This window comes from Lactobacillus apis (assembly GCF_002837055.1).
Lineage (GTDB): Bacteria > Bacillota > Bacilli > Lactobacillales > Lactobacillaceae > Lactobacillus > Lactobacillus apis.
Genome location: NZ_PDKP01000001.1, coordinates 173,015 through 230,685, shown reverse-complemented (window position 1 = coordinate 230,685; position 57,671 = coordinate 173,015). Strand labels below are relative to the sequence as shown.

At 36.7% G+C, this 57,671-nt stretch carries 52 protein-coding genes and 2 pseudogenes (2 of these 54 running past the window's edge); 8 read left to right on the top strand and 46 right to left on the bottom strand.

The window, feature by feature from the left end; all coding sequences use genetic code 11:
- A protein-coding gene (locus CRG87_RS01195; RefSeq protein ID WP_083213188.1) for an FtsX-like permease family protein crosses the window boundary here: on the top strand, positions 1 to 2,726 show its 3' portion. It extends 49 nt beyond the left edge of the window; only the last 2,726 of its 2,775 coding nucleotides appear in the window; its start codon lies beyond the left edge, outside the window; it ends in the stop codon at positions 2,724 to 2,726.
- 168 nt (positions 2,727 to 2,894) lie between these two features.
- Here the strand turns inward: CRG87_RS01195 and CRG87_RS01190 are convergent, their stop codons facing one another.
- Both CRG87_RS01190 and CRG87_RS01185 read right to left on the bottom strand, forming a co-directional pair.
- Positions 2,895 to 4,799: a copper-translocating P-type ATPase gene (locus tag CRG87_RS01190; RefSeq protein ID WP_074425528.1), complete on the bottom strand. Its 1,905-nt coding sequence runs from the start codon at positions 4,797 to 4,799 to the stop codon at positions 2,895 to 2,897.
- A 20-nt stretch (positions 4,800 to 4,819) separates the two neighbouring features.
- Positions 4,820 to 5,188 (bottom strand): cupredoxin domain-containing protein, encoded by a 369-nt coding sequence (locus CRG87_RS01185; protein WP_074425529.1) that lies wholly within the window; start codon positions 5,186 to 5,188, stop codon positions 4,820 to 4,822.
- A gap of 678 nt (positions 5,189 to 5,866) precedes the next feature.
- On the opposite strand from CRG87_RS01185, the gene guaB reads away from it, so the two are divergent.
- Entirely contained in the window at positions 5,867 to 7,012 is a 1,146-nt protein-coding gene (gene guaB, locus CRG87_RS01180; protein ID WP_074425530.1) for an IMP dehydrogenase, read from the top strand.
- Between the two features lie 53 nt (positions 7,013 to 7,065).
- Here the strand turns inward: guaB and CRG87_RS01175 are convergent, their stop codons facing one another.
- From CRG87_RS01175 to murB, 13 genes are all read right to left on the bottom strand, one after another.
- Positions 7,066 to 7,491: a MarR family winged helix-turn-helix transcriptional regulator gene (locus CRG87_RS01175; RefSeq protein WP_046306563.1), complete on the bottom strand. Its 426-nt coding sequence runs from the start codon at positions 7,489 to 7,491 to the stop codon at positions 7,066 to 7,068.
- A 3-nt stretch (positions 7,492 to 7,494) separates the two neighbouring features.
- Complete coding sequence (locus CRG87_RS01170) at positions 7,495 to 8,892, bottom strand: DHA2 family efflux MFS transporter permease subunit (protein WP_074425531.1); 1,398 nt, start codon at positions 8,890 to 8,892, stop codon at positions 7,495 to 7,497.
- A 148-nt stretch (positions 8,893 to 9,040) separates the two neighbouring features.
- Positions 9,041 to 10,558 (bottom strand): glycosyltransferase, encoded by a 1,518-nt coding sequence (locus CRG87_RS01165; RefSeq protein ID WP_074425532.1) that lies wholly within the window; start codon positions 10,556 to 10,558, stop codon positions 9,041 to 9,043.
- A gap of 73 nt (positions 10,559 to 10,631) precedes the next feature.
- Positions 10,632 to 12,149 carry an accessory Sec system glycosyltransferase Asp1 gene (gene asp1, locus CRG87_RS01160; RefSeq protein ID WP_074425533.1) on the bottom strand — a complete coding sequence of 506 codons (1,518 nt, stop codon included), beginning with the start codon at positions 12,147 to 12,149 and terminating at the stop codon, positions 10,632 to 10,634.
- A gap of 173 nt (positions 12,150 to 12,322) precedes the next feature.
- Complete coding sequence (locus CRG87_RS01155) at positions 12,323 to 13,852, bottom strand: glycosyltransferase (RefSeq protein WP_083213189.1); 1,530 nt, start codon at positions 13,850 to 13,852, stop codon at positions 12,323 to 12,325.
- 209 nt (positions 13,853 to 14,061) lie between these two features.
- Positions 14,062 to 14,775, bottom strand: a complete 714-nt coding sequence (locus CRG87_RS01150; protein ID WP_074425535.1) for a hypothetical protein — start codon at positions 14,773 to 14,775, stop codon at positions 14,062 to 14,064.
- A gap of 34 nt (positions 14,776 to 14,809) precedes the next feature.
- Positions 14,810 to 15,247: a CopY/TcrY family copper transport repressor gene (locus tag CRG87_RS01145; protein ID WP_074425536.1), complete on the bottom strand. Its 438-nt coding sequence runs from the start codon at positions 15,245 to 15,247 to the stop codon at positions 14,810 to 14,812.
- 24 nt (positions 15,248 to 15,271) lie between these two features.
- Positions 15,272 to 16,087, bottom strand: a complete 816-nt coding sequence (locus tag CRG87_RS01140; RefSeq protein ID WP_074425537.1) for a Cof-type HAD-IIB family hydrolase — start codon at positions 16,085 to 16,087, stop codon at positions 15,272 to 15,274.
- A gap of 110 nt (positions 16,088 to 16,197) precedes the next feature.
- A complete protein-coding gene (gene glmS / locus CRG87_RS01135) occupies positions 16,198 to 18,009 on the bottom strand; it encodes a glutamine--fructose-6-phosphate transaminase (isomerizing) (protein WP_074425538.1) in 1,812 nt (603 codons plus the stop codon).
- Between the two features lie 209 nt (positions 18,010 to 18,218).
- A complete protein-coding gene (glmM, locus tag CRG87_RS01130) occupies positions 18,219 to 19,571 on the bottom strand; it encodes a phosphoglucosamine mutase (protein WP_074425539.1) in 1,353 nt (450 codons plus the stop codon).
- Positions 19,572 to 19,591: 20 nt separating this feature from the next.
- Positions 19,592 to 20,566, bottom strand: coding sequence for a CdaR family protein (locus tag CRG87_RS01125; RefSeq protein WP_074425540.1), 975 nt, complete (start codon positions 20,564 to 20,566; stop codon positions 19,592 to 19,594).
- Positions 20,563 to 21,408, bottom strand: coding sequence for a diadenylate cyclase CdaA (cdaA, locus tag CRG87_RS01120; RefSeq protein WP_074425541.1), 846 nt, complete (start codon positions 21,406 to 21,408; stop codon positions 20,563 to 20,565). The genes CRG87_RS01125 and cdaA overlap by 4 nt, the downstream gene beginning before the upstream one ends.
- A 34-nt stretch (positions 21,409 to 21,442) precedes the next feature.
- Positions 21,443 to 22,342 carry a UDP-N-acetylmuramate dehydrogenase gene (gene murB, locus CRG87_RS01115; RefSeq protein WP_074425542.1) on the bottom strand — a complete coding sequence of 300 codons (900 nt, stop codon included), beginning with the start codon at positions 22,340 to 22,342 and terminating at the stop codon, positions 21,443 to 21,445.
- A gap of 99 nt (positions 22,343 to 22,441) precedes the next feature.
- Here murB and CRG87_RS01110 point away from each other — a divergent pair, with 99 nt between their 5' ends.
- The gene (locus tag CRG87_RS01110) at positions 22,442 to 22,975 is read left to right on the top strand and encodes a 3'-5' exonuclease (protein WP_046306542.1); all 534 of its coding nucleotides are present in this window, start codon (positions 22,442 to 22,444) and stop codon (positions 22,973 to 22,975) included.
- A 47-nt stretch (positions 22,976 to 23,022) separates the two neighbouring features.
- Here CRG87_RS01110 and tsaE read toward each other — a convergent pair whose 3' ends face one another.
- From tsaE to CRG87_RS01095, 3 genes are read right to left on the bottom strand one after another with little or no spacing between them, the layout of a single operon-like run.
- Positions 23,023 to 23,499 carry a tRNA (adenosine(37)-N6)-threonylcarbamoyltransferase complex ATPase subunit type 1 TsaE gene (gene tsaE / locus CRG87_RS01105; protein ID WP_074425543.1) on the bottom strand — a complete coding sequence of 159 codons (477 nt, stop codon included), beginning with the start codon at positions 23,497 to 23,499 and terminating at the stop codon, positions 23,023 to 23,025.
- On the bottom strand, positions 23,499 to 24,488 hold the full coding sequence (pta, locus tag CRG87_RS01100; RefSeq protein WP_074425544.1) for a phosphate acetyltransferase: 990 nt from the start codon (positions 24,486 to 24,488) through the stop codon (positions 23,499 to 23,501). The genes tsaE and pta overlap by 1 nt, the downstream gene beginning before the upstream one ends.
- Before the next feature lie 8 nt (positions 24,489 to 24,496).
- Positions 24,497 to 25,192, bottom strand: coding sequence for a uracil-DNA glycosylase (locus CRG87_RS01095; protein ID WP_074425545.1), 696 nt, complete (start codon positions 25,190 to 25,192; stop codon positions 24,497 to 24,499).
- Between the two features lie 201 nt (positions 25,193 to 25,393).
- On the opposite strand from CRG87_RS01095, the gene CRG87_RS01090 reads away from it, so the two are divergent.
- Both CRG87_RS01090 and CRG87_RS01085 read left to right on the top strand, forming a co-directional pair.
- Positions 25,394 to 26,269 (top strand): Cof-type HAD-IIB family hydrolase, encoded by an 876-nt coding sequence (locus CRG87_RS01090; protein ID WP_074425546.1) that lies wholly within the window; start codon positions 25,394 to 25,396, stop codon positions 26,267 to 26,269.
- A gap of 10 nt (positions 26,270 to 26,279) precedes the next feature.
- Positions 26,280 to 26,801, top strand: a complete 522-nt coding sequence (locus CRG87_RS01085) for an LURP-one-related/scramblase family protein (protein WP_046306534.1) — start codon at positions 26,280 to 26,282, stop codon at positions 26,799 to 26,801.
- A 132-nt stretch (positions 26,802 to 26,933) separates the two neighbouring features.
- Here the strand turns inward: CRG87_RS01085 and CRG87_RS01080 are convergent, their stop codons facing one another.
- The 19 genes from CRG87_RS01080 to CRG87_RS00990 form a co-directional block, all read right to left on the bottom strand.
- On the bottom strand, positions 26,934 to 28,163 hold the full coding sequence (locus tag CRG87_RS01080) for an MFS transporter (RefSeq protein WP_074425728.1): 1,230 nt from the start codon (positions 28,161 to 28,163) through the stop codon (positions 26,934 to 26,936).
- Positions 28,164 to 28,430: 267 nt separating this feature from the next.
- Positions 28,431 to 29,339: an ABC transporter ATP-binding protein gene (locus tag CRG87_RS01075; protein WP_074425547.1), complete on the bottom strand. Its 909-nt coding sequence runs from the start codon at positions 29,337 to 29,339 to the stop codon at positions 28,431 to 28,433.
- Positions 29,317 to 29,553, bottom strand: coding sequence for a hypothetical protein (locus tag CRG87_RS01070; RefSeq protein WP_074425548.1), 237 nt, complete (start codon positions 29,551 to 29,553; stop codon positions 29,317 to 29,319). The genes CRG87_RS01075 and CRG87_RS01070 overlap by 23 nt, the downstream gene beginning before the upstream one ends.
- A 155-nt stretch (positions 29,554 to 29,708) precedes the next feature.
- Positions 29,709 to 30,104, bottom strand: coding sequence for a MerR family transcriptional regulator (locus CRG87_RS01065; protein ID WP_074425549.1), 396 nt, complete (start codon positions 30,102 to 30,104; stop codon positions 29,709 to 29,711).
- A gap of 12 nt (positions 30,105 to 30,116) precedes the next feature.
- On the bottom strand, positions 30,117 to 30,971 hold the full coding sequence (locus CRG87_RS01060) for an aldo/keto reductase (RefSeq protein WP_074425550.1): 855 nt from the start codon (positions 30,969 to 30,971) through the stop codon (positions 30,117 to 30,119).
- A gap of 92 nt (positions 30,972 to 31,063) precedes the next feature.
- On the bottom strand, positions 31,064 to 31,639 hold the full coding sequence (locus tag CRG87_RS01055) for a GDSL-type esterase/lipase family protein (protein WP_074425551.1): 576 nt from the start codon (positions 31,637 to 31,639) through the stop codon (positions 31,064 to 31,066).
- Positions 31,640 to 31,707: 68 nt separating this feature from the next.
- Complete coding sequence (locus CRG87_RS01050) at positions 31,708 to 32,319, bottom strand: hypothetical protein (protein ID WP_074425552.1); 612 nt, start codon at positions 32,317 to 32,319, stop codon at positions 31,708 to 31,710.
- Between the two features lie 192 nt (positions 32,320 to 32,511).
- Complete coding sequence (locus tag CRG87_RS01045; protein ID WP_074425553.1) at positions 32,512 to 32,886, bottom strand: hypothetical protein; 375 nt, start codon at positions 32,884 to 32,886, stop codon at positions 32,512 to 32,514.
- Between the two features lie 18 nt (positions 32,887 to 32,904).
- Positions 32,905 to 33,093: a hypothetical protein gene (locus tag CRG87_RS01040; RefSeq protein WP_074425554.1), complete on the bottom strand. Its 189-nt coding sequence runs from the start codon at positions 33,091 to 33,093 to the stop codon at positions 32,905 to 32,907.
- Positions 33,094 to 33,107: 14 nt separating this feature from the next.
- Entirely contained in the window at positions 33,108 to 33,578 is a 471-nt protein-coding gene (locus CRG87_RS01035; RefSeq protein WP_074425555.1) for an SLAP domain-containing protein, read from the bottom strand.
- 184 nt (positions 33,579 to 33,762) lie between these two features.
- Positions 33,763 to 34,518 carry a triose-phosphate isomerase gene (tpiA, locus tag CRG87_RS01030; RefSeq protein WP_074425556.1) on the bottom strand — a complete coding sequence of 252 codons (756 nt, stop codon included), beginning with the start codon at positions 34,516 to 34,518 and terminating at the stop codon, positions 33,763 to 33,765.
- Positions 34,519 to 34,542: 24 nt separating this feature from the next.
- Positions 34,543 to 35,754, bottom strand: a complete 1,212-nt coding sequence (locus CRG87_RS01025; RefSeq protein ID WP_074425557.1) for a phosphoglycerate kinase — start codon at positions 35,752 to 35,754, stop codon at positions 34,543 to 34,545.
- A 103-nt stretch (positions 35,755 to 35,857) separates the two neighbouring features.
- A complete protein-coding gene (gap, locus tag CRG87_RS01020; RefSeq protein WP_046306516.1) occupies positions 35,858 to 36,874 on the bottom strand; it encodes a type I glyceraldehyde-3-phosphate dehydrogenase in 1,017 nt (338 codons plus the stop codon).
- Between the two features lie 52 nt (positions 36,875 to 36,926).
- Entirely contained in the window at positions 36,927 to 37,958 is a 1,032-nt protein-coding gene (locus CRG87_RS01015; RefSeq protein ID WP_046306514.1) for a sugar-binding transcriptional regulator, read from the bottom strand.
- 427 nt (positions 37,959 to 38,385) lie between these two features.
- A complete protein-coding gene (gene argF, locus CRG87_RS01010; RefSeq protein ID WP_074425558.1) occupies positions 38,386 to 39,414 on the bottom strand; it encodes an ornithine carbamoyltransferase in 1,029 nt (342 codons plus the stop codon).
- 275 nt (positions 39,415 to 39,689) lie between these two features.
- Positions 39,690 to 40,421: an ABC transporter permease gene (locus CRG87_RS01005; RefSeq protein ID WP_074425559.1), complete on the bottom strand. Its 732-nt coding sequence runs from the start codon at positions 40,419 to 40,421 to the stop codon at positions 39,690 to 39,692.
- Positions 40,414 to 41,142, bottom strand: a complete 729-nt coding sequence (locus CRG87_RS01000; RefSeq protein WP_074425560.1) for an ABC-2 family transporter permease — start codon at positions 41,140 to 41,142, stop codon at positions 40,414 to 40,416. The genes CRG87_RS01005 and CRG87_RS01000 overlap by 8 nt, the downstream gene beginning before the upstream one ends.
- The gene (locus CRG87_RS00995) at positions 41,135 to 41,839 is read right to left on the bottom strand and encodes a lantibiotic protection ABC transporter ATP-binding subunit (protein WP_074425561.1); all 705 of its coding nucleotides are present in this window, start codon (positions 41,837 to 41,839) and stop codon (positions 41,135 to 41,137) included. The genes CRG87_RS01000 and CRG87_RS00995 overlap by 8 nt, the downstream gene beginning before the upstream one ends.
- 153 nt (positions 41,840 to 41,992) lie before the next feature.
- Entirely contained in the window at positions 41,993 to 43,519 is a 1,527-nt protein-coding gene (locus CRG87_RS00990; protein WP_074425562.1) for an LBA0864 family S-layer associated protein, read from the bottom strand.
- Between the two features lie 160 nt (positions 43,520 to 43,679).
- Here CRG87_RS00990 and CRG87_RS00985 point away from each other — a divergent pair, with 160 nt between their 5' ends.
- Together CRG87_RS00985 and CRG87_RS00980 are read left to right on the top strand one after the other, a co-directional pair.
- Positions 43,680 to 45,119: an APC family permease gene (locus CRG87_RS00985; RefSeq protein WP_074425563.1), complete on the top strand. Its 1,440-nt coding sequence runs from the start codon at positions 43,680 to 43,682 to the stop codon at positions 45,117 to 45,119.
- Between the two features lie 88 nt (positions 45,120 to 45,207).
- A complete protein-coding gene (locus CRG87_RS00980) occupies positions 45,208 to 45,669 on the top strand; it encodes a Fur family transcriptional regulator (RefSeq protein WP_074425564.1) in 462 nt (153 codons plus the stop codon).
- A 37-nt stretch (positions 45,670 to 45,706) separates the two neighbouring features.
- Here the strand turns inward: CRG87_RS00980 and CRG87_RS00975 are convergent, their stop codons facing one another.
- A complete protein-coding gene (locus CRG87_RS00975) occupies positions 45,707 to 47,446 on the bottom strand; it encodes a GW dipeptide domain-containing protein (protein WP_074425565.1) in 1,740 nt (579 codons plus the stop codon).
- Positions 47,447 to 47,618: 172 nt separating this feature from the next.
- Here CRG87_RS00975 and clpP point away from each other — a divergent pair, with 172 nt between their 5' ends.
- Entirely contained in the window at positions 47,619 to 48,203 is a 585-nt protein-coding gene (gene clpP, locus CRG87_RS00970; protein ID WP_046306499.1) for an ATP-dependent Clp endopeptidase proteolytic subunit ClpP, read from the top strand.
- Positions 48,204 to 48,257: 54 nt separating this feature from the next.
- Here clpP and whiA read toward each other — a convergent pair whose 3' ends face one another.
- From whiA to CRG87_RS00935, 8 genes and pseudogenes are all read right to left on the bottom strand, one after another.
- On the bottom strand, positions 48,258 to 49,193 hold the full coding sequence (gene whiA, locus CRG87_RS00965) for a DNA-binding protein WhiA (RefSeq protein ID WP_074425566.1): 936 nt from the start codon (positions 49,191 to 49,193) through the stop codon (positions 48,258 to 48,260).
- A gap of 3 nt (positions 49,194 to 49,196) precedes the next feature.
- The gene (locus CRG87_RS00960) at positions 49,197 to 50,231 is read right to left on the bottom strand and encodes a gluconeogenesis factor YvcK family protein (protein WP_074425567.1); all 1,035 of its coding nucleotides are present in this window, start codon (positions 50,229 to 50,231) and stop codon (positions 49,197 to 49,199) included.
- A gap of 4 nt (positions 50,232 to 50,235) precedes the next feature.
- Positions 50,236 to 51,114 carry an RNase adapter RapZ gene (rapZ, locus tag CRG87_RS00955; protein WP_046306496.1) on the bottom strand — a complete coding sequence of 293 codons (879 nt, stop codon included), beginning with the start codon at positions 51,112 to 51,114 and terminating at the stop codon, positions 50,236 to 50,238.
- 90 nt (positions 51,115 to 51,204) lie between these two features.
- Entirely contained in the window at positions 51,205 to 51,747 is a 543-nt protein-coding gene (locus CRG87_RS00950; protein ID WP_074425568.1) for an HdeD family acid-resistance protein, read from the bottom strand.
- 50 nt (positions 51,748 to 51,797) lie between these two features.
- Complete coding sequence (uvrA, locus tag CRG87_RS00945) at positions 51,798 to 54,650, bottom strand: excinuclease ABC subunit UvrA (RefSeq protein WP_074425569.1); 2,853 nt, start codon at positions 54,648 to 54,650, stop codon at positions 51,798 to 51,800.
- Positions 54,640 to 56,682, bottom strand: a complete 2,043-nt coding sequence (gene uvrB / locus CRG87_RS00940) for an excinuclease ABC subunit UvrB (protein WP_074425570.1) — start codon at positions 56,680 to 56,682, stop codon at positions 54,640 to 54,642. Before uvrB ends, uvrA begins: the two co-directional genes overlap by 11 nt.
- Positions 56,683 to 56,781: 99 nt before the next feature.
- Positions 56,782 to 57,399 (bottom strand): annotated as a pseudogene (locus CRG87_RS08225) (phospho-sugar mutase); the annotation flags it as partial.
- A gap of 6 nt (positions 57,400 to 57,405) precedes the next feature.
- Positions 57,406 to 57,671, bottom strand: a pseudogene (locus tag CRG87_RS00935) (phospho-sugar mutase) (its annotated part continues 1,072 nt past the right edge of the window); the annotation flags it as partial.

Sequence of the window (57,671 nt, the reverse complement as noted above, 5' to 3'; positions counted from 1 at the left end):
AAGGACAATTCTTGTCAATTATGGGCTTAATGATGATCGGAGCATTCGCGCTGGTCGGGCTTTTTGTTACTGGGCCTGATATGCGTGATACTGGTAATCACTATGCGCAAGAGCTTAACACTGCTGATTTATCTGTAATGTGTAATTATGGTTTTGACAAAAAAGATACCGAAAAAATCAAGCAAACAAAGGGTCTTGAAGAAGTTGAATTCGGCTATATGACTGACACCGTTTTAAAAAATACCGATGAAAGTTTTCGCGTTTTTTCAAAGCCTAAATCTGTCGGCAAGTACGAAGTGCGCCAAGGTCGCTTACCTAAAAGTAAAAACGAAGTTGCACTTGCTGAGCACTATCATAATCGCTACAAGATTGGTCAAGAAGCCAGTTTTACCGAAAAGAAGAATCTGCTTGGTAGTACCCTTCTAAAAAGAAAGACATTTAAAGTTGTTGGATTTGTCCGCTCAAGTCAAATTCTATCTAATGTTAACTTAGGTCAAAGTAATAGTGGTACTGGCGAACTTAAAGGATATGCTGTTGTTTTGCCAAGTGCTTTTAACCATCAAGTTTACACTGTTGCCAACCTTAGATATCACAATTTACGTAACCTTGATTCATATGGCAAAGTTTATACTGCCCGAGTTAGTGATCACAAAAAGGCACTGCAAAAAACGCTCAAGAAAGATACCGAGCAACGCCAAAAACGAATTTATGCTAGCTTTAATCAAGTAATAAAGCCAAAGGAACAGCAACTTACTAACGCCAAAAATAAAATAGCCGATACTAAAAAGCAACTGTTACTTGCCGAGCAAGAATTAGATGAGCAGAAAAATGCCTTAGCTGCTCAAACTTCGAGTGCTACTACACCGGAAGCAAAAATGCAGCTTCAACAGGCTCAAGCAGAATTATCTGCCAAGGCAAAAGTTTTACAAGCAAAAAAACAAAAAGCATTGACTGCTTCAGCAAGTGCTGAAAAAACAATTGCAAAGAATGAGCTTAAATTAGCTAAGGCAAAAAAGCAGGCCAAAAAGTTATCAGCACCAAGTTATAGTGTTTACAATCGTCGAGAAGTGCCTGGTGGTGAAGGAAATCTTGTCTATACTACGGTCGCAAGAGTTGTCGAAGACTTAGCGAAAGTCTTTCCTATCTTTTTGTACTTTGTAGCTGCTTTAGTCACATTTACCACTATGAATCGTTTTATCGATGAGGAAAGAATCAATTCTGGAACACTGAAAGCATTGGGTTATAGCGACAATGTTGTTATCAGCAAGTTTGTCTTTTACGGTTTTCTTTCAGGAACCATCGGAACAATTATTGGTGTTTATCTTGGCCATACTTTAATGCCACAGATTGTTTACCATGCTTACTATAAGTCTCTGACGATTCCACCAATTGAAGAACACTTTTACTGGCAGATTAGTTTAATTGCTCTTGTTTTATCTTGGATCAGTTCCGTTCTACCCGCTTATTTAACTGCAAAAGCTGAATTCCGTGAAAAACCAGCTGCATTACTTCTACCTAAGCCACCTGCAGCTGGTTCAAAAATACTTCTTGAAAGAATTCCGTTTATTTGGAACCATCTTAGCTTCACCCACAAGGTAACTGCCCGTAACATCTTCCGTTATAAAAAACGAATGTTAATGACAATCTTTGGTGTTTGTGGTGCAGCTACTCTTCTTTTTACAGGTTTTGCAGTAAAGAACTCTATCAGTAATATGAACAATCGTCAGTTTTCAGGATTAATTCATTACAACCTGATAGTGGCTCAAAAATCCCCAATTTCAGCTAATGACCAAGCTACACTCGATGATAAACTAGAAGAAAGTAACATTAAATCCGAACTACCTATCTATTATGAGTCGATGTCAAAAACTGCTGGTAAATCTGGTGACACGCAAGACATTACTTTAATTGCGCCAAAATCAGACCACAAACTTGATCAATATCTTTATTTAAACGATCGTCGCAGTAAAAAGAAGATTACATTAACCAATGATGGTGTTGTCATTTCCGAACGCCTAGCCAGTCTCCTAAACGTTAATAAAGGTGACTATATGACTTTGACTGATAAAGACAATCATCGTCGAAGAATGAAGATTGCTAATATTACTGAAATGTATATGGGCCACTTTGTTCTAATGAACTCAAACCAGTATGAAAAGATTTTTGCTAAAAAGTATTCTACTAACGCTCATCTGGTTAACTTAAAGAACAGTTCTAATAAGAACACCAAAAAAGTAGCTGCAGAGTTTATGAAGCTTAACGGTGTCGCTGGTGTCGTTCAAAACACAGCAATTAGTCAAGAACTAGACGTCGTTGTGCAATCCCTTAACATGATAATGGTTGTTTTAATCATTGTTGCTGGTTTGCTGGCAATTGTTATTTTGTACAATTTGACTAATATCAACATCGCAGAACGAATTCGCGAACTATCTACCATCAAGGTATTAGGCTTTTACAACAATGAGGTCACAATGTACATCTACCGCGAAACAATTTTGTTAACGGGTATTGGCATTCTAGTAGGATATTTGACCGGTGATTTGCTTTATCGCTACATCCTGTATGTTGTTCCACCTGATAATGTCATGTTCAATCCAGCTCTTTCTGCCTCAAGCTTCTTGTGGCCATTAGGTGTAATTGGATTAATTACAATTATTTTAGGATTTATCGTCAACAAAAAGTTAAGAGATTTAGATATGCTAGAAGCATTGAAATCCGTTGATTAATATCCTTTGAATAGTAAAAAAGTCGAGCTATTATGCTCGGCTTTTTTCAATAGTTTTTTGTAGTCAAATTAAAACCACTTTATTTAGGTGAAAACATCGTTACAAATAACTAATGCTCATACAGAATAAAAAAGGATAGTCGACTGAATTTCGACTATCCTTTTTGCGTTAAATTTTAGCTTTTCCTAGTAAAACAGAACTTATTACAACTGATAATGAGCTAAAGGCCATTGCAAGACCAGCTATTTCAGGGCTAAGAGTAAAACCAATTCCTGCAAATAACCCCGTAGCAATTGGAATTCCTAAAATGTTGTAAATAAATGCCCAAAACAGATTCAACTTAATTCGTTTAAAAGTTTTTTTACTCAATTTAAGTGCACGAACAACATCTTCTAAGTCATTTTTGATTAGAACAATTCCGCCTGCATCAATCGCAACATCAGTTCCAGAACCCATTGCTATCCCAACATCTGCTTGTGTTAATGCTGGAGCATCATTAATACCATCGCCAACAAATGCAACCTTGTAGTTATGTTGCAACTTTTTAATTTCGTCAGCTTTATCTATCGGTAAAACTTCTGCAATTACTTGATCTATTCCTACTTGTTTAGCAACTGAATCTGCAACTTGCCTATTATCACCGGTAAGCATAACTGTTTTTAAGCCTTCCGCTTTTAAGTCGGAAATCGCCTTAGCAGCTGTTTCCTTTGGAGCATCTTGAATTGCAATCAAACCGATAACCTTATCATCCATAGCAACAATAACAACGGTCTTTGCTTCTTTTTGCAACTTAGTTATCGCATCAGACATTTTGGTTTCAACAGTATATTGGTCAATTTCGGGTTTACCGACAAAAACAGTTTTCCCATCGATTATCCCCTTAATTCCGTGTCCTTCAATCGCCTTGAAATCAGTTACATCTTTCATCTCAACATTTTCAGTTTGAGCAGCAGTTAGAATTGCTGGTGCAAGTGGATGCTCTGATAATTTTTCTAGGCTTGCAGCTACTTGTAATACTACTAATTTATTCCCAATGACGTCTGTTACTTGCGGTTTTCCTTTAGTAATTGTGCCAGTTTTATCAAAAACTATTGCAGTTAAATTATTAGCAGCTTCAAGAATTTCACCATTTTTAATCAAGATTCCTTTTTTAGCGCCCAAACCTGTTCCGACCATTAAAGCGGTTGGCGTTGCTAATCCTAAAGCACAGGGACAAGCAATTACCATTACGGAAACTGCGTAGTTAAGAGCTGTTGGTACGCTCTTATTTAAAAAGACAAACCAAACTAGAAATGTGATAATAGCAATAATTAAAACAGTTGGAACAAAAACGTTAGCAACTTTATCGGTTAGTTTTTGAATCGGTGCATGGCTATTCTGTGCTTTCTTTACAATTTCAATAATTTGGGCAAGCATTGTGTCATTGCCAACTTTTTCGGCTTCAATGACAAAAGATCCATTTTGATTAATTGTTGAACCAATTACTTGATCTCCAGCTTTTTTGGCAACAGGCATGCTTTCTCCAGTAACCATTGATTCATCAATATTTGAAGTTCCAGAAACTATTCTTCCATCGACAGGTACTTTTTGTCCCGGTAAAACTTGTATTAAATCACCTTTTACAACCTGACTTATCGGAACCTTCACAAACTCAGTTCCGCGTTTTACCAAGGCCTCTTTTGCCCCTAGGTTAACCAGTTTACTAATTGCACTCGAGGCATTACTACGCATTTTTGCTTCCAGGACTTGCCCTAAAAGAACAAACGTAATTACAAACGCTGCTGTCTCAAAAAAGACTGGCCTTCCCGTGAACATGGCATAAATGCTGTAAAGGTAAGTGATCATTGTTCCCAGTGCAACAAGGGTATCCATGTTGGAATGGTGCTTTAAGAATGCTGACCAGGCGCTAGAAACGAATGGACCCGCAGAAATCAACATAATAACTGTCGTAAACGCCAGCATTGTCCAATTACCACCTGGTAACATCCAGCCTGTAAACGGATGGATTATCATCTCAACAAGCATTGGCAAGGAGAGTACTAATGAGATCCAAAAACGTGTCGTTATCTTCATATACTGATTCCTTTTCCTACTTACTTAACGATTACCTTGCCATGAAACATATTCATACTGCATTCCCAGTCATATTCACCTGCTTTAGATGTGTCAATCTTGACTTGCTCGACTTGACCTTTTGGCAATTCCTGATTAATTCCCAAGTCAGAGAAAATGACATGATCTAAGCAGCTTGAAGAATCTAATCGCTTAAAATTCAAAGTTGCAGGAACGCCCTTTTTTAGGACAACTTTTTCAGGTGAATAGCCACCCTTTACTTGAATGTTAACCGTTTGATTAGTAGAATTCACTTTTGCTTGCTCAACACTTGCATCATGTTTACCTAAGAACCACCAAGCAATAAAAGCAATAGCAATAATTCCTACAATTAATGTAATAACTTTCATAATTAACTCCCCTTCAACTTATTTTTTTGTTTTATTCTTTTTAACGTCTACATTTGTAAATTATAATTAATTTACCACTTAGATTTACGTTTGTAAACATAAACGAATTAAAAAAACCACTAACTCTCGTTAATGGCTGTTTGCGATTTTTACTTTGTCTATCTGACTTATCGATCCTCCAAAATCGATAAAATCGACTCGTGCGTAAAAATTATGTCGCATACGGACTATCAAATTGCGCATAAGTAGCAGGTTAAGCATTATTAGCATTTGATACGCTTTTTTTACTCCATTGCTTTCTAGCGTGAAGCTACTCAACTATTCAGTGATCAACTTGTTTAAATAAAACTTTTGTCTTTCATTTCATTTTCTATCCCATCTTTTAGACTTGGTCAAAAAACCGCAGATCATCAGTCTATGAGGATCTGTAATATCTTTCAAGAAATACCTGCTTACTTCAGTGGTTCTTTAGAAAATCTTTTTAGAAAACATGCGTTATCCTTACCTTCGCTATTGCTTGTATATTTTATATTTGCTGCTTAATCATAATAAAAGCTAATAACACTTAGTATATTTTTTAAAGAAATGCATTAATTCTACCTTGACCAGCTCTCCAATCACTAGTAAAGTAAAATCAATTTATAATTTATCTATAGTTAAACAAGGAGCGTGCAGTAAATGTCAAATTGGTCAACAAAATTTGTAAAAGAAGGATTAACTTTTGATGACGTCTTATTAATTCCGGCTGAAAGTCATGTATTACCCAATGAAGTTAATTTACATACAGAATTAGCACCAAATCTTAAACTTAAAATTCCACTAATTAGTGCTGGTATGGATACAGTTACTGAGGGTGCAATGGCAATTGCAATGGCACTTCAAGGTGGATTAGGTGTTATTCATAAGAACATGTCAATCAACGCACAAGCTGGCGAAGTCGCAAACGTAAAAAATGTTATTGTACCAAGTGACGTTTCTAAAGCAGCCGTTGACGAGAACAATCGTTTATTGGTTGCAGCTGCAATTGGCGTAACTAGTGATACGTTTGAACGTGCTGAAGCACTACTCGAAAACGGCGCTGATGCAATCGTTATTGATACTGCACATGGACATTCCGCAGGTGTATTACGTAAAATTAAAGAAATTCGTGATCATTTCCCAAATGTTACTTTAATTGCAGGTAATATTGCCACTGGTGATGCGGCAAGAGCACTTTTTGATGCTGGCGTCGATGTCGTAAAAGTTGGTATTGGACCTGGATCAATTTGTACAACGAGAGTTGTCGCTGGAGTTGGAGTTCCCCAAATAACTGCAATTTACGATGCCGCAACAGCCGCTCGTGAATATCACAAGCCAATTATTGCCGATGGTGGAATGAAATACTCCGGTGATATTGTAAAAGCCCTCGCTGCTGGTGGTAATGCTGTAATGCTAGGAAGCATGCTTTCTGGTACAACTGAAGCTCCTGGAGAAATTTTTGAAAGTGATGGCGAAAAATACAAGACCTACCGTGGAATGGGTTCTGTAGGAGCAATGGCACAAGCACATGGCTCATCTGACCGTTACTTCCAAGGTGGCGTAAATGAAGCTAATAAACTTGTTCCAGAAGGTGTAGAAGCACGCGTTGAATATAAAGGTGATGTTTCGGATATCATTTTCCAAATTATTGGTGGTTTACGTTCCGGAATGGGATACGTTGGCGCATCAACTATTTCTGAATTAATTGAAAATGCTCAATTTGTAAAAATTACTAATGCTGGTTTGAGAGAATCACATCCACATGATGTTCAGATCACTAAAAAAGCACCTAATTACGAAAGATAAATTTTAAATATCAAGTTCAAAAAAGGCTAGTTACATAAACGTAACTAGCCTTTTTATTTCTCAGATAATATTTGATTTAATTTAAGCAGATTTTGTATCAGCTCTTTTTTTACTTCAGAACCCAAAATTTTCTCAGTTTCTTTCTCAGAAGAAACAAAATATGAGGTTATTTCAGGTTCCATTTTTCGAGCCTTATCTGTCAACTGGATTACCTTTAAACGCGTATCCTTATGATTAACTTCCTTTGTAATCAAATCTTTTTGCTCCATCAAATGCAAAATATTAGTTGCAGTCGACTTTCTGATATTGAACTCATGCTCAATATCCTTTTGATAAATATAGTGTTCTCCAGAAAAGGATGCTAAATATTCAATAATTAGCATTTGCATTCCTGTCAGACCTAATTGTCTAGCAAAATGATCTACATTACGGTTAAAAGTGTTTTGGGCGCGTTGTAGAGTCAAACCCAGTCTTTCCATTAATTATTCTCCTGCTTTAACAGCCTTTGTAGCTTTATAAAGCAAGTATACACCAATAGCAACTAAAATCAGCAAAAAGATTAAGCCAATTTGAGCAGCATCAACCAGTCGTCCAGCTGCAGTTGTTCTAGTACTCATTTGTTGAACAAATTGCATAATTGCTGAAACAATTGAAGTACCTACTGCACCAGCAAATTGCTGCGCCATATTGAATAATCCATTACCATCAGTATGTTCTTTTTCAGTTAAAACATTTAGAGAAGCTGTCATGATATTGCCCATGATTAAACCAGTTCCAAGCATTGTCACTGTGTAAAACAGGATAATTTCAAGTGAGCTAAAGTTAGAAGCAAAAGCACAGAATAATGCACCGCCAATAAACTCTAGAATCGCACCAGTCATTACTGGTTTTCTGGCACCGTAGTTATCAAGCAAACGTCCACCAACAGGAGATGCAATCGCACCTACAATTCCACCAGTCAAAAGTAAAAGACCAGCTGTCATAGCTGTTTGCTTGTTAGCAATTTGAACATAGTTTGGCAGAATAAATGATAAACCTAACGTGTTAATTTGAAATACAAAGTATGCACTCAAGCCTTGAGTAAACTTGTTTTTCTTAAATACTCGAATATCGATCAATGGATTTTCCACTTTTAAAGAGTGCTTAATAAAAATGATCAATCCGATAATTCCGATTACTAATGGAATAATAAACGTAAGAGGCTTTTGCATAACCGTTGCTAAATTACTAAAAGCAAAAATCAAAGCAATAAAAGTTACTGCAATACTTAAAAAGCCAACAAAATCTAATTTAGTGTGCTCAATCTTTTCTGAGTCTTTAGTAATTGAGCAAAGACCCATAACTAATGAAATAATCATTACTGGAAGCATGAAGATGAAGATGTAGCGCCACCCCATCGTATTCACAACTAAACCACCAAAAGTTGGTCCAAGTGCTGGGGCAACTGCAGTAATCATTGTTCCAATTCCCATTAATAAACCAATTTTGTCTAATGGGGATTTTTCTAAAATAATGTTAAACATCAGTGGAATTGCAATTCCAGCTGCTGCTCCCTGAACAATTCTTCCTATTACTAAGAACATAAAATTCTTAGCAACTACATCAATTAAAAGACCAACAATAAACAAAACTGAAGCTGTAATAAACAGTGCACGTGAACTAAAATTACGTTTTAAATATGCTGAAAGTGGCATAACAATTGATGCAACCAATAAGTAACCAGTTGTCATCCATTGAACCATCGACATATTAACGTTAAATTCGCTCATTAGGACTGGAAAGGTAACATTTCCTGCCGTTTCAATCAAAACCCCCGAAAATGACATCAATCCTGCTGCAAAGATTGAACAAATCAATCTCGCATCTAATTTCCTTTGCATAAAATTCCTCCTTCAATTTTAGTTAGCAAGCTAACGATTTACTATCGTAACCTAAAAAAATTTAAAAAGCAATTAATAACGTTTTCAAAACAAAAACCCATCTAAAAAGATGGGTTTTATTTAATCATTTTTTAACTTAATAGCAAAATTAAGCATTAATAACGTACTTTTCCCAGTACTTCCATACGTTGTCACTGGAGAAGCGCTTTGCACTTTCGTATGCACCTTCATTTAACTGCTTCATTAGTTCAGGATTAGCAAAGTAATCTTCAATTTTAACAGCCAAATCGTTAACATTGCCATTGGGGACAAGAAAACCATTTTTACCATTTTGAACTAAATCAGAAGGGCCATAGTTAATGTTATAAGAAATAGCTGGAACTCCATGCGATTGCGCTTCTAAAATTGCTAACGAAAATCCCTCAAATGTTGAAGTTAACAATAAGAGTTCCGCACTGTTGTAAACACTATCTGTATCCTGTGTATACCCCTTGAACTCAACTACATTTTCTAAATCGAGATCTTTAACAAGCTGTTTTAGCATTTTTTCTTCTTTATAGCCATCCCCTCCATTACCGTAGCCATAGATGTCAAAGCTTAATGTCGAATTTTTCTTATATGCTTTGGCAAACGCGTTGATTGCATCAGCTAAACGCTTTTCGGGAAAAAGTCGTGCTATTGCTACAATTTTACCTGGAATACGTTCACTTATTGGAATATGTCGAGCATTCAACTGTTCATCAGGAACGATTCCAACTGGGATTGCCACAACTGGTACTTGAGTCCGTAATCGTTTCTTCATATCATCAGCTTGACGTTGAGACGGAGTGATAACTATGTCAGTTTTGCTTAACAAATCGTTGTTGGAAATAGACGAATAAGATAATGGGGAACTTGGATCCCAGTAATTTCGATAATGAATACTGTGAAAATGTTCAATTTTTCGAGCTGGAGTTTTCATATTAATCATTGGAACATTTGTACGATTGCTTCGGTCAGAAATAAAGGTCGACATTTCTTCTCCGTCTTGTTTATTTAACTCGTCAAGCATAATTGTAAATGCCTGCCCACTATTCATCAATGAATGCACCTTACCATGCGTATCGGTTAGTTGAATATTCGTCGCAGGATATACTTTGGGTTTTCTCTCATATGAAATTTCACAAAAAATTGTGTTATTGGGACGAAAAAGCTGTTCATAGATAAGGTGTCCATCAGCAGTGTCATAGATTTGAGCCATGCTCTTGAAGCCACGTGTATCATAAAAGTCTTGTTTTGTGTGGCTACCGTCAGCATTAAAGTAGTCAATCGTATCAATACTGCCATTAGAAAATAAACTAATTCGCATAGTTTTACGATTACCATCATAAACTTCATAACCATTGTTTATTTCTTTTATTTGATAGTCATCTGGAATCGGCAGATCAGAAACAGTTGCCACTTTTGCAGGAAACGATACTGTACCTGCAAAAAAGTCAAATGGATTAACGTAATCGTCATCATCTAATCCATATAACGGCAAATTTCTGTGTGCAAAACGATTGTACTCACGCATTGCTAATTTAGCAGGCACACCTTTTTGCTTGAATAATTTTAATCTCTTAATTTGTGCATGTTCAATGCCAGAACTATTAGCAGCCAATTTACCACTTAAAAAATAATACATAAGTTTAACCTCTTACTTTGTTAAATTACAATTAACACTTTTCTATTTTTATAATTTAATCACCATGATTGACCTAAGCATTAATAACATACTTTTCCCAATATTTCCAAACATTATCACCGGAAAAGCGTTGAGCATTTTCATATGCACCATCATTTAATTGCTCCATTAGTTTTGGATTGGCAAAGTACTTCTCAATTTTTGTAGCCATATCGTCAACATGACCACTTGGAACAATAATGCCGCTCTTACCATCCTGAATTAAATCTGAAGGACCATAGTTAATATCATATGAAATGACCGGAACTCCGTGCGACTGTGCTTCAACAATTGCAAGAGGAGCTCCTTCATAACGTGATGACAATATCAAAAGCTCTGCTGTATTGTATACACTATCCATATCCTGTATATAGCCTTTAAATTTAACTACATTTTCCAAATTAAGATTTTTAACAAGCTGCTTTAGCATATTTTCTTCCTTGAAGCCATCAGCACCATTTCCATAACCATAAATGTCAAAGCTTAGTGTCGAATTTTCTTGATATGCTTTTGCGAAAGCATTAATCGCATCATCTAAACGTTTTTCAGGGAAAAGTCGAGCTATTGCTATTATTTTGCCAGGTACACGTTCACTTATTGGAATATGTCGAGCATTCAGCTGTTCATCAGGAACAACTCCCACTGGAATTGCAACAATTGGTACTCGAGACCGCAGCCGTTTCTTCATATCATCAGCTTGATGCTGCGATGGCGTAATAATTAAATCAGTCTTGTTCAATAACTCGGGACTAGAAATAGATGGATAGGTCAAAGACGAACTAGGATCCCAGTAGTCTCGAAAGTGAATGCTATGAAAATGTTCAATTTTTCGAGCTGGAGTTTTCATGTTAATCATTGGAACATTTACCAAATTACTCCGATCAGAAATAAAGGTCGATATTTCGTCACCGTCCTGCTCATTTAATTCGTCAAGCATAATTGTGAATGCTAGACCCGTATTCATTAGTGAGTGTACCCTACCTTGCGTGTCAATTAACTGAATATTTGTTGCGGGATAATAATTTGGTCGCTTTTCATAAGAAATTTCAAAATAGACTGTATTATTTGGGCGATAGAATTGTTCATACACAAGATGCCCGTCAGCTGTATCATAAGTTTTGGTTGAGCTCTTAAAGCCACGCGTATCATAAAAATCTTGCTTAGTAAGATTAACGTCACCATTAAAGTAATCAACCGTATCAACACTACCATTAGGAAACAAACTAATTCGCATGGTTTTACGATTACCATCATAAACTTCATAACCGATATCTATATCTTTTACTTGATAACCGACTGGAATCGGTAAGTCAGAAATACTTATTACTCTTTCTGGAAACGTCACTGTGCCAGCAAAAAAGTCAAACATATTAACATAATCATCATCAGTTAACTCGTATAATGGTAAGTTCCTATGCGCGAAGCGATTGTATTCACACATGACAATTTTAGCAGGTACCCCTTTTTGCTTGAATAACTTTAATCGCTTAACTTGTGCATGCTCAATGCCAGAGTTACTAACACTTAATCCACCATTTAAAAAATAATACATCTCTTAATACCTTACCTTGCTATATTATAATGTGTACTTTAAATCTATCACACTTACTTTACGATACTGTCTGTTTCCAACAAAACATTAATAATGAAATAAGCCCCGAAAGTCTGCTAACTTCGGAGCTTATTTCGTGTAAGATACGTTTTGCCGCTTCATTTCATAACTAATTAAGAAAAATCAGCATTGATTACATACTTTTCCCAGTCTTTCCAAATGCTATCACCAGAGAAGCGTTGTGCATTTTGGTATGCACCTTCATTTAACTGATTCATCAACTTTGGATTAGCAAAGTACTGTTCAATTTTGGCAGCCAAGTCATCAACATGTCCGCTAGGAACAATAAAGCCACCCTGACCATCTTGAATCAAATCTGCCGGACCATAGTTAATGTCATAAGCAATAACTGGTACGCCATGCGATTGTGCCTCAACAATTGCAAGAGGCGCTCCTTCATAACGTGACGATAAGACTAAAAGCTCTGCCGTATTGTAAACAGTTTCCATATCTTGGGTGTAGCCCTTAAACTGAACCACATTTTCTAAATCAAGATTTTTAACAAGCTGCCTTAGCATTTTTTCTTCCTTAAGACCATCGCGTCCGTTACCATAACCATAGATATCAAAGCTTAGAGTCGGGTTTTCTCTATATGCTTTAGCAAATGCATTAATCGCATCATCTAGACGCTTCTCATAGAATAGGCGTGCCACTGCTACAATTTTGCCTGGCGTACGTTCGCTCATTGGAATATGTCTGGTATTCAACTGCTTATCAGGAACGATTCCAACTGGAATTGACACAATTGGTACTTGCGTACGTAAACGTTTCTTCATATCATCAGCTTGACGTTGAGATGGTGTTATAACCAAGTCAGTCTTGCTTAATAACTCATTATTAGAAATTGATGGATATGTTATAGGAGAACTTGAATCCCAAAAATCTCTGAAATGAATATTATGAAAATGTTCAATTTTCCGAGCTGGAGTTTTCATGTTAATCATCGGAACATTCGAACAATCACTTCTGTCAGAAATAAAGGTCGAAATCTCGTCACCATCTTGCTCATTTAATTCATCCAACATAATTGTGAACGCCTGTCCACTGTTCATCAGTGAGTGCACCATACCGTGCGTATCAGTCAATTGAATATTTGTTGCCGGATAGGAATTGGGTCTTTTTTCATAAGAAGTCTCGTAATAAATGGTATTATCAGGACGATAAAACTGCTCATAAATAAGGTGACCATCTGCCGTATCATAAATTTGAGTCATACTCTTGAAACCGCGAGTATCATAAAATTCTTGTTTTGTATGATTGCCATCGCCATTAAAGTAATCAATCGTATCAACACTGCCATTAGGAAAAACAGTAATTAGCATAGTTTTACGATTGCCATTATAAACTTCATAACCGTTATCTACTTCTTTTATTTGATACTCATTTGGAATTGATAAATCAGAAATAGTTGCCACTTTCGCCGGAAAAGTTACTGTGCCAGCAAAAAAGTCAAACATGTTAACATAATCATCATCAGTCATTTCATACAATGGTAAATTTCGGTGAGCAAGACGATTATATTCACACATGACTATCTTAGCAGGTACACCCTTTTGCTTAAATAATTTTAGTCGTTTAACTTCTGCATGCTCAATACCAGAGCTATTAGCATCTAATCTGTTATTTAGAAAATAATACATCATTTACTCCCTTACCTTGTTATATTGTAATTCGCACTTTTAATTCTATCATACCAATATCATAATATTGCTTATTTTCATAAAAAGACTAATAATATCATACACACTAATTGCGAATAATACTGTAATTATTTAGTTTCATGGTTATAGAATTTTTAAGCACAAAAAAGCACCGTCAGTATAGTCACTTCTATAGACGATGCTATTTTAAATTATTCTCTTTTTTTAGTTATTTTTAGGACCACTGGCCAAATAAATGCGAGCACCAATCCCATGGCAAGGCCAAGCCATAAAACAGACGAAGTGGTCAATGAAATTCCATGATAAAGCTCTGTCTGCAAGTTTTGGGTTAGCTGATTTAAGTAATATTGCAGTGCGCCAAACGATCCTACAGAGGCAATCAATAAAACTATCGAAGCCCAAGAACTACCGAATAGTACAAACAGAGCTGCAATAGCAAAAAGCAAAATAGCTGCGAAAAAGAAATAATGGAAAACATTAATGGTATCGTTAACTTGCTTGCCGTTGTTTTTGAGCTCTTTATTTAACCGATCTAAAATGACGTAATTGACAGCCTTTTGAACCTGATTCTTTTCAGATAAATTCAAATTTTGCGCTGTAACTTCACCATTTTCTTGGTAACTCACACTCAAATTATAAAGGTTAATATAAGACAAATCTCGATGATACTTTTGTGGTAGTTGTTCAAAAATCTTATCTTCAACACCAAAGTCTTTTGCTAACTGCAGCGATCCCTTTAAATTAGCATCCCCAGTCTTATTAACATTCTTGTCAATTACCGTTTTCGCCATTTTGGGAACATTCTGAACATTAATTGTTGCAACGCCTTCAAATAAAAATAACCCTGATAGACAAACCAATGCGGCAAAGATCAACCGTAGAAAAATACTAGTAAACTTCTTCATTAAGCTTACCCCCTTAGGTAGATTAACTATTGTTCTAGCATTCGTGTTGACCTGAAACTAAGCAGTTACATTTAATTACTGCAGGCGCCTTACTCTCCTTACCAGCAAGCTCATCCTCAATTGTCGAGATATCTGATTTAGATAATGGCATATCTTTCAAAAGTTCAATTAGAACTTGTCCTTTATGCATATCACACATGTGATTCATCATTTCTTTTGAAACCTGAATCATCATCTGCACTTGAGTAACAGTTGCGGAGTATGCATACCGATGTCCATCTTTTCTAGTCTTTAGCAAACCTTTTTTAACTAGTCTCCCAATCAATGTCTTGATTGTTGATTCTGACCAGTTCTTTTTAGCTTGTAATTGCTTAATGATATCACCAGTATGAATTTCACCAAGTGTCCACACTATCCTCATGACTTCCCACTCGGCTTCAGAAATATTATGTTCTTTATTTTTTTCTACCATAATAATCAACCTAACTTTATTCTACTACAAAACATATTTTTTTAATGCTTTGGCAATTCCGTCATGGTCATTATCATCAGTTACATAGTCCGCACTATCTTTAATCAGTTCGATTGCGTTTCCCATTGCAACTTTTTTAAAGTTTGGATTGGAAAACATCGAAATGTCATTCCCCTGATCGCCAAAGACCATTACTTGACTCTGATCAATCTTCAAGCGATCAGCAAGTACCATAAGAGCGTTACCCTTAGAAGCATCTTTAATGTTGATTTCAACATTAGTCGAAAAGCTTCGAACAATATCATACTTGGCAAAGGCCCACTCGGGAATATTGTTCCATAATTTTTCAACCTCGTTAACATCTTCAGTCATGCTAAAGCCAACTTTGTTAAAAGCAAAATCTTGTGGAATTTCCTCTGCCTTACGTACTTTAATCATGTTATTAGTCATTGCGGCATTCACTGCAAGATTAGCCCCTAAATCGCGATCACAGGTCCAAAAACACACTGGCGTTTCAAAATGTAAATTAACATGAGCAAGTCTTTGAAGTTTGCGCATATTGGAAAAATCCTGATAGTTCATTTCTTGATTCATCAAAACATCGCCTGCCAAGTTTTGGATGACCGCGCCATTAAACACAATGTTATATTGCTTCTTTCCTGCCAGGCCCAATTGCTTGTTAAAAGGCATTACCCCAGATAAAGGTCGACCTGTCGCAAGAACCACTTGAATTCCTTCGCTAATCGCATTTTTTAAAGTCTTTTCTGTTTCTGGCAAGATCGAGTTAGTACTACTAAGCAAAGTGCCGTCTAAATCAACAGCAATTAATTTTATTGACACAGTATTTTCCTCCCACTGCTTTTTGCATCGTCCCCTTCATTATACAAAAAGTCGTAATTACTTACGACTTTTTTCGGTATCTAGTTGTTTTGCTAGTTCTAAAAAAATATTTATTCAACAGTAACACTTTTAGCAAGGTTACGTGGTTTATCTACATCTAAGCCCTTAGCTTTAGAGGCATAATAGGCAAATAATTGAGCGGCAACAACACTAACAAGTGGAGTTAGATAATAATCAATATCTGGCAAAATGATATCGTCGTCAGGTTTTGCCAGTTTCTTACTTGCAATGGTAATCACACTAGCACCTCTTGAGACAACCTCCTCGATGTTCCCGCGCATTAGGTCTGCTGTAACCGGATCATTAATTAGGCCAATTACCGGTGTATTCTTTTCAATTAACGAAATTGTGCCATGCTTTAATTCGGCTGCCGCAAATCCTTCTGTTTGGATATAAGATACTTCTTTCAGTTTGAGTGCAGCTTCAAGAGCAAGTGGATAATCAATTCCGCGTCCAATATAAAAAGCATTGCGTGACGGTACTAGATATTCTTTAGCTAATTGCTCAATTTTCTCTTTACTGGAGATTACTTGTTCTACTCCCTCAGCAGCTAAAGCTAAATTTTCCTTTAGAGCAAAATTTTTCGCTGCGTCATTGCCAGTTCTTTCTCCCATTGCTTTTGCTAGTATTGCCTCAACTACCACCTGAGCCGTATAAGCCTTGGTTGAAGCAACAGCAATTTCAGGTCCCGCTTCAAGTGACATTGAATAGCTTGCTTCACGAGCAAGTGTTGAACCTGGAACATTTGTTAATGTAAGGGTTGGTATATTACGCTTAATTGCTTCTTGTAAAACGACACGTGAATCTGCCGTTTCCCCAGATTGCGATAAAAAGATAAATAATGGCTTTTTCGACATCATTGGGAAATGATAACCAGCCTCTGATGCAAGTCCAACTTCTGTCGGAATATTAGCAAACTTTTCAAACAAAACTTTGCCAACCAAACCAGCATGGTAGCTGGTGCCTGCCGCAAAGATATATAAACGATCTGCTCGTGTCAGTGCATCAACGATTTCTTGATCAACTTTTGGCTTACCGTCTTCATCTAAATAGTATTGAGCCAAATGCCGCAAAACACTTGGTTGCTCGCATATTTCTTTTAACATATAAAATTCATAAGTGCCCTTAGAAGCAGCGTTAGGATCAATATTCACCTCATAAGGTTTTGACTGAATTTTCTCTCCGGTAAGATTTTCTAGTACGTAGTTATCCCTAGTGATATCTCCAACTTGACCGTCAGCCAAATCGATAAAAGTCTTGGTTTGATCTAATACTGACAATGCATCTGAAGCAATTACATTAAAGTCTTTTCCTAGTCCAAGCATTAGTGGCGACTTATTTTTAGCAATAAAAATGTGATCAGGAATTGTATTGTCAACTAAGAGAATTGCGTATGAGCCTTTTACTTCTGCCAGCACCATCTTTAAAGCTGTAAAGGTATCGACCTTTTTGTCATTAACAACCTTACTAATTAATTGAACGATAACTTCGGTATCTGTATCTGATTGAAAATTAACGTCACTTAAATATTTATCCTTTAGTTCTTGATAATTTTCAATTACACCATTGTGAACCATGTAAAAACGATTTGTTTCATCAAATTGTGGATGTGCATTAGCTACAGTTGGCTTGCCATGTGTTGCCCAGCGCGTGTGCCCAATTCCAACAAGTCCATCCTCATCCTGCGTCATCTTAGCACGTAAGTTCTTAATACGCCCGGTAGTTTTAGTCAAGTATCCTCGCCCATTTAAGTCATTTAAATAAATGCCCGCTGAATCATATCCCCGGTATTCCAAGTTTGCTAAACCATCTAATACGACTTCTTTAGCTGATTTACCGATAATTCCAACAATTCCACACATATTATTCTCCTTTGGTATAGTCCATATTTTATTTTTTGGACTAGTAAAAGTTTCTTTATTACATATGGAATAATAATATTTACTTAAAAATTGGTCAAGTGATTATTATGATAATTGGTATATACTAAGTCTGATAAGTGCTATTGTATACACAAAAAAGGCAGGAAAAATATTTTCCTGCCTTTTACTTTTAATTGGACTAGTTAAATTTAGACGCCCATTTCTTTTTCAACTACATCAGTGATGCGTTTTACATAAGCATCAGTTTCCTCTTGTGTTGGTCCTTCGGCCATCACCCGTAAAAGCTCTTGCGTACCTGAAGGTCTAACTACGACACGACCATCACCATTCATATCATCTTCAACTTCCTTGATAACATCAAGAATTGGTCGATGCTTTTTCCAGCTCTTCTTATCCTTTACAGGAACGTTAACAAGACATTGAGGGTAATCCTTGAAATCTTCAAGTAGTTCACTTAGTGATTTACCAGTCTTCTTCATTACTAGCATTAAATGCAAACCTGTTAGCATCCCATCACCAGTATTATGGTAGTCGCTCATAATTACGTGACCAGACTGTTCCCCACCTAAATTATAACCATTTGCTCTCATTTCTTCGGAAACATAACGGTCACCTACTTGAGTACGAATGTTTTTAATGCCCTTTCTCTCAAGTGCCTTAGTAAAACCTAAGTTACTCATCACGGTAGTTACAATCGTGTCCTTTTTTAGACGGCCACCATCTTCCATGTAGCTGCCCAAAACGTACATAATGTGGTCTCCATCAACTTCATTACCATTTTCATCAACAGCAATACAGCGATCAGCATCCCCATCAAAAGCAAGTCCTAATTGGGCACCTTGTTTAACTACTTCTTCTTGTAACTTCTTTGTGTGGGTTGCACCAACGTGATCATTGATGTTTAAGCCATTTGGATGAGTTGCAATCGTAGTAAAATCAACACCACAATCAGCAAATAGACGAGAAATCAAGTTGCTAGCAGCACCATTAGCACCATCAATAACAACTTTAATTCCATCTAAATCAACTGGAATAGTATTTTCAATGAATTGGAGGTATTTTGCACTACCTTCGTGAAAATCAGTTACTGAGCCTAAACCCTCAGCTGAAGGACGAGGTAAGGTATCTTCTTTAGCATCAATTAGCTTTTCGATTTCTTCTTCCATTTCATCAGATAGTTTCAAGCCATCGCTACCAAAGAATTTTATTCCATTATCTTGAACTGGATTATGAGAAGCGGAAATTTGTACGCCGGCATCTGCACCTTGCGCTCTTACTAAGTATGACAAACCTGGGGTCGTAATTACACCAACTTCTAAAACTTCAATTCCAACTGATAGCAAACCAGAAATCAGCGAATACTCTAACATTTGACCAGAGATTCTGGTATCACGAGAAACTAAAACTTTAGCTTGCTCATCTTTATCCTTGTTCTTGGTTAAAATATAACCTCCGTCACGTCCTAATTTAAATGCCAATTCTGGTGATAAATCTTGATTTGCTACTCCACGAACACCGTCGGTGCCAAAATACTTCAACATCTAAAATACCTTCCTTTTACTTAATTTTTTTCACTTTTTACATTTGAATTTGCTACTTTAATGTCTATTCCAAGTTGAACGGGATCAGACTTAACTACACCCGCGGGCAAGTCTAGTTTAACCACTTTGCTTGTCGACACTGCAATTTCACTAAGGTCGACTGGAACTTTTAGCTTACTTATTTTGGCTAAATCTTCCTTTGCCCCATATATAGTAACATAGTCCGGTTTAGCCGTTAGCGAATATATTTTTCCACTTTGCTCACTTTTTGGTTCTAGCTTAACCCTAACTCGTTTATGAGCGACTGAAACTGGTATTGTTACCTTAGCTGTAGCAGGTTCAATAACAACATTAAGCTGCCTTTTTTTGTGATCTAAGGCAATAAGGCTAACCTGCCGTTCATAGTCATGCTTCATTTCACTTGGAAGAACGACCTTTGCGACTATTTGGTCAATTTGTTCAACCTCACTCCGTGCTCCAGTAACTTCAACTTGTTGCGGATAAACGCTTGGATGGCCAACCGTATAACCATGAGCTACAGCGTTCTCATTATACTCTATTTGAACAGGCATTGTTGTTGATTTTCTTTTCTGAATATCAACACGAACAACTTTTGGATTGATTGAATACGAAAGTTGCCTGCTAATGCCGTTAACGTGAACTTTTACTTCATGACCACCGATTTTTTTCTTAGTCAAATCAATATAGGCCCGAAAGTTTTGCGTATTAACAGTTGATGTCACTAGTGCATTAGAGCCCTCTAATGTAATGCTTACTTTTTCAGGATAGCCGACAACGTAATACTTATCTGTATCAACTGAAACTTGCAAAGGAACACTAATCGTTTGTGTTTTGTTAGCAGTTTGTTTCGTCCGACTTGACTGTCCCTGAGTTAAAAAACCACCCTGTGTGTCATTAACATAAATTACCAATAAAATTGCAATCAGTAGTGAAACTAACCGAATGAACCAAGATTTTTTCCAAAAGTTTTTCATCGGTCAGCACCCCACTTCCAAACTTTACGAGCAATTTTTTGATACCATTTTTCTGCCTGATTTTTCTTAGGAACAAGTTCAGCAGTCAGGTATTTCATGTACTCATCACGAGTCATATCAACTAGAAAACGCCCATTCCGCGTAATTGTCACGCCACCAGTTTCTTCGGAAACAACAATTGTAATCGCATCGGTAACTTCTGAAATTCCGACAGCAGCACGGTGACGTGTCCCCAAACGCTTCGGAATCATACTATTATCCGAAAGCGGCAAATAAGCTGCCGCAACGGCAATCTTATGATCATTATTAATAATGACAGCACCATCATGTAACGGGGTATTAGGAATAAAAATATTAATCAATAACTCACCAGTTACATCAGCATTCAACTTAATACCAGTTTCAACATAGTCGTCTAGTCCTGTTTCTTGCTGGAGAGTGATTAATGCTCCAATTCTTCTTTTCGACATATATTGAATTGCCTTATCAAGTTCATTAATAAACTTGATTGATTCAGTACGTTCACTGTCTTCTCGACCAGCAAAAATTGGTAAACGCCCCAAATGCTCTAGTCCACGCCTAATCTCGGGCTGAAAAATAATGATAATCCCGACGACCGACCAAGAAACAATTTGATCGATTAACCAGGTCGTGGTATGCAATTGCAAAATTCCAGCAACGATTCGCACCACAAAAATCAGGACAATCCCCTTAGCAAGCTGAACTGCTTTAGTACCTCGGATTAAAATGACTAAATGGTAAACTAAAAACCAAATAATCAAAACGTCTAAGATAGTTGAGAAGTTCGCCCAAGTAAAAATATGTATTCCGTTTGACTGCATAGATACTCCTTTCTATTATTGTAACAAGCAAAACTTAATCATTCGGCTTACCAATAATTCTAACTTCAGTCTCTAAATCAAGACCAAATTCCTCTTTAATCTTCTCTTGAATTAAATGGATTAAGTCAAGATAGTCCGTAGCTGTTGCTCCTCCTTTATTAACAATAAAGCCGGCATGTTTAGTGGAATCCTGCGCACCACCAATTTGTTTTCCTTGAAGACCCGCTTTAATGATCATCGGACCAACAAAATGACCAGCTGGACGCTTAAACACGCTACCACAAGAAGGATATTCTAATGGTTGTTTATATTGCCGCAATGCATTGAGATAGTTCATCTGCGCTAAAATTTCACTTTTCTGGCCTTTTTTTAATTCAAAGGTCGCAGATAAGACAATATCATCAGTTTCTTGAACAAGTGAATGTCGATATGAAAAAGCCATTTCCTCATTTGTATAAGTTTTAAACTCACCTTTTGCAGACATTACGGTAACCGACGCAACAGCCTCACAAGTTTCACCGCCATATGCTCCTGCATTCATAAAAACAGCGCCACCAACACTACCAGGAATACCAGCCGCAAATTCCATTCCACTAAGTCCATGGTTGGCTGCCATAAAAGCAGTATCAATAATTCGTGCACCTGCTTGAGCAGTAACTGTCTGATCTTCAACGGTAATCTTATCCATTTTGGTTAAAATAATGACAAGTCCGTCAATGCCGCCATCACGAATAATTAGATTTGATGCATTACCAATAACAGTTAGCGGTATTTGATCAGCATTAGCTGCTTCAACCAGTTTTTGAAGCTCTGTTTGATTTTGCGGAAAAGCCAAATACTCTGCTGGACCACCAGTTTTTGTAAACGTATATTTGCTAAGCGGGACTTGTTGCTTAATTTCTATCCCTTCTTTTGCTAAATCAAATAACTTCAAAGTTAAAATTCTCCTTATTAAATCTTTTGTTTATTTTACCGCATTCAGTGAATTGCTTCATCCTATGTTATACTAAAATTAAGTTTTAAAGGAGAGAAAATGAATTTTATTGCAATGGACTTTGAAACCGCCAACCGCCATCCAGAAAGTGCATGTTCTCTGGCATTAGTAATGGTTCGCGACAATCAAATTGTTGACCGGTTTTACACAGTTATAAACCCCCAAATGCCGTTTGATGCGCGAAACATTCAAATTCATGACATTACTGCAGATGATGTAAAGGATGCGCCAACAATGGCAGAAGTTTGGACTCAAATCAAAGACTTGTATCAGCCTGGCATGCTAGTTTGTGCGCATAATGCACGTTTTGATACGAACGTAATGAAGCAAAGTTTAGCGCGTTACGATATTCAAGAACCGCACTATTTTGTAATCGACACCCTACAAACAAGTAAATTATTTGAACCTAATCTAGCTAATCATAAACTAGATACTGTATCCGAAGCATTAAATGTTGAATTGTGGCACCATCACAATGCGCTTAGCGATAGTGAGGCCTGTGCAGGTATTCTTATCGCCCAAAATAAAGAATTTGGTGATGAACCAATTAAAAACCTTGTTTACCAAATCTAATAAACAAGTCAAAAAAGCAGACCTGATTAATATCAGCTCTGCCTTTTTTATTGCAATTTATTCATGATATCTTTTACCCACAGTTCATTGCGCTTTCCCTGCGGTCTAAATTCTAATGTCCTCTTAGTGGAATCCCAGCTATCATCCACTCTTCTAATTACTACCTGCAAATATTGATCTGGTAGATAGCCCTGAATAACTTCTGGCCATTCAATAATAACCAATCCTGGCTCTGACAGATAACTATTTAAATCGATTGATGATAAATCGCTGTTTTCTAAACGATAAAAATCCATGTGATAAATTGGTAGTTTTGCCTCAGCATACTCACGGACAATCGTAAAGGTTGGACTTTTCACCGGACGCCTTACCCCAAGCGCATAACCAATTCCCTGTGTCAGCGTAGTTTTACCGGCTCCTAAATCACCATTTAGTAAAAGCAAATCGTGTGGCCTAGCCGTGGAGGCAATCGCTGCACCAATTTTCTTCATTTCAGCAGCTGAGTTAATCTCTAATTTAGTCATTATTCTTTGTCCTTAAAAAGTGCTTGAGCTGCTGTTAAAACAGCTAAGTCGTAGACATCCTGGCTACTTGCCCCACGTGATAAATCGTTAATTGGTTTATCAAGTCCTTGCAAAATAGGTCCAATTGCTGCAAAGTTACCCAAACGTTGTGTAATTTTATAAGCAATATTGCCCGATTGTAATTCAGGGAAAATAAAAATGTTTGCACGCCCTGCAAGTTTAGAATCAGGTGCCTTTTTTGCAGCAACTTCCGGAACAAAAGCAGCATCAAATTGTAATTCACCATCTGAAACAATATCAGGGTGCTCTTTAGCAAAAATTTCAGCAGCCTTGACAGTTCTAGTAACCATTTCGCCTTTTGCGGAGCCCTTGGTTGAAAAGCTAAGGAAGGCTACACGTGGCTCAAGATCAATCATTTTGGCTGTTTCAACAGTTTGATAAGCAATTTCTGCTAACGTTTGACTATCAGGTGCTGGATTGATTGCACAGTCTGCAAAAAGATACTTTTCTTTCCCTCGCTCCATAATAAAGCTACCAGAGACGCGATGCATTCCTTCAGCAGTATGAACAAGTTGTAATGCTGGACGAACAGTTTCTGCCGTCGAATGAACTGCACCAGAAACCATTCCATCAGCAATTCCCATCTTAACCATCATTGTGCCAAAATAATTGGCATCCTTTAGTGCTTCACGCACCTCGGATTCAGTAATTTCTTTGCCACGAGCTTGAATGAAACTGACTACCATTTCATTCAGGTTCTCGTAATTATCAATGTCAATTAACAAAAGATCATCGAGTGAAATTCCTTCTTGCTGTGCAATCTGTTTTATTTGTTCTGGATCACCCAAAATAATTGGGCTAACTACATTATCGTCTTTAAGTTTTCTAACAGCTTTTAATATCCTAGGATCATTTCCTTCAGGGAAAACTATGCGATATTGCTTACTAAAATTTTTTACTTTGCTCTTTAATAATTCAAAAATACTCATTATTTCACCTATGCTAAATCAGATTCTGTGACTTGTTGCGGCAATTGCCAATCAATTGGTGCTTCACCAAATTTTTTCAAGGCCTCATTACAGCGCGAAAATGGTCGTGAGCCAAAGAAGCCGCGATCTGCTGAGAAGGGACTTGGATGAGCTGATTTAATCACATAATTCTTCTCTTGGTCAATTAATGCGATTTTATTTTGCGCATATTTGCCCCATAAGATAAAAACAACCTGACCACGATCGCTCAGGGCTTTGATTGCAGCATCTGTTACTTGCTCCCAGCCTTTGCCCTGATGTCCATTTGCATGTCCATATGGTACAGTTAAAACTGCATTCAGTAGAAGTACACCCTGATCAGCCCACTTTTTCAAATAACCATGTTGAACCGGAACACAGCCCACATCATCATAAAGTTCCTTATAAATGTTCTGTAGGGATGGTGGTAATTTAACCCCAGGCATTACGGCAAAACTCATTCCGGTTGCCTGCCCTGGATTATGGTATGGATCTTGGCCTAAAATAACTACTTTAGTCTTAGCAAATGGGGTTAATTTAAAAGCAGTGAAAATATGGTACATATCTGGAAATATCCGCTTAGTTTGGTATTCTTTTTTCAAAAACTCATGAAGCGCATGGTATTCATTACTTTCAAATACGGGAGCTAGTACTTCATCCCAGTCATTGCCAATAAACTTTTTCATTATCAAGACACCCTCTCTTTCACAGCCTATATGGTATCATGAAACTAATTCTGATTGAAAATAACTTAGACAATTTTAACGATTTTTACTATAACAAAGCGCATTTATTAAAAAAATAATAAACGGCATGTTCTCTACTTATGTTAAGATGATTATGAAATAATAAAACGCTTCAGTTACGAAGGAGGCTCATCTCTTATCTTGATTAAATTAGTAGCTTGTGACCTTGATGGCACATTATTTAACAGTAATATTACCGTCTCAGACGAAAACGTAGCCGCAATTAAAGTGGCCCAAAAAAGTGGAATTGAGTTCTTGGTGGCAACCGGACGCTCGCCTGAACAATCGCGTAAAGTAATTAAAGATTTTGGTATTAACACAGGTTTTATTAACATTAATGGTGCACTTGTATTTGATGCAAATGGTAAGCTACAGGTTAAAAATCCGTTGCCAACAACCAAAGCGAAACAAGTAGCGGACATTTTGGACCGCCACCACATTTATTATGAGCTTGTAACCTCAGACTTGATTTTTTCGAAAGACATTAGCCAACGAGTAGTTAATTTAGCTCGTGCATTAACTGCGCTTAATCCGCGCCTAAGTTTTAAAAAAGCAGTAGCAACAGCGGCAGGAAGTAATGCAATGCTAAGCATGACTTACGTTGACAGTTTTACTGACCTATTAAATGATCCAGAGCTTGAAGTAATGAAAATAATTTCCTTTGACGGACATGGGCCTGAAGCTTTTGTTGAAGCAAAAAAGGAAATCATGGCTTTAGGAGACGTGGCAGTGACTTCAAGTTCCCCAGCTAATATCGAGATTAATGATGCTAAAGCACAAAAAGGTCCTGCATTGATGGAATATGCGAAAAAGAAAGGCCTGAAGCGAGAAGAAGTTGCTGCAATTGGCGATAACCTTAATGATGAGAGTATGATTAGGGATGCCGGTACAGGTGTAGCTATGGGCAACGCGGTTCCAGCAATTAAGAAATTAGCCCAAGTACAAACAAAAACTAATGATGAAAATGGAGTAGCTTATATTTTAAAACAGTTTATTAGCGAAAATGCTAAAGAATAGAGGTGCTTAAATGCGCTATTTACTAGAACTAACTCAAAAGCAAGAATACGGTCAAATTCCCGTTGCAAATGAAAAAGGCAAAATCAAATACTTAATTCAAGGTAATCTTGATAATCCTAACCATACACTTTATTTGAAGACATATAAGCAAACTGAAATTGGTCGGCTTTACACTGACGGTAATGGTATAATTTCATCCTATACTATTGACGTTGTCAATCATTCTTTAGTTAAAGTCAAACGCTTCAACAACTCTGTGTCGAATCTTTTTTATATTACTAGACTTAATTACTTAGTTACAGGTAGTATCAAAAACGGAAAATACCGCTTTTTATCTGGGGTTAAAACAGTGGCTACGGTTGAAACGGATATCAAGAAAAATGGGGTCGTTTTAACTTGTAATATTGCTCGCCCAGAAGATGTACCGTTTATTTTACTGTGTGCCACCCTTTTTACACAATGGCATACAACGCCTCTGCGATTACCGACATTCCCACCTATTGGACGTAAATATAATGTTAAATTCAACTAAACAAAAGGAGCACTACTAATTGTAGTGCTCCTTTTTGTTAATCAACCTTTTTCTTATAAGCCAACTTCTCATTTTCAAATGTCAGAAATTGGTCATCAAAAAAGATATATTTCAGCCAAATCAAAAAATGAGTTATTTTAATCTTTTTCTATATCTTGTTACACCAAAATAGTAGATTGCACTAACTAATAATGCCACTCCATAAACGTATTGTGTACTTATTGAGCCGAATTTTTCTATAATCCAGCTTCCCCCAAATGTACCTAACGGTATCATTAGCGAAAGTATACTGTCATTGATAGTATCAATTCTACCTAAAATTGCTGATGAAAAGCTTGTTTGAACTAGAGTTTCAAAATCTATGTTCATCATTGTAATCCATAAAGAAGAGATTGCAGAGCTAATCAAGGCGAAAATCACACTAGTTTTTACAGTTAATGGAACCAAGAGTCTAAATGTTCCCGCTCCCAAGAAGCATAAAGTAATAAAGGCTTCCATATTCTTTTTTCCTAATTTAAAATGCTGTATAACAAGAGCTCCTAGTATGCTTCCTATGGAGGATACCATCAGCAATCCTCCATAGCCAATCGCGGAGTCATGTATATAACTTTCCGCGAAATAAGGCAATCCAACATCATAAATGCCAAAAAAGAAGTTAACCACGCATAACGGTAATATCAATTCAATAATATTACTCTCACTTTTCAAAGTAACCCAACCAACTTGTAAATCTTTTAAATAGGAGCCTGTAAAGTATTCTTCACTTTTTAGTACATCTTTTGCGAGCATATTGATTTGTACTCTTGCATAGATAAAGAGCGCTATGGTAAAAATAACCGCTGATATAATAATGGTTATACTGATGGATGTTGTAGCAATAATAAAGGTGGTTATACCGTCTAGTACTAAGTCCAATATCTTGTAGCTTACCTGAAAAAGGCCGTTAAAATGCAAGAGATCCTTCTTCTCAACAAGTACGGGCAACAGCTTATATTCTGTTGGATAAATAATTGATGATAATATTGTTGATATACCAAATAATAGAAGTAAAAATATGTCAATGATTACATTATTTTGCTTAAGGTATAGTACACACGCGATAATAACACTAATTACAATTTGTATAAGAGTTGAATATTTTAGCAATTTTTTAACGGACAAACGATCAATTAGCGGACCAAATCCAAACGAAATTATGTCAATTCCAGCTTCAATTGAAAAAATTAGCGCTACCATTAATGGTGAATGACCAGCTTCTTTAAAGTACCAAAGAATTGCCATATAGAATAAACTATCAGCAATATTAGTTGCTACCCGTCCAGCCAGTAATTTATAAACATTTAAGTATTTCTTTTTTATCATCACTTTTCCATCCTTAAATATTATCCATCTTCTGTTTTGACGCTTCAATATTATGTTGCAAGCTATAGTTACAGTTGACCTCTCGGGAAAAAAGAAATCTAACGCTTGGATTAGCAATAGTACTTTTCCTTAATAAAGATCCTACATAGAATCCTGTGATTTGAGCTGAATGTATTGCTTCTGAAACTCCAGATATTGGTATAGTTGCTTTTCCTGCAGCAAATAGCCTAGAAATCTTCTTTTTTGCTAGATCATTTGTTCCAGCTTTTACTTTAAAGTGAGATTTTTAACTGGAAAATCGCCAATTTCATTATTTCGATGAGAAACTAAAATTATCGTTTTACAATCTTTCAAAAACATTTGAAGTAAATCCTGCGACGATTTCAAATCAATGCTTGAAAAACTTTCATCAAGTAAAACAAGCTTGTTAGTAGAATCAATGAGACGAGCTAATGCAACTCGTTGTTTCTGTCCTCCAGAAAGAGAATTGTATTGCCATGAATCATCAATTCCAAACTTTTCTTTTATTGAGGCTAATTTTTCCAAATTAACTTTTCGTCCTAATGAAATATTATAGTTAATTGAGTAAGGGAAAATTGTAACCTTTTGAGGTAAGTATATAATCAACTCGTTTATGACTTTTTGTGGGATTTGATTAATATTAATTCCATTTAAAAGAATTTCACCAGAATTTGGTTTGAGCTGACCAGTTGCTAACTTAAGCAATGTTGATTTTCCCCTGCCAGAATCACCATTTAGTTTATAAAAATTATCCCTAGTAAAGGCATAAGAAAAATGACTTAATATTGTTGTTCTAGAACCAGGATATGAAAACGACACATCTCTAAATTCCAGTGTCTTAAATTGCATTGGAAAGGATGCCAGATCAAACTTTTGATTACTTGGAATAACAAGATTTTTCAGCTTAGAAGATTTTGCAAAAATACCTGAAGTTGAAAGTAATTGAGCTAAATAGCGATTAATTATTCCAGCTGAATCAAAGACTTTTGTCGCTAATTCTGCTGTCGACAAAATAGCTCCAGCACTCAAAACACCCTTGAAATGTAAAAATCCAGTAATTCCTAAAATATTTAGCTGACTACCAATATTTACTACACTAGTAATAATGTCGACAATCGATCTCCTTATAGTGTTATGAACATTTGCTTTCTTCAATATAGCTTTCAAAAAAGGAAATAATAAAAGAAATAAACCATAGTAAAAAAATCAGCATCAGTAGTTGACCAAAAAGCTTTATATTCTTCGCAATTAAAGCATTAGCTAAATTTGCCATTTTGGTAGCAGCCAAAACTTGCAGGAATGAATTGGTTAACAACAATAAGCAGGCACACCCGACGGAAAATAAATGTTGCTTAAGATATTTGTACATGTTGTGCCTCCTATATACAATCAACTTTTTCATTTAACTCTAATATTATCTACTTATTCTGTCAATTAGCAAATAATGCTTATTTATATTTGGTTTAAGCTTCAAGAAGATAGCAAAAGACATTACCGGTCTACAGGGGTAATGTCTTTTGCTAATTAATCAACCTTTTTCTCATATGCTAGCTTTTCATTTTCGAATGTCAGAAGTTGGTCATCAAAATGATCAATTTTATAAGTTAGATAGTTAATTGTCTTTTGAATATCATGTGTTTGCTTTATTAGTTCGTCGCGTTGCATTTCTAATAATTCACGACGCTTTTTTCTGGTTTGTGGTTCATGCAAATATAGTGCAACAAATTGCTTCAGCTTTTTAACCGGCATCCCAGCCTTACGCAAAACTAAAATATAAAAAATCCAGTTTTGATCGTATTCACTATAAACGCGATAACCATTTTGATCACGCTTTATCGCAGGGATTAATCCTTCTTTTTCCCAATATCTTAATGTGTCTTTTGGTAAACCAAACTTTTTGCTCACTTCATTGATATTCAAACTTTTATTTCCTTAATCAACATTTCTTACTAGATCATGGATATTTTGAACAGCTGCTGGATCCCGATGATCAAAAAACTGACTTTTATTTTCATCTAATGTTTTAATTTGTGCCATTTCTGCTTGAGTCAATTCAAAATCAAAGACTTGGCTGTTTTGAACTATTCTATCATGATGAACTGATTTTGGAATCACAACAATTTTTCTTTGAAGTAGCCAGCGTAGAATAACTTGCCCTACTGTCTTATGATACTTCTGTCCAATTTCAGCAATCAGTTGATTAGTAAATATTTGCTGCTTTCCTTCAGCAAATGGAGCCCATGCTTCCGGTTGAATGTTGCGCTCCTGCAAAAAAAGAACATCATCTTTTTGTTGCATCCAAGGATTAACTTCAATTTGATCGACAGCGGGACAAATCTTATTGTATAGCTCTAAATCCAAAACACGGTCTGCTGTAAAATTCGAAACACCAATTGCTCTAATTGTACCTGCTTGATATGCTTCTTCCATTGCTCGCCAAGAGCCGTAAACATCACCATACGGTTGATGAATTAAATATAAATCTAAATAGTCTAACTGAAGTTTCTTTAAAGAAGTTAGAATTGCTCTCTTTGTTGCTTCATAACCGGTGTCTGATACCCATAGTTTTGTTGTAACAAATATATCAGCACGATCAACTTCACTATTTTTTATTGCTTGTCCTATTGCCTCTTCGTTGCCATATGAAGAGGCAGTATCAATTAAGCGATACCCTGATCTAATTGCATCTTCTACTACCTGTTCAGCTAAGGTTAAATCGGTAATTTGAAAAGCACCGAACCCTAAAAGGGGCATTTCTACTCCATTATTTAATGTTATTTTCTCCATTTTTAACTCTCCCAAAAATTCTTTTGTTAGAGTTAGTATAAACGTTAGAGTTAACTCCATAGCAAGGTTAAATCTACTATTTATTGCCAATTTTAGCTATTATTATCAAGTTCTTTAATAATCAAGTTAGCCAATAGCTCATACCCTGCAGCACCAAAATGTAAACCATCATCTAATTGGCCTTGACAAAGAGTTGTTAAGCTTCCTTGCTTAACCATTTTTTCAAAGAGGTTAATAAAATGTATTTTATAGTTATTTGCTACTTGTTCCAATTCTGCAGTATAAGCAGCAACATCATTATTAATTCGCTTTTCCTGTTTATGCTCATCAACTGCAGGCGGAGAAATCATTATGAAATTATTTGGATAATATAAGCAAACGATGCTGGAAATAATTAATGCCATGTTTTGCTTAAACTGCTCCAATGGAACCTTTTTATGCAGTGCCAAATCGTTTGTTCCAAGTAATAGAATCAACTTATCACAGTGGTCTATCTTAAGGACAAGGTCAGAAATCAAAGCAAAAAATGCACCTGAGTTAATTCCTGGTACTGCGGTATTAATCGTTTCTATATTAGAATTTTTCTTCTTTAAAGTGTAGTCAAGTCGTGGCCCTTTCAAGCCTTCTTTTCTAGCAATGAGGCTATCACCTGTTAAAAGCAATTTCATTTGAAACTTCTCCAATTAAAACCAATAAAAAAACTGTAGTTACAGTTAAATTGTAACTACAGTCTATTTTAATTTCTAGGATTTACTTTACTATACTTCATATTCTTGAATTCATGAGCAGCATATTTTTTAGCCAATTCTTCAGTTCTGAAGTATTGGTTAGTAACTTCACCCACTTGAGGATGTGATTGGAATAAAACAGATTCTTTCTTTCCATCAATCACTTCAGTTTTTACAGTAAAAGCATAACCCATCTTAGTTGACTTTTCATCGACTGGACTCACAATTGTCCACTTGTCGCCGTTCATTGTCTTAGTTGTTACTCTTGCATACTTAGCAAATAAATCAGCGTTCTTTGACTTCCAAGTTCTGGACATTTGCCAAGGGTACTTTTTCGTTCCCTTAACTGTTCCAACTTCAACAGCCTTAACATGGTCATTTGCCCATGGCGTATCGAATGAATTCTTTTGAATATTCATTGGATTAGGTGTCAAATTGTTGGTGCTGTACCACTTACCACGCCAAGTTTTGGGGAAAGTATATAGTTTGTTAAAACCATATTTATTTTTCTTAACAGTGGCAGCTTGAACTTGAGCTGGTTGATTTACTAGCGCTGGTGTAGCAGTAGTTAAAACAACTGTTGCGGCTGCAAGCATTGTTAAAATCTTCTTACTTTTCATTTTTTCGGCCTCCTGAGAACCTGAGATAATTTATTATTATATCAGTTATTTTCAACAATAAAAGTGTCTTTTGTGATTTAAATATATAATTATATATATTATTCCTGTTAACTAAAACAATTCCAAGTAAAAAGCCTCTGCAAATAGCAGAGGCTTTTCATTTAAACATAAGAAAACTTACACAAAAATAATTTACCATTGAGCAAATGTTTTTAACTCTTTTGGCTTTGTCCCACCATACATTCTAGCTAACTTAGCCGAGCGCCAATAAACGTTAGTTATTCTATAAGAAGATAAAGTTCTTTCAATTAAAACGCGGTGTCCTTTGTAATGATATAAACCTAAACTCCTACCTGATGCAACCGGACTAAACCAAGGAAACATCGAGATATATTTTATGTTTTTGTCCTTTTTAAAAGTTACAGGGTAAAAAGCCCTTACCCAATTTCTGGTTTGCTTAGTATTCTTAATTCCCTTAGCATTAGTATCTTGCCTATGTAATTCATCAGAACCGATTTTATGCGCTTTTACTCTTAATTTATCAATTGTGTTTGATTTATAATTCATATCAAAAGCTTTGCCATATCAGGTCCCGCGCATCTTCTTCGGTGTAGTCAGTTTTCCTAAATTACCTTTTACATGAGCTGCTTGAACAACCGTGTTTGTAGTGAAGAAGTTACTATCATTACTTTTTCCTACAAATAATCCAAGAGCTAAAGATGTAGTTATAGCAATAAGTATCTTTATTTTGCTGTTCTTTATTTGTTTATTCAATATTCTTTCCCTTCCTATTTAATAAAAGCTGACTTTTTGACAAACTTTCCACCTTTTACCGTATAGTACTTTTTATCTAAGTAGCCTGTGACCGGTAGTCCATATGTCATTACTCTCGTATGCTTTTTTAACCTTCTTAATTTCCCGCCATCTACGAAAATAACATACGCATCTTTCTTTAATTTGCGGTTCTTACCTTTTAGGTTAGTAGCCAAAATAAACTTACCATCTGAAATTTCATCAAAACTACGGCCGTTTGAAATTATAGAAGAAAGTAAACTTACTTTTGTTCCCTTTTCTACCCTTCCTTTTGTACGCACATATGCAGATAGTTTTTCATCTGGCACGTAGATCGTGGACTTTTTTGCAACAACAGCTGTATTACTATTTTCTGATGCAAAAACTGTAGTTGTCGAACCAAGACTTATAAAAAATAAAAGTAAAGTGCTTAAAAACAAACTTAAATTAAACTTATTTAGTTTCATTATTTTCTCCTAACGATCATTAATTTAATGACTACTTTATTTAGTATATTAAATTTTAATACACGATTTTATAAAAAACAACTTGCACTTTGCTCACTTTATAGTAATAACCATGGCACTAAATTTTTGATAAACAAAAAAAGCCTCTGCAAATAGCAGAGGCTTTTCATTTATACAGTTAAAATTAGTCTTGGTAATTTACCAAAGCTAAATATGAATCAGGTTTAAGTGATGCACCACCAACTAAACCTCCATCAATATTTGGCTTACCCATCAATTCTTTAACATTAGCTGGGTTAACTGAACCACCATATTGGATACGAACATTTTCAGCAGTTTCATCATCGTACAAGTCCTTGACAGTCTCACGGATTGTCTTGCACATTTCTTCTGCTTGTTCTGAACTAGCAGTCTTACCAGTTCCGATTGCCCAAATTGGTTCATAAGCAATAACAAGGTTTGAAACTTGTTCAGCAGTTAAACCATCCAAATCAGCTTTAATTTGGCCAACTACCCATTCTTCTTGCTTGTTAGCTTCACGAGTTTCAAGTGATTCACCACAGCAAACGATTGGAGTTACGTTATTAGCAAATAAAACTTTAGCTTTCTTGTTAATATCTTCATCAGTTTCGTGGAAGTATTCACGACGCTCTGAGTGACCAATAATGCAGTAATCGATTCCCATTTCGTTAAGAACTTTAGGAGAAGTTTCACCAGTAAAAGCACCTTCAGTTTCGAAGTAGGCATTTTCTGCACCTACATGTAATTCTGAACCTTCAGCAGCCTTTTTCAATGCATCAAGGTCAACGGCTGGAGCACAAATTACTGATTCTACTTTACTTGATTCTGGTAACTCATTTTTAATAGAAGCTACGAACTCAGCAGTTTGTTCTGGGTTCATGTTTAGTTTCCAGTTACCAGCAATAATTGGTGTACGCATTTAATTATTGTCCTTTCTGATAGCTTATTTGTCTGAAATGCAGGCAATTCCTGGCAATTCTTTACCTTCAAGGTATTCCAATGAAGCTCCACCACCAGTTGAGATGTGAGTAATCTTAGGAGCAATACCTAATTGCTTAGCAGCTGCTGTTGAGTCACCACCACCAATAATAGTAGTAGCGTCAGTCAAATTAGCTAATGCTTTACCAACTTCTAGAGTACCTTCAGCGAAGTTAGGCATTTCAAATGCACCCATTGGTCCATTCCAAACAACAGTCTTAGCATCTTTCAAGATATCCTTGAACTTTTCAACAGTCTTAGGACCAATGTCAAGACCCATCATGTTTTCAGGAATGTCGTCACCAACAACTTTACGAGCAGCATCATTTGAAAATTCAGTTGCAGCCAAGTTATCTACTGGTAAAACAATCTTACCATCTGCTTTTTCAAGCAATTCTTTAGCCAAGTCAACCTTATCTGGTTCAAATAATGACTTACCAATTTCATGACCTTGTGCTGCTAAGAAAGTATAAGCCATACCACCACCGATCAAGATGTGGTCAGACTTAGGAATCAAGTTAGTGATAACGTCAATCTTATCAGAAACCTTTGCACCACCTAAGATAGTAACAAATGGGTGAACTGGATTTGCAACAGCATCACCTAAGAACTTGATTTCCTTTTCCATTAGGAAACCAGCTGCAGCAGGCTTACCAGCCTTCTTCATTGCTTCAGCAATTCCAACATTTGAAGCATGGCTTCTATGTGCAGTACCAAAGGCATCGTTAACGTAAACGTCACCTAATGATGCCCAGTATTCACCAAGCTTAGGATCGTTTTTGCTTTCACGCTTGCCAAAGTCGTTGTCGATATCTTGGAAACGAGTGTTTTCAAGAACAACAACATCGCCATCTTGCATGTTGTTAATAGCATCTTCAACTTCTTTACCTTCATTTTCAGGAACAAAGGTAACAGGTTTCTTCAATAATTCACTCAAACGATCAGCGATTGGCTTAAGTGATAAGTCCTTCTTATCTGCATCTGACTTAATACGACCTAAGTGACTTAGTAAGATTGCCTTACCACCATTGTCGATAATGTAGTTAATAGTTGGAAGTGCAGCAACGATTCTGTTGTCGTCACCAATCACGCCATCTTTAATAGGAACATTAAAGTCAACTCGAACTAATACCTTTTTATCTTTAACATCAACGTCTGAAACGATTAATTTAGCCATCTATATCCTCCGATAACTTAATTATTTTTCTTGAAAAAAAGGCGGAAGGAAGAATTTCCCTCCGCCTTCTCTTTACTACTTATTCAGTAATCTAATTTACAGATTAAAGAGTAGCAAATTTCAACAAAGTACGAACCATTTGGCAAGTGAATGAGTATTCATTGTCGTACCAAGCAACAGTCTTAACTAATTGGTTGTCACCGGCAGTGGTTACCATAGTTTGAGTTGGGTCAAAGATTGAACCAGCAGTCATACCTACAACATCACTTGAAACGATTTCATCATCGTTGTATGCAAATGATGGGCTTTCGTATTTCTTCAATGCTGAGTTAACTTCGTCAGCAGTTACCTTCTTGTCAAGGATTGAAACTAATTCAGTCAATGAACCATCAGTAACTGGTACACGTTGTGCGTGACCGTTAACTTTACCGTTCAATTCTGGAACAACAAGACCAATAGCCTTAGCAGCACCAGTTGAGTGAGGAATAATGTTAACTGCAGCAGCACGAGCAGCACGCTTGTTACCACCACGAACAGGTCCATCCAAAAGCATTTGAGTTGAAGTGTAAGCGTGGATAGTAGTCATAGTAGCTACCTTAACACCAAATTCTTTTTGCAAAGCGTCAACCATTGGTGCCAATGAGTTAGTAGTACATGAACCAGCAGATACGATTGTGTCGCTTGCGTCTAAAGTATCATCGTTTACTGAGTAAACAATAGTCTTCAAGTCGTTACCAGCAGGTGCTGAAATTAAGACTCTCTTTGCACCAGCGTCAAGGTGAGCTTGTGACTTAGCCTTGCTAGTGTAGAAACCAGTACATTCAAGAACAAAGTCAACACCATCGTTCTTAACCCATGGAATGTTTTGAGCTTGTGGTTCTGCGTATACACGGTATTTCTTACCATCTACAACGATTGAATCATCAGTAGCTGAAACTTCGTGGTTGAAAGTACCATGAGTTGAGTCATACTTCAATAAGTGTGCTAAAAGTGCTGGAGTAGTCAAGTCGTTAATAGCAACAACTTCGATATCCTTTGACTTTTCGCCCAAATCCATGATTCGACGGAATGCTAAACGACCAATACGGCCAAAGCCGTTAATACCAATTTTAACTGTCATATTCTAAAGTCCTCCTTAAGAACTATAAACATCTTTTTATTTTAAATGAGAATTATTTCTCCTTTAAAATCTTCTTTGAGGCTCCCTCATCAGTAATTAACCAGGTTTGATGAGGAGCATTGGGCATATAAGCTTTGATTGCTTTGGCTTTTCTGCCACCACAAGCAAAGGCAAATATGTGAGGTATTTTGTTCAGATTTTCGAACTGCAAGCCAACCTGATGCACGCGGTCGACAATCTTACCATCGCTATCGAAAAAACACCCAAAACATTCGGTAACGACCTTTTTTTCACGCAACTCAGACAAACGAACCGAATCGTATCCTCTGCGCCGCGCCATATCTTGAGCTAGCCCTATTCCATGAATGACAACATCAGTTTTTGAAATATCTTCAAGCACATCGGCAACAGTTGATTCACGAATCAGTGACTTATAGGCTTCTGTAGAAACCTGCTCAGGTAAATATAAAGTTCTATATTTACCACCTGTTTTCAGTGCCATCTCCTGAACAATTGTATTGCTTTGAATCGCAACATTTTCACCCAGGGCACCTCTACCAGGTACAAATTCTAATTGCCGATTCTTACCTAAATTTCTAGACAAATTTTTTGCTGACTTCGCAAGTGCAGCTCCACCTAAAACAGTGATAATTGAGTGTCCTAGAGGCAAAAGCAAGTCAAGAGCTGAATTGAGTTCTTCACCCATTCGCTCATAAACAAGTTCTTGCAAGTCACTATCACCAGGAACAATAATCGTCCGTTCAATTCCAAGCTTACGAGCTAAATCAACCTCAGTCTCACGTGCATTGAATAGTCGATCAATCACCGGCGCTGCATCCTGCAACATCTTCTGACCTTTTTCTGTCATAAACATTCCAAAGCTTTTAATCTCGATTAAGCCGAGATCGCGAAGATATTCCGTTTCAGTTCGAACGTTCCTTTCAGAAAGTCCTAAAGACTGAGCAACACTTCTACGCCCAATTGGGGCTTTAAGTGATATCTGCTCTAGAACAAGATATCTTTGTCGAAAAACTTTTAAAATGTCAGGAACGAGAGCTTCTAGCACAGGAATTTCCGAGTACATCGACTTCTCTCCTTCTCCCGGGACATTTTTGACCTAGCTATTGTCATTTTTTGTCCCAGATTGTCTAAAAATATAAGAGAAACGTGAACTTATATCAATTAAATTCTTCATTCCTCAATCGACATCTATAGTATATCAACCACCCAAAAATAATTCAAGCAAAAATGAACCGATTAGAAAGTCTTAATAATTTAACTGCTTTTTCCTTAGTTTTAAGTAATAACTGAGTCCTGCTTAGCTTTTAGAACAAAAAGAATTCAATTTTTTGCTTTTTTCTGCTATACTTGTTCAAGTGTTAATTGGGTCCTTAGTGTAATGGATCGCACGTAAGATTCCGGTTCTTAAAATCTGAGTTCGACTCTCAGGGGACCCATAATTAAACAATAAAAGAGCTAAATGATTTGTTATCATTTAGCTCTTTTTGCTTTTACGGTCTTTGTTCTAGTATTTCTTGCAATTCACTTTGACACTGACTAGCAATCTTGATTGAATCAGCGTCTGTAGCAAAATTGGCATTAAGTAAATAAACAAACACTGCGCGCATAGCAGCTTTTTTATTGGCTGCTTGCTCCCACGCAATTGATTTTTCACCTTCAAGAACAGAAGCACTGACCTCTTCGCCCCTATTAGCAGGCAAGCAGTGCATAAATTTAACATTAGGATTTTCAGTTTTTGCAATTAACTCGTCATTAACTTGATATTTAGGGTAAAAGATCTTCATGTATTCATCTTTATTCAGTTCTTGGTCATATAAGCCGTACCAAACATCCGTATAAATGAAGTCTGCGTTTTTTAAAACTGCTTCATCTTCAGATAAAGTGATTGTACCACCTGTTTTGTCAGCAATTTTTTGTGCTTTTTCTACTATTTTCTTTGGCATTTGCTTATCTTTAGGGCCATATTGCACAAATTGCATGCCCATTTGTGCACACAGATAAATTGCTGAAACAGCTATTTGCGTAGCATCCCCGACAAAAACAAGCTTTACTTCAGATAGTTTCTTACCTTTAGGTAAATACTCCATAATGGTAATCAAATCACCTAATGCTTGAGTAGGATGATCATCATCGGTCATGAAGTTAACAACAGGTACCCGAGAATTTTGAGCTATCTCTTCAACATCTTCTTGGCTAGCCGTTCTAACTCCAATAATATCGAGCAAGTCTCCTAGAGCACGACTGGTATCTGCTAATCCTTCATGACCACCCTCGCCTAATTGAATTTGACCAGGTGCTAAATATAATGCATGGCCACCTAATTCAGTCATTGCAGCTTCAGCAGAGCAGCGCGTTCTTGTTGAGGATTGATCGAAAATCATCCCCAAACTCTTGCCCTTTAGTAATGGTGGATAATATCCATGTTCAATTGCCTCTTTTAGCTTCAAGCCCAGTTCGGCCATATATTGCATTTCAGCTTGTGAAAAATTACAGCTATCAATAAAATCTCTTTTAGTCAAAAGGTTCTCCTTAATCAAAATACTTGGTTTTATCAGACTAAAATGATACCTGATATCTTTCCTTTGAAAAATGATTTTATTGAAATTATAAAAAGTCTTAAACATTGCCATACATAGCAATATTATTCACATGTTATAGCATCTTAATATCTCATTTTTAAACAAAAAGGACTAACTTTCGATTAAAAATCAAAAGTTAGTCCTCATCTGAATTGTAATGCGCTACTCTAATTTTTATATTTATGTCAGGCATACAATGATTCAACTTAGAACTTTTAGTGTTGCCAGTTTCTATATGCCTTTTCAATCAACAGACTAAATATAACTGTTAAGAAGAGTGGAATTAGCATCAATAATCCTATGACTTTTTGGGAGCCAAGACTCATTTCTTTCTGCCAAAAAGCAATCAAATAAATTTGCCATGACCAGGGTACAATCGGCCAAATAAAGTCGAAGATAACTGTAATGCTTAAAGCAGAAATTACGGATCCAAAGAATCCTAAAATCATTGCTCCCCCAACGTTCCATTTAAGTACAATTAATTGAGCAATTGCATATTGCAAAAAGCCAAAAAGAGCAAAAGCAATGCTTGTTAGAAGAAGCTTTAAGAAGGAGATACCCGTTACACGGAACCCATATTTTAGAATCAAATAGTAAAAAATACTTGTCCCTACTATTTCAACAAAATACCACAGCCAATAGTACAGCAATTGCGTCATTATAGTTTTGCCCTTCCCTATAGGATTGGACAACCAATTTTTGCAGCCGCCGGCTTTTTCTTCTCTATCAAAAACAAGACAAACCACAACGCTAATGACTAAAGGAGAAACAATTGCTAATATTTCATAAAAACTTATAACCATGGTTTGGGAATTAACAAAATTCTTCTTACTTCCATAGTAAAGTCCCATAATTAGCGGGAAAACAAGTAGCACAAATAGATGCATGTATAATAAAAAACTACGCTTTAATTTTTCGTTTTCGGCTTTAAATATTTTATTAATCATTCTTCTTTACCTGATTTCTAAATGATCTAGCACCCAAGTAACTTAAAATCACAAATAAAACAAGTGCTGCTCCAATCGTCCAGTAATTATTCGATAAGCCTGAGGTATTTGCTATCGGGAGACCATTTATTTTAATCTTAATTAGAGAAATTGGGAAAATTTCAGACCAAGTAAATGGCCAAATTTTCCCCCAAGCATATTCATTAATTTCTATGCCAATAAAAACTCCGATAGCCGCAATAAGCACTGTAACATACATATTCGTCAAACGACTAATCCATGTGTATAAAGGTACTTGCCATAAATTCACAAGCCATAATCCCAAAATCGCCAAAACTATTGAGGAGACTGAAACACTAGTAACTGTCACAAATGAAAGTACGCAAACCAAAATAACTAGGACAAGGGAAGTAATCAGGCCTTGCAGAGACCCATGAAGTATTCTACCTAACTCATAACTAAATAAGTCATCCGGTGAGCTCAGAATCATTTTATATTCAGTACTATTTTTTTCATGGCGATCATTTAGCCCAATGATTAGTGCTAAAAATAATGGAAACCAAATACAACTCCACTGATTAATTATGCTTTGAGCCACATAGCCGGCTGCTGCAAATAATAGAAAAGTGACAATTGCTACTAAGAATGGAAAAACCCAGATTAATTGTCTAACAAGAGTTCTTTTAGTTTTAAGAGTTTCTATTGATAGAGCTTTAAGCACCTGTAACACCAGCTTTCATCAACGTACTATTAAACAGTTCTTCCAAGTTTTCCTGATGATCTATCGGCTTTTCTAAGAGAAGTTTACCGTTTCCGATAATTCCAATGTTATCTGCTAAATGCTCAACTTCTGATAACATGTGACTTGAAATAATAATTGTGATATCTTTCTTTTTAAATTCAGCAATCAGGTTACGTAATTGTTGAATTCCTAGTGGATCAAGTCCGTTTGTTGGCTCGTCTAAAATCAATAGCTTAGGACTACCAACTAAGGCTAGCCCAATTCCCAATCGTTCTTTCATACCTAAAGAAAAATTTTTAGCAAGTTTCTTTCCAGTTTGATCCATACCCACTGTTGCTAAAATATTATCTATTTCATTAGTATCTACGCCTCGCAAATTACAAATGACCTGCAAATTTTCTCTTGCAGTTAGGTTGCCATATAACGGAGCATTCTCAATCAACGAACCGATAGACGCAAGATCTTTTCTAGACCATTCATGTCCAGCAAAGGAAATCGATCCTTCTGTGGCTGAAATCATTCCAGTCAAAATTTTCATCAGTGTCGTCTTACCGGCTCCATTTGGTCCAAGCAAGCAATAAACCTGATTGGCAGGTACATGTATATTAACATGATCAAGTGCAACTTGATTTTTGAACTTTTTGGTTAAGTTAGTTGTTTCTAGTATGTTTTGCATAGGGACCTTCCTTAAACTATTTTAAAAATACTATAAATGGAATTATATAATAATTAAAATAATATGCAAACTTTATAAAAACAGTCAATTTATTATTAATCCTGACTAAAACAAAAACAGTCTTCCTTTCGGAAAACTGTTTTTTAATTCATTTTATTTTGTCTTACCAACCGTTAATTCTCCACGTTGAGCAAATTCAGCGTAAATCTTATTACCGGAAACAGACAGACCCTCAAGCTCACGTTTTATGTTGAAATGATGTGTCTTCTTATAAGTGCCGTCTTTGGCCACTTTGAAAATGTAGTCGTTAAAACCAACGTAGAATTGGTCATGCGATGGATCATAAGTAAATCCTTGAACAGGTGAATGGTTGCTGACAAAGTTCCCCCTTGTCGCACCAACTTCTTCTGGTACCCAAGAATCACCATTCCGCGTTACTTTCCAGTATTCATAATAACCATTGCCACCATTGTGGAATAAGCAGTACATCGTGTTATCATCGGAGAATGTTGCATTGTGAATGTACCTTGGTGATGAACCACTCCAGATTCTGAAGCTCCAAATTTGGTTAACCATCATGTCTGACTTACGAATTTGATAAATCTCTTCAGAAGCAGTGGAATTCTTCATCTTGTTGTCATTAGCAATTACATAAATATAATTTGCTGATGAGCCGATTGCTTGGCCATGTCCAAGTTTAATGTATGGGCTGACTTTAATGTGCGATGCATAATTTTTAAAAGTTGACCATTTTAAACCTTGTAAATTCTGCGCACCATACTTGCTAACATGGTTTAAATCATATGAAACCAAGTGACCGTATTGATCACTACTTGAATTGAAGACAGCAACTGTAAAGTTGGAACCGCGTACTGTTATTCCTTCAGGTATCACACCAACTTGTCCCATTTTATCAGCTGCCTTGTTGTAATCTAAACTGACAAAACGAGGTTGGAAAAACTTAGTTTTAAGAGTTAAGCCATTTGATTTAAAAGTATTCGGTCTGGTTTCAAAAGTATAATTGTGAGCTGCGTTCCAATTTCTTGAACTAGATTTTGAACTACCCTTCCAAGTAGATACTTCTTTAGGGCCATTTTTAGGAGCAACAGAAGCTCTAGCTATACCCTCATTTTTGTCAGCACGAACCGTCACAGTTGTGCTTGCCTTTGCGTTGCCATAACTGTAATTAACTGTTGTTGTGCCAGGGGTAGCAGAACTAACACTTGAAGTCGAAACTTTAATCTTATCAGCTTTAACAGCTGTTCCCTCACTGTTTGTAGCATAGTTAATTGCGTCCCTTGTATCAAATGAAAAGTTTGGATTTTGTACTAGACTAACTTTGGAAACAACTGCTATTTTGTTTCTTACAAAAAAGTCTTGACTAACCCAGCCAACTGTTCGTCCATCAACAATAATTTTCCAAAACTTCCCCTTTTTAGTATCAAGCGATTGCTTTGATTGAATTTGAGCATGCTTAAAATACTTAGTTGAAGTAAATTTACCTGATGGACCTTTTTTGCTTGCCTTATGGTAAATAGCATAGTTACCATTGCCAGCAATTTTAGTCACAGCTTTGTGGTAGCTCTTGGCATTTACTTCAGTTGTGTTACTCCCGACAAATAAGCCAGTTACCATAATTGAGCAGGCAACTAGCAACTTACTTATAAACTTTTTCTTCATTAAATTCTTTACCCTCCTAATAAAACATATATAGATAGTTTCACACTTTTAAAAAGTTAAATCAATAGTGTGCTCCTATGATTCTAACAAAAATAGATTTTTATAATTGTCTGCGTTACAATATTAACGTTATTATTTTTTCTGTAAGGAGAACTAGGTTATGGAAACATCGCAAGAAAATTCCAAAAAAATGATGTGGCCCACTCTAGCAACTATGGCCTTCTCTATTGTTTGGAGCTTTGGTAATGTTGTTAATGGGTTCATTTATTTTGATGGAACAAAAGTTATTCTCAGTTGGATTATTATTTTCCTTCTGTTTTTCATCCCTTATGCACTAATGGTTGGTGAGCTCGGCTCTGTCTTTCAAAACTCCGAAGGTGGGGTCTCATCATGGATTAATGCTACAATTGGTCCAAAATGGGCTTATTATGCTGGTTGGACTTTCTGGGCTGTTCATGTCGTTTACATTTCAAGTAAGGGTACTGGTGGCTTAAGAGGTATGTCATGGGGCATTTTTGGCAATACTACTTGGTATGACAGTTTGCCTACTACTTGCACTCAATTAGCAACTCTTGCTGTCTTTTTATTCTTCTGCTGGGTAGCTAGTCGTGGTGTGCCAGTTATTAAGACATTGTCAACGATTGCTGGTTCCTCAATGTTCATCATGTCAATTTTATTCATTATCATGATGTATGCAGCACCAATGATCAATCCTCACGCCGGCTTTAATAATATTAGCTGGAACTGGAAGAATTTTGTACCTGACTTTAACCTCAAGTACTTTACCTCGCTATCAATTTTAGTCTTCGCAGTTGGTGGGGCTGAAAAGATTTCACCATATGTAAACAAGCTGAAAGATCCTTCTCGTAACTTCCCTAAATCAATGTTAGGTTTAGCTGGAATGGTCATGATTTCCGCAATTTTAGGAACAATTGCGTTGGCAATGATGTTTGATCCTAAGGTTGTTAACGCTAATTTAAACGAATACATCTCTAACGGACCTTACATGGCCTTTGACAAGTTGGGCCAATACTACGGTGTTGGTGGATTGTTCATGTACATTTATGCTTGGTGTAACGTTATTGGACAATTCTCGGCTTTAGTAATCAGTATTGATGCTCCATTACGTATCCTATTAGGTAGTAAGGAAGCTAAAGATTATATCCCTAAGAAACTATTGAAAGTTAACAAGCATGGTGCATACATCAACGGTATTTGGATGGTTGTTTGCTTATCTGGTGGTCTAATTGTTTTACAAGCTATCATGCCAAATGCTCAAGCAGTCATGGCTCAACTGGTTAAATTAAACTCTATCGTGATGCCAATGCGTTATTTATGGGTATTCATTGCTTACATTGCATTACGTAAGCAAGCAGCTAAGTTCCACAATGGCCAAAACTACGAAATGACTAAGCATCAATGGCTTGCATATACGCTTGGTGTTTGGGGATTAATTGTTACAGTTGCATGTTGCTTAATGGGAATGTACTCTGATGATCCATTTACATTATGCTTGAACATTGCTACCCCAATTGTTTTATTCTTACTTGGTATGATTTTACCAACGATTAAGCACCATCAAGATGCTAAAGAACAGTAAATACTAATTAAAGATTAATTAAGTCGCCTAATAAAAGGCGACTTTTTTTGTGCATTTAATGCTAAACTATACTTAATAAACTAAGGAGATGAAACCTGTGCCAAACTACTTAAAAGAAACAGAAGATTTACTACGTGAGCATAATTTGAAAGTCACCAAGCCACGGCTTAAAATCTTGAAATATCTGCGGACACATCATAATCATCCTACTGCAGCTACTATTTTCAAAGCAATTAGCGGCGACGAGCCAGCCTATCGAGCAACAGTCTACAACACACTAAACAAATTAGTTGACGCAGGCATTGTTATCGAAATCAAAAATAGTGATGATTCCATTCACTATGACTACTTTGTAGAGCCTCATTTCCACATTATTTGTAAACAATGCGATAACATAGCTGACGTCTATTATCCAGACTTTGAAGCAGTTGAAAATCGTATGCGTGCAGAAGCAGAAAAACAAACGGGCTATGTTACTTCGGCAAGTCACCTAGAAATTTTTGGTATTTGTCCTGAATGTCAAAAGAAGAATCAAAAAAAGAAGAGCTAATTAGCTCTTCTTTTTATTTACTTTAAATATTGTTTGTTTAATCAATATTCATGCTTACTAATAACTCTGCGCGTTGCGCTAAGTTAACGTAAAGTTTACCATCATGTACTGAAATACCTTCAATCTCACGTCCAGTATCAAATGAATAGTGATCCTTTAAAGTTCCGTCGCGACCAATTTTGAAGATTAAATCATTAAATGCTAAGTAAAAGTTCTTATGATCTGGATCATAGGCAAAACCTTGAACTGGTGAATTGTTGTTAACAAAATTACCATCTGTTTTACCAACTAATTTTGGATTCCAGTTGTCGCCAGTACGAGTTAGTTGCCAATATTCATAGCGATTATTCTTAGTATCATGATATACCGTGTACATTTCATAATCGTTCATGATTACTCCGTTGTGGAAGTAACGCGGACTATTTTGGTCACCTACCCAAGTTTTCATTGTCCAAATTTTGTTAATTTGTAAATCACTCTTACGGATTTGAACAATTTCTTCTGAATCGGTTGTTTCGTTTAATTTATTATTATTATTAATTACGTAGATATACTTGTCACTTGCACCCATTGCTTGGCCATGTCCAATTGGGATGTATGGACTGACCTTGATATGCTTAGAATAATTATTAAAGTCCTTTTGAGACATATCTAAAAGGTGTTGCGCATTATACGGGCTAGTTAACTTATTCAAATCATAACCAACAATGTGACCAGAGCTTAAATAAGTGTGACTCAATAAACTGGTATAAGCCCAGCCGTTTGAAACAGTTACACCTTCTGGAATATGGCCAACACGATTGATATTATCATCGGTTGGATCCTTTACGCTCAGAAGAACCGGTTGATAAAATCTTGTCTTCAGAGTCATATTACCACTTGTTAGAGTATGTGATTCTGTTTCTGGTGTGTATTCTGTAGGACTAATGTAATTAACTGAAGAACCATAATGTGTTTTCCATGCTTGGTGTTCATTTGTACCAGGCTGCGCAGGGAACGAATTAGTTACATCAGGATCAGCAATTCCTTCAGTAGTGCTTTTTCTAACTGTTATCTTAACACTTGCTTTCGCGTCACCATATGTATATTTAACCGTATAAGTTTTTGGAGTTGCACAAGAGATAGTCTCACGAGAAATTTTTACATTGTCATTGCTAATAACAGTTCCCATGTAATTAGTTACATATGAAATTGCATCCCGTGTGAAAAATTCATAAAACTCATTGTTAACCAAACTAATTGTTTTAGGCACAGCTATTTGATTTCTAGCAAAGAACTTTTCGTTTACATAACCAACTTTTCGCCCATTAACATAAATTCTCCAGTAACGAGCACTTTTTGTTTCAATTAGTTGATCTGATTGAATATGGCTATATTGAAAGTTAATACCATCAGCAACTTTTTTGCTAACTTTACCATCTTTTACGTTTGCCCAAACCTTGTAGTTCTTGTTACCAGCAACTTTGGTCATCATTGCATAGCCTGTAATTACTTGTTTGGGTGCTTTCTTTTTCACTGGTGGCTGTTTGGTATTCGAGTTGTCTGAGTTGGTATTACCAGGATCAGGTTGACTATTGGGATCACCACTGTCATTCTCCTCATCGGTATTTTCGCCTTGACTACTATTCTTGCTAGGAGTGGTTTTTGTTTCTCCTTGCGCTGGCTGCTGCGATTGATTAGAATCAGCTTCAACCGATGTAATTGCAAGTCCAGTCGACAACGCTAGCCCCGCAAGCACTGTGGTCGTAAGAATTGCAATTTTCTTAAAAAGCTTCAAAATTATTCCTCCAATATTTTAGTTTACTCTTCGTATTATATAATAAGAATGTTGTAATTTAGAATACAAAATTAATACACTTTCATTGACAGTATTTAATGTAAGTGATTTAATTAGCACTGTACTTATTAGAGTGCTAACAAAAATGACTTTAATTTTAGGAGGTAAAAAGATGCTTGTACCTACAGTTATTGAACAAACTGCTCGTGGTGAACGCGCTTATGACATATATTCTCGTTTGCTAAAAGATCGAATTATCATGCTCAGTGGAGAAATTAATGATGACATGGCAAATACAATTATTGCCCAGTTATTATTCCTTGATGCTCAAGACAACACTAAGGACATCTCCCTTTATATCAACTCACCCGGTGGTGTAATCACTTCTGGTTTAGCAATTATGGATACGATGAACTTCATTAAGTCAGATGTATCAACTATTGCAATCGGAATGGCTGCTTCAATGGCTTCCATTCTATTAACCAGTGGTGCAAAGGGTAAACGTTTTGCTTTACCTAACTCTACTGTATTGATTCACCAACCTTTGGGTGGGGCTCAGGGTCAACAGACTGATATTCAAATTGCAGCTAATGAAATTTTAAAGAGCCGTGAAAAAATCAATAAGATTCTTCACGAAACTACTGGTCAACCACTTGAAAAGATTCAGAAAGATACTGAACGTGATAACTACCTAACTGCTGAAGAAGCAAAGGATTATGGCTTAATTGATGAAATTATGGTCAATCAAAAGAAGTAGTTAGATATTAATTAAACTAAAAAGATCTCCAAGCTAAATAGCTCGGAGATCTTTTTATTCTTCTAATTTCTGTGCCATTTCATGTAGTTTCGCAAAACGATGATTTGCACCTGACTTTGAAATAGGTCCATCCGGAACTTGCAGGGCAATTTCTTTTAATGACAGCTCTGGATTGGTCAGCCGTAATCTTGCGATTCCCTGCAGCTTTTCTGGAATATTTTCAAGCCCGATTTTACGTTCTATTAGTTCAATATCCTCAACTTGTTTAGCAGCTGCATTCGCAGTCTTTTTCAAATTTGCCGTGTCACAATTAACTAAGCGATTAACCGAATTGCGCATATCACGCATAATCCTTAAGTCTTCAAAGGATAGCATTGCGTTGACCGCACCGACAACGTGAAGAAAATCGCCAATTTTCTCTGCTTCCTTAAGATAGACTATATAACCACGCCTTCTACTAATTGTTTTGGCGTTAAGATTAAAATAATGATTCATTAGTTCTAATAAATCATTGTTGTGATCTTCATAAGCAGAGTATATTTCCAAGTGATACCTGCTTGTTTCCGGATTATTTACACTACCGCTTGCTAAGAACGCACCACGCAAATACGACATTGCGCCCTCGCGCGAATCAATTATTCTTTTAGGTATTCGCGTGATTAAACCTGAATCTGGTGCTAAGATTTCCAAATTAGTCAAAATTTCTTTGACATGATTTTGCAGACGTACCAGATATTGGTTATTCTTCTTCAATTTCATTTTACGCGAAACGATTAATAACGGTTCTACACGATACGCTGTTTTTATTAAAGAAAAAATTCGTCGAGCAATTGCTGGGTTTTCAGTTGTGATATCAAGACTAAACATACGGTCATGATAATTTAAAACACCGTTCATCCGCAAAAAAGCAGCTAGTTCAGCCTTTGCGTGCTCAGGATGAATTGGTAAGGAGGTTAGTTCCTTCTTTACCTCACTTGCATAACTTGCCATTAGTTACTCCGTAGTCTTTCTGGTCGACATTGCCGTAAACGCACGATTAATAATCTCGTTTGCCACTTTTTCACCATCATGGAACACAAGGCCGCTTCGTTGGTCAATGAAGTCATCTGTGATTACCCGGCAGCCTTGCTTTCGCAAGCCAGCATAGTCATTTTTAACGGGCTCAATGTAGGCATCATAATCCTTAGGATTAAATTTTGACATGTCAATTTTGGCACCATTAACCAAAGTTGTGTTTACATAATGACCACCAAGATGCTTGTTGATAACGTCAACATGATCACAGTCGGAGAAGTGATCAGTCTCGCCAAGTTGAGTCATGATATTACAAATATAAATAACTTCTGCTTTTGTTTTTCTAACAGCCTCACCGAGATTAGGTATCATCAAATTAGGAAGAATTGAAGTGAATAAGCTTCCTGGACCCAAAACAACCGCATCAGCTTGCATTATTGCGTCCAGAACAGGTGAAACAGCCTCCGGTTCTTTATTAGAATTCGTATCTGTTACCCAAACACGCTTGATTCGCTTGTCCTTGTTAGTTATTTCCTTTTCTCCCGCTTGGATTGTCCCGTCAATAAATTCCGCATTCAATGTTAAAGGCTCGTTGGAAGCTGGAAAAACATGTCCATCAACACGCATCATTTTTGACAATGATTGGACGGCGTCAAAAATATTACCATGCATTTCATTTAAAGCAGCAATAATCAAATTACCTATCGCATGTCCCGAGAAAAATGAGTCTGATGAATCGAAACGGTATTGAAAAACATCTTTTTGTTCTTGTGGTATGTCGCTTAGAGAAACTAATACGTTACGAATATCACCAGGTGGAACAACATTAATGAAGTTACGAATTGTTCCAGAAGAGCCGCCATCATCTGAAACTGTCACAATTGCTGTGATTTGCGCATCTTGTTCTTTTAACGCACTCAAAACAACTGGTAGACCCGTTCCGCCACCAATTACAACAATTTTGGGTCTTCTACTTCTCGTTACCCTAATTACTTTTGAATCGCTATATGTCATATTTTCACCTTTTTCTGGTATACCTGCTAATTTCGCGATGAGTTATATCAACTGGATAGTCATGTGACAAATCATGTGCAAGTTGCCTTGCAATTGCCACACTACGATGTTGACCACCTGTACAGCCAATTGCAATAGTTAACTTACTCTTTCCCTCTTTAATATACCCGGGCATGGCTGTTCTCAATAAATCTAACAGTTTTTCATAAAATACTTGTGTAATATCTTTATCCATCACATAATCGAAGACTCGCTGATCAAGTCCCGTGAAAGGACGTAGTTCAGAAATATAAAATGGATTTGGTAAAAAGCGTACGTCTATCACAAGATCAGCATCAATCGGCAGACCATATTTAAAGCCAAAAGAAAGAACTTCAATTGAAAATGGCTGCTTTTCTTGATCACTAAATTCTTCAAACATTTTTTCTTTTAATTCTTGAGGAGTAAGATTTGACGTGTCAATAATGTCATTAGCACGATTTTTTATTCCCGCAAGAACGTGTCGCTCTTCGATGATGCCATCAAGTAACCGCCCACCATGAACTAGTGGAGGAACACGCCTTGTTTCTTTATAGCGAGCAACCAATACATCATCGGAAGCATCCAAAAAGATAATCCGTGTTTGAACACAGCTATTATCTTCAAGTGAACTTATTTCATTTATTAAGTCTTTATAGAAACTGCGCACTCTTAAATCGATTACCACTGCTACTTTAGAATAATCATCCGAGTTGACAATTAAATCCCAAAAACTTGAAAGTAAGGTTGGAGGCAAATTATCAACAACAAAATATCCCATATCTTCTAAGGAATGCGAAACAACAGTCTTTCCAGCGCCACTCATTCCAGTAACAATCAACAATTGTTTTTTATTATCAGTCATGTTGCTTACCTCCTCTACTCAAATTATAGCATACCGGGTGTTTCATATTTTAGGGCAAAAAAAAAGTTCATTACGAACTTTTTTAATCTTTTATCTATGAGCAAACGCTGCAATTACTTCGCTTATTCCAAAAATAAATAGCCAGAAGGCAACAAGCCAAATTAATGTCAATGCCGAAAGCATTGGGTTGAACATTAATCCTACTGCAATCAAGAGCCCAAAAATATTCAGTATCATGTTTATCCAGAAATAAAAACCAGATAAACTGCGTAAATGCCACGTAAAAATAATTCCAGAAATTGAATCAAACAGGAACCAGAAGGCAAATAAGTATGCAATGGTTAAACCTGCTGCGTCGTATGAATATAGGAATAAAATACCAATGATGATATCCAAAACCCCCGTGATGATTGAAATCCAACTAAAGGAAACAAAATAACGAAAGCGACTATAAAATGCGAGCCAGACAAAACCTTGGACTATTGAAATAATCGCAAACAGCAAGACAAATGCATGTAAAGCCTTATTTGGGTGACTAATTAAAAACACTCCTGCAATAATCATTAATATGCCGGAGATAAGTGCAGCCCAATTAAAGCCGCGTCTTTCTCTGTAATTTGAAAAATTATCCATTTCTATTCCTCCCTGTCCGATATTTTACACTTTTTGTATGTAAATAAATACTATTTCTTTGCTTTTTTTGCTGCTTCTTTAGTCAGCGCAGTGTCTCGTTTAAGAACAGGGGCAAGGTATTGTCCAGTATAGCTTTCCTTTACTTTAGCGACATCTTCAGGGGTACCAGTTGCAACAATTGTGCCACCACCTTCACCACCGTCAGGACCAAGGTCAATTAGCCAGTCAGCATTTTTAATCACATCAAGGTTATGCTCAATAATTAATACTGTATTACCTTGATCAACTAGCCGCTGCATTACTTCAAGCAGACGCTTAATATCATCAGTATGAAGACCAGTTGTTGGCTCATCAAGAATATAAAAATTCTTACCAGTCGAAATTTTTTGTAACTCCGCTGCTAACTTCATTCTTTGCGCCTCTCCACCAGATAAAGTAGTGGCAGATTGACCTAATTTCACGTAACCCAAGCCTACATCGACAATTGTTTGCAACTTGCGAGCTATTTTCGGAATATTTTTGAAAAAGTCGCAAGCTTCACTAATGGTCATATCAAGGACCTGGGCAATATTCTTCTTACGATATGTGACTTCAAGCGTTTCTGAGTTGTAACGATTGCCGTGACATACCTCACAAGGTACGTAAACATCTGGCAAAAAGTTCATTTCAATTTTAATTATACCGTCACCGCGACAAGCTTCACAGCGTCCACCTTTGACGTTGAATGAAAAACGAGCTTTAGTATAGCCACGTAATTTTGATTCATTAGTTTGAGCAAATAATGCTCTAATATCATCAAAAACACTAGTATAAGTAGCTGGGTTACTTCGAGGTGTTCTACCAATTGGACTCTGATCAATATCAACTATTTTTTCGATATTTTTATAGCCAGAAATACTCTTATATTTACCAGGTTTAGTTTGGTTACGATTCAGTTTTTGCGCTAATACGCGTTTTAAAATCATGTTGACCAACGTCGATTTACCAGAACCTGACACGCCAGTGACAACAATTAGCTTACCAAGTGGAAACTCAACCTTAAGATTTTTCAAATTGTTCTCTTCGGCACCGGTAATGGTAATCTTTTTCCCATTACCTTTACGTCTTTCTAATGGAACCGGCACAAATTTTTTACCAGACAAATATTGTCCTGTAAGTGATTTTGGATTAGCTTCAACTTCTTCTGGAGTTCCGGCGGCCATTACTTCACCACCATAACTACCAGCACCAGGACCCATATCAACGAGGTAATCAGCTTGGCGCATTGTCTCATCATCGTGTTCAACGACGATTAACGAGTTACCTAGATCACGCATTCGTTTTAATGCAGAAATTAAGCGATCATTATCACGTTGGTGCAGCCCTATCGATGGTTCATCCAGAACATACATTACACCAGATAAGTTTGAGCCAATTTGTGTAGCTAATCTAATTCTTTGAGCTTCCCCACCAGACAAAGTGTTAGCGGAACGAGATAACGTTAAATAGTCTAGGCCAACACTGTTCAAGAAGGATAGTCGATCTCGCACTTCTTTAAGAATTGGTTTAGCAATAATTGTTTCTTGTTCATTTAATTTAATGTTATTGAAAAATTCCAAAGCCTTGGTAATCGACATTTCAGATGCTTCCGAAATATCTTTTCCCATAACTTTAACTGCTAAAGCTTTTTGGTTAAGGCGCTTGCCGTGACAAGTTGAACACGTTAATTCTGTCATGTATTTACCCATGACATCGCGCATAAATTTGGACATTGGGTTCATGTAGCGTCTTTCAACGTTTTCCATTACGCCTTCAAATGGTGCAGTGGTGTTCTTCACGCCAAATTCACCAGATAAATGAAAAGAAATTTCTTTCTTAGAGCCATGCATCAAGATTTCTCTTTGATTTTTGGTCAATTTACTATATGGTTTATCCATTGGAATCTTTAATGCGTCACATGCTTGTTGAAGCATCCCACCATAGTAATTTGAAGTCTTCCAAGGGACAATTGCCCCTTCAGCTAGTGTCTTACTTTTATCAGGAACAACTAAATCTTCATCAACTGAACGCTTCACTCCCAATCCATCACAATCTGGACAAGCACCAAACGGTGCATTGAAGGAGAACAAACGTGGTTCCATTTCACCTACTGTAAAACCACATTTAGGACAAGCATAGAACTCAGAAAAGTTCAGTGTCTCACCATCAATAATATCAACATCCATGTATCCTTCTGACAGCCTTAGCACAGCTTCCACTGAATCAAAAAGACGTGATTTGATACTTTCTTTGACTACCAACCGGTCAACGACAATATCAATGGTGTGGCGTTTATTTTTGTCTAAATCAAAATCCTCACTGATATCATGCATCTCGCCATCAACAATCACACGCACATAACCAGCACGTTGAACCCTTTTAAATACTTCCTTGTGAGCGCCACGCTTAGATCTGATTACAGGTGCGAGTAGCTGAATTTTAGTCCTTTCAGGCAATGCTAAAATTCGGTCAACCATCTGCTCGACGGATTGTCTTTCGATTAGCGTTCCATCATTCGGACAGATTGGATGACCAACTCTAGCCCATAGTAAACGTAGGTAGTCATTAATTTCAGTAACTGTACCAACTGTTGAACGAGGATTGTGTGAAGTAGTTCTTTGATCAATTGAAATTGCCGGATTTAAGCCATCAATTGAATCAACATCCGGTTTGTCCATTTGACCTAAAAATTGACGAGCATAGCTAGACAATGATTGAACATAACGTCTACGACCTTCAGCGTACAGTGTATCAAAGGCAAGCGAGCTCTTACCAGAACCCGATAAACCAGTGATTACCACCATTTTATCTTTTGGAATTGTTAAATTAATATCTTTTAAATTGTGTTCACGTGCCCCGCGAATTACAATCTTATCATTTGCCATTTAGTGTTTTTCCCTTTTTCTCAATTGGTTTTCTTGTTGAACTTTCAAGCTCCATGATTGCGTCACGCAATGTTGCGGCACCTTCGAAATCAAGTTTCTTAGCGGCTTCTTGCATTTGCTGACGAAGATCTTTAATCATCGTCTTCTTCTGTTTAACAGTTAGTTCATCAAAGTTAAGATCAGCAAAACTATCAGTTTCAGCAACTTCATCAACAGCCTTGGTGGCAGAAATCACGTCTCTAATCGGCTTAACGATTGTCTTTGGTGTGATACTGTGTTCTTCGTTAAACTTGATTTGCAATTTACGTCTTCTCTGCGTTGCCTCAATTGCTTCCCGCATAGAATCCGTGATTGTGTCAGCATACATAATTACTTCACCATTAGAATTACGCGATGCACGTCCCATTGTTTGAACAAGTGGGCGGTAAGCTCGTAAAAAGCCTTCTTTATCGGCATCAAGAATCGCGACTAATGAAACTTCAGGAACATCGATACCTTCACGAAGAAGGTTAATTCCAATTAGCACATCATACTTGCCCATTCGTAAGTCACGCAGTATTTGCATTCTTTCAAGTGTCTTTACATCAGAGTGCAGATATTGAACCTTAATCCCTAAATCCTTTAGATAATCGGTCAAGTCTTCTGCCATTTTCTTAGTTAATGTAGTGATAAAGACCCGTTCATTACGCTCAATTCGCTTATTAATTTCACCGACCAAATCATCAATTTGACCTTCAACCGGTCGGACCTCAATCTTCGGATCCAACAATCCTGTTGGTCGGATAATCTGCTCAACCTTGTGGTCAGTTCGCTCGAGTTCATAATCACCAGGTGTAGCAGAAACATACATAATTTGATTTACATGCTTTTCAAACTCATCAATTTTTAAAGGCCGGTTATCCAATGCAGATGGTAATCTGAAGCCGTAATCAATTAACGTTTTCTTTCGATTACGGTCACCATTGTACATTGCTCGAATTTCGGGCATCGTAGCATGGGACTCATCAATTAGAATTAAAAAGTCATCTGGAAAGAAATCAAGCAAAGTATAAGGCGGTTCGCCCTCTTTTCGATTTTCCATATGTCTAGAATAGTTTTCAATTCCACTAGTAAATCCAACTTCTCCCATCATTTCCATGTCAAAAGTAGTTCGCTGCTTAATTCTCTCCGCTTCAAGGAGTTTTCCCTCTCCTTCAAACTTCTTAACTTGAAGCTTCATTTCTTGCGAAATAGCTTTAAGCGCTCTGCGCATTTGTTCTTCATTAGTCATGAAATGCGTAGCTGGAAATAGTGAAATACTCTCACGCTCACCAATTACCTCACCTGTTAAAGAATCAATTTCAACGATTCGGTCAATTTCATCCCCAAAAAATTCAATTCGGTAGGCATGACTTGAGTTACCAGCTGGAAAGACTTCAACAACATCTCCACGTACTCTAAACCGTCCGCGCTGGAAGTCAATATCATTTCGATCATACTGAATATTTACAAGATTGCGCAGCAATGTATTACGTCCATAATCGTCTCCTTCATGAACAGTAATCACACTTGCAGAATACTCTTTTGGATCACCCAAACCGTAAATACAAGAAACAGATGCTACGACAATCACATCGTTTCGTTCCATTAAATCACTGGTAGCTTGGTGACGCAATTGATCAATTTCGTCATTGATTGATGAATCTTTTTCAATATATGTATCTGACTGAGGTACGTAAGCCTCAGGTTGGTAGTAGTCATAGTACGAAACAAAGTAGTCAACTGCATTGTTAGGGAAAAACTCCTTAAATTCGCCATACAACTGACCAACCAAAGTTTTATTATGTGAAATTACTAATGTCGGCTTGTTCAAATTGGCAATAACGTTAGCCATCGTGAAGGTTTTACCTGTACCAGTAGCTCCTTCAAGAATTTGTTCCTTATAACCTTTTTCAAAGCCGTCAGTTAATTTATTAATTGCCTGCTCTTGATCTCCTGCAGGTTTAAACTTTGAGACAAGCTCAAATTTTCGTTTATCTTGTCGTTTAATCATAGATAGGCTCCTCATAAAAAAATTGGACCAAAAAGTCCAACCTTTATTTCGTTTATTCTATTCTACTACCTCGAACGTATTTTCGCACGTCTTTTGTTTTTATTTTAAAAGTTGCGCTAAAGCTTCTTGATAGTCCTGCGCTGCCGCTTCAGCTTGTTTAATGTCCGGCTTGTTAACCCCAACGTATGCTTTAATAACTGGCTCAGTGCCTGATGGTCTTAGAGCAAGCCAAGTTTCATCGGCAAGATAGTACTTCAAAACATTTGCCTTCGGCAAGTCAGTAAATGGTTGTTTTTGCTCTCCACTAAATTGTTCCTGCAAAAAGTAATCTTCAATTTTAGAAACCCTTACCCCATTTATCTCGGTTAACTGACTTTCACGTAATTTAGCCATTAATTGAGTCATTTTCTTTTGTCCACCGATGCCAGGCATTTCAATTGCGCGTGTGATTTCATATGATGTGCCATACTTTTGCCAGATCTCGTTTAAGCCATCCAAAACAGTCATTTGACGGGAAGCGTAGTATGAGGCAACCTCTGCAAACATAATTGCGCCCTGCATTGCATCTTTATCGCGTGCAAATGGCTCGAATAAGTAGCCATAGCTTTCTTCAAAGCCCATTAAGAAACGGCCATCGTGCTCCTTGTTCATTCGGTCAATTTCTTCGCCGATAAATTTAAAGCCGGTTAACACTGTTTTGGTTCTAATTCCAAAGTCTTNGTTTAAGCCATCCAAAACAGTCATTTGACGGGAAGCGTAGTATGAGGCAACCTCTGCAAACATAATTGCGCCCTGCATTGCATCTTTATCGCGTGCAAATGGCTCGAATAAGTAGCCATAGCTTTCTTCAAAGCCCATTAAGAAACGGCCATCGTGCTCCTTGTTCATTCGGTCAATTTCTTCGCCGATAAATTTAAAGCCGGTTAACACTGTTTTGGTTCTAATTCCAAAGTCTTGTGCAATTTTCAGTGGCATACTACTTGAAACAA

Excerpts from the sequence above, each read along its gene's own strand:
- CRG87_RS01175 (WP_046306563.1), bottom strand. The coding sequence starts at position 7,491 with ATGGAAAGACTGGGTTTGACTCTACAACGCGCCCAAAACACTTTTAAC.
- tpiA (WP_074425556.1), bottom strand. The coding sequence starts at position 34,518 with ATGCGTACACCAATTATTGCTGGTAACTGGAAACTAAACATGAACCCA.
- asp1 (WP_074425533.1), bottom strand. The coding sequence starts at position 12,149 with ATGTATTATTTTTTAAATGGTGGATTAAGTGTTAGTAACTCTGGCATT.
- CRG87_RS01060 (WP_074425550.1), bottom strand. The coding sequence starts at position 30,971 with ATGGAGAAAATAACATTAAATAATGGAGTAGAAATGCCCCTTTTAGGG.
- CRG87_RS01150 (WP_074425535.1), bottom strand. The coding sequence starts at position 14,775 with ATGAAGAAGTTTACTAGTATTTTTCTACGGTTGATCTTTGCCGCATTG.
- CRG87_RS01015 (WP_046306514.1), bottom strand. The coding sequence starts at position 37,958 with ATGTACTCGGAAATTCCTGTGCTAGAAGCTCTCGTTCCTGACATTTTA.
- CRG87_RS01025 (WP_074425557.1), bottom strand. The coding sequence starts at position 35,754 with ATGGCTAAATTAATCGTTTCAGACGTTGATGTTAAAGATAAAAAGGTA.
- guaB (WP_074425530.1), top strand. The coding sequence starts at position 5,867 with ATGTCAAATTGGTCAACAAAATTTGTAAAAGAAGGATTAACTTTTGAT.
- pta (WP_074425544.1), bottom strand. The coding sequence starts at position 24,488 with ATGAGTATTTTTGAATTATTAAAGAGCAAAGTAAAAAATTTTAGTAAG.
- clpP (WP_046306499.1), top strand. The coding sequence starts at position 47,619 with ATGCTTGTACCTACAGTTATTGAACAAACTGCTCGTGGTGAACGCGCT.
- CRG87_RS01190 (WP_074425528.1), bottom strand. The coding sequence starts at position 4,799 with ATGAAGATAACGACACGTTTTTGGATCTCATTAGTACTCTCCTTGCCA.
- CRG87_RS00985 (WP_074425563.1), top strand. The coding sequence starts at position 43,680 with ATGGAAACATCGCAAGAAAATTCCAAAAAAATGATGTGGCCCACTCTA.
- uvrB (WP_074425570.1), bottom strand. The coding sequence starts at position 56,682 with ATGATTAAACGACAAGATAAACGAAAATTTGAGCTTGTCTCAAAGTTT.
- CRG87_RS01165 (WP_074425532.1), bottom strand. The coding sequence starts at position 10,558 with ATGTATTATTTTTTAAGTGGTAAATTGGCTGCTAATAGTTCTGGCATT.
- CRG87_RS00950 (WP_074425568.1), bottom strand. The coding sequence starts at position 51,747 with ATGGATAATTTTTCAAATTACAGAGAAAGACGCGGCTTTAATTGGGCT.
- CRG87_RS00960 (WP_074425567.1), bottom strand. The coding sequence starts at position 50,231 with ATGACATATAGCGATTCAAAAGTAATTAGGGTAACGAGAAGTAGAAGA.
- CRG87_RS00995 (WP_074425561.1), bottom strand. The coding sequence starts at position 41,839 with ATGCAAAACATACTAGAAACAACTAACTTAACCAAAAAGTTCAAAAAT.
- gap (WP_046306516.1), bottom strand. The coding sequence starts at position 36,874 with ATGACAGTTAAAATTGGTATTAACGGCTTTGGCCGTATTGGTCGTTTA.
- CRG87_RS00980 (WP_074425564.1), top strand. The coding sequence starts at position 45,208 with ATGAAACCTGTGCCAAACTACTTAAAAGAAACAGAAGATTTACTACGT.
- CRG87_RS01145 (WP_074425536.1), bottom strand. The coding sequence starts at position 15,247 with ATGGTAGAAAAAAATAAAGAACATAATATTTCTGAAGCCGAGTGGGAA.
- CRG87_RS01110 (WP_046306542.1), top strand. The coding sequence starts at position 22,442 with ATGAATTTTATTGCAATGGACTTTGAAACCGCCAACCGCCATCCAGAA.
- tsaE (WP_074425543.1), bottom strand. The coding sequence starts at position 23,499 with ATGACTAAATTAGAGATTAACTCAGCTGCTGAAATGAAGAAAATTGGT.
- glmS (WP_074425538.1), bottom strand. The coding sequence starts at position 18,009 with ATGTGTGGAATTGTTGGAATTATCGGTAAATCAGCTAAAGAAGTCGTA.
- CRG87_RS01125 (WP_074425540.1), bottom strand. The coding sequence starts at position 20,566 with ATGAAAAACTTTTGGAAAAAATCTTGGTTCATTCGGTTAGTTTCACTA.
- whiA (WP_074425566.1), bottom strand. The coding sequence starts at position 49,193 with ATGGCAAGTTATGCAAGTGAGGTAAAGAAGGAACTAACCTCCTTACCA.
- glmM (WP_074425539.1), bottom strand. The coding sequence starts at position 19,571 with ATGTTGAAGTATTTTGGCACCGACGGTGTTCGTGGAGTAGCAAATCAA.
- CRG87_RS01080 (WP_074425728.1), bottom strand. The coding sequence starts at position 28,163 with ATGATAAAAAAGAAATACTTAAATGTTTATAAATTACTGGCTGGACGG.
- CRG87_RS01185 (WP_074425529.1), bottom strand. The coding sequence starts at position 5,188 with ATGAAAGTTATTACATTAATTGTAGGAATTATTGCTATTGCTTTTATT.
- cdaA (WP_074425541.1), bottom strand. The coding sequence starts at position 21,408 with ATGCAGTCAAACGGAATACATATTTTTACTTGGGCGAACTTCTCAACT.
- CRG87_RS01170 (WP_074425531.1), bottom strand. The coding sequence starts at position 8,892 with ATGCAAAGGAAATTAGATGCGAGATTGATTTGTTCAATCTTTGCAGCA.
- CRG87_RS00990 (WP_074425562.1), bottom strand. The coding sequence starts at position 43,519 with ATGAAGAAAAAGTTTATAAGTAAGTTGCTAGTTGCCTGCTCAATTATG.
- CRG87_RS01070 (WP_074425548.1), bottom strand. The coding sequence starts at position 29,553 with ATGTACAAATATCTTAAGCAACATTTATTTTCCGTCGGGTGTGCCTGC.
- CRG87_RS01095 (WP_074425545.1), bottom strand. The coding sequence starts at position 25,192 with ATGAAAAAGTTTATTGGCAATGACTGGGATGAAGTACTAGCTCCCGTA.
- CRG87_RS01035 (WP_074425555.1), bottom strand. The coding sequence starts at position 33,578 with ATGAAACTAAATAAGTTTAATTTAAGTTTGTTTTTAAGCACTTTACTT.
- CRG87_RS01055 (WP_074425551.1), bottom strand. The coding sequence starts at position 31,639 with ATGAAATTGCTTTTAACAGGTGATAGCCTCATTGCTAGAAAAGAAGGC.
- CRG87_RS01085 (WP_046306534.1), top strand. The coding sequence starts at position 26,280 with ATGCGCTATTTACTAGAACTAACTCAAAAGCAAGAATACGGTCAAATT.
- CRG87_RS01155 (WP_083213189.1), bottom strand. The coding sequence starts at position 13,852 with ATGATGTATTATTTTCTAAATAACAGATTAGATGCTAATAGCTCTGGT.
- CRG87_RS01050 (WP_074425552.1), bottom strand. The coding sequence starts at position 32,319 with ATGAAAAGTAAGAAGATTTTAACAATGCTTGCAGCCGCAACAGTTGTT.
- uvrA (WP_074425569.1), bottom strand. The coding sequence starts at position 54,650 with ATGGCAAATGATAAGATTGTAATTCGCGGGGCACGTGAACACAATTTA.
- CRG87_RS01045 (WP_074425553.1), bottom strand. The coding sequence starts at position 32,886 with ATGAATTATAAATCAAACACAATTGATAAATTAAGAGTAAAAGCGCAT.
- rapZ (WP_046306496.1), bottom strand. The coding sequence starts at position 51,114 with ATGACTGATAATAAAAAACAATTGTTGATTGTTACTGGAATGAGTGGC.
- CRG87_RS01005 (WP_074425559.1), bottom strand. The coding sequence starts at position 40,421 with ATGATTAATAAAATATTTAAAGCCGAAAACGAAAAATTAAAGCGTAGT.